The organism is Halobellus sp. H-GB7 (assembly GCF_030848585.1).
GTDB classification, from domain to species: Archaea; Halobacteriota; Halobacteria; order Halobacteriales; family Haloferacaceae; genus Haloquadratum; species Haloquadratum inordinatus.
In genome coordinates this window covers 1-53,362 of sequence record NZ_JAVDDW010000005.1, presented here as the reverse complement: position 1 = coordinate 53,362, position 53,362 = coordinate 1, and the positions used below count along the sequence as shown (strand labels likewise).

The window sequence follows — 53,362 nt, the reverse complement described above, 5'->3', positions numbered from 1 at the left end:
TGAGCAGGGCCGGCCTCACCGAGGGCGACGGCGGTCGCGGACGGCGGCGACCGCGGTCGGCCACTCGCGTTCGAGCGCGTCGAGCGCGCGGTCGACCGCCGAGGCGTGTTTCGCGATCCAGGCCTCCTCTTTGTCCATCTCCCGCACCCACTCGGCGGGAGAGTCGATACCGAAGTCGGCGGCGGTGTACGACGTTTCACCGACAGTCACAGCTTCGTGCGGATCGCCGCAGTCGGCGCACCTGAGCGCGGAGACGACGAAGTAGCGTTCCAGTCGGTCGCGGACCGCGCTGTCGCCGCCTGCAACCGCTGTTGGGTCCACGCCCGCTTGCACACAAGCGAAGCAGAGCACCGACCGGTACCGACGCGACGTGCCGCAGGATGGGCAGTTCATCCGGGCGAACTGATTCCCAATGGGAGATAAACGTCCGCGACCATCCGTGTGTCATATCGTAACAAGATTTATGCTGTCGGGTGCAGTACTCTCAGGTACATGCCCCCTGTCAGCATGCCTCCCTCGGAGGACGCCCGGGCGATCTTCAGTCGGCTGGGCTACAGTGTCTCGGGCGACGGACCGGACTTCGTCGCCGAGCGAAAGTGGCGCACCGTTCGCGTCACGGCGCTTTCGGACGGCGAAGATCTACGTGGACGCCGCGTGCTCGCGGACGGCGGCGAGCCGTCTAACGACTATCGATTCCGATGCTTTGTCGCACCGAAAGATGCCACAGGGGACGTACAGAATCGACTCGCGAGCGTCGATCCGAGCTACGAGTGGGCCGTGATCGGCGTCGACGACGACGGCGACTACGACGTCCACCTTCCGGACGCGAGCTAGCGCCGTATTCGATCTGCGGCCGCAGCGATTCGACCGCGGCCGCACGAACCGTTTTGTACCCAGAGCCGCCTACCCGACGGTATGTCGAACTCCGGCCTGTCGACTGTCGTCGAGAGTCGGCGGCTCAACGCCGCTTTGGCCGCTTCGATCCTCCTGTTTTTAGCCGTCGCCGCGGTCGCACAGCTCGTCGACGGCGATCACGAGTGGGCCGGGTTCACGATTGCCGTCCTCGCCGTCGCGCTAGTTCCCCCCCTCGCCCGCCGGAGCCCGACCGCGATGCTCCCCTGGGAGGTCGTGCTTCTCGCGGCCCTCCCAATCGTCTCGCGAGCGCTCGTCGCCGGCGAGACCGTCGGCGGGATGACGTTCTCCGGCCGGATCGTCACGTACGTCGCCGTCGCTGCGGTGGCGCTCCTGATCGCAGTCGAACTCGACGTGTTCACCGGGGTGAAGATGAGCCACCGCTTCGCGGTCGTGTTCGTCGTCGTGACCACGATGGCCGCCGCGGGCATCTGGGCGGTCGTCCGCTGGCTCTCCGACGTCCTGCTCGGGACGCGATTCCTCTACGACGGCCGCCCCGAGGCCGTCATCGAGGAGGCGCTGATGTGGGACTTCGTGGCCGCGACGTTCGCTGGGATCTTCGCGGGTGTCCTCTTCGAGTATTACTTCCGGCGTCACGCCCGTCTCGTCCGGCGCATACCCGAGAGCGACCCGGGTGCACGGCCGGATGAGGACGCGGGGAAGCGGCCCCCAGGCGAGGTCGGAGTCTCCACAGAGGAGGCCGATGACCGATGAGGATCCGCGACGTCCTCCACATCACCGACCGCCGCCAGCGACAGGCCGCCCGCGGGATGCAGGCGTTTCTATTGCTGATGCTCCTCGCGGGCTTACTGCTCCGAAGTGGCGGCGTCGTCGTCAACGCCCTCATCGGGCTCGTCGTGACGTTTCTCCCTGGCATCCTCGAGCGCGACGCCGGGATTCCGATGGACGCCGGGCTGACGCTTTGGATCTCTGCGGCGGTGTTTCTCCACGCAGTCGGCACGCTCACGATCCCCGTGATCGGGAAACCCTACGCGAACGTCTGGTGGTGGGACCACCTCACGCACGCCCTCTCGGCCAGTCTCGTCGCCGCCGTCGGCTACGCGACGACCCGCGCGGTCGATATCCACTCCGATTCGGTCTCGTTTCCGCCGCGGTTTCACTTCGTCTTCATCCTGCTCTTCGTCCTGGCCTTCGGCGTCTTCTGGGAGGTGATCGAGTTCGGGATCGGCCTCGCCGCATCGCACACCGGAACAAAGGGCGTCCTCACGCAGTACGGGCTGGAAGACTCGATGCTGGATCTCGTCTTCGACACCGTCGGGGCGATCCTCGTCGCCATCTTCGGCAGCAGACAGCTCGGGGAGGTGATCGACGCGCTGACGGCTCGGCTCGAAGAGCGGCGGGCCGGGTAGCGAGTCGGTAGCGTCGGCCGGACGAATACTGAGTCGGGAGCGAAGTGCAACGCGGTCGCCGTACGGCCCCGAGACTTATCCTGCTCCGTGTTGTATTCCCGCACGGCGATGGTCTTCAAAAAAGTAACACTAATCGGACGGAGCGGAGAGAGTTTCGACGGAGCGGTCGACGACGCGATCGACCGTGCAGAGGAGACGCTCGACAACGTACACTGGATCGAAGTGGACGAACTCGGCGTCGAGGTCGCCTCGGTAGAAGGACGGGAGTACCAGGCGGAAGTCACCGTCGCGTTCCAACTTCGCGAGGGCGCGGAGTAGCGTACGAGTTCGTCGCACCCTGCGCGGCGGTACGACCCCGCTGTGGCGACACAGACGACACACCGACGACTTCTTTTCTGTCGCCCCACCAGAGAGCGTGAATGCCGCGTCTCCTCCACTACTCCGACGTCGAGAACGTCTACGACGACCCGGCCCGCGTGGGGCGCCTCGCCGGCGCGCTCCGCTCTCTGGCCGGCGACGATGCGCTCGTCTGTGGGAGCGGCGACAACACCGCACCGGGCGTGCTCTCGCTGATCGAACGGGGCCGACAGGCGTTGGATCTCTTTCGCGCCGTCGACGCCGACGTCGAGACCTTCGGCAATCACGACTTCGACTACGGCCCGGAGGCGACGCGGTCGCTCGTCGCCGCCGCGCCCCAGACGTGGGTGTCGGCGAACGTCTACGAGAGCGACGGGGAGCGCTTCGCGGCCGACGACGTCGTTCCGCATACGATCGAGACGGTCGACGGCGTCCGGATCGGCTTCGTCGGCGTCACCGACCCCGCGACGCCCTCGCTCAACCCGATGGCCGGGGAACTGCGGTTCAGCGATCCCTACGAGGCCGCCGAGACGGCCGTCGCCGAACTGCGTGCGGCGGGCGTCGACCGCGTCGTGGCGCTCTCACATCTCGGCGGCGGTGACGACGACCTCGCGCGCCGCGTCGACGTCGACGTGATCCTCGGCGGGCACGTCCACGCGGAGCGGCGCGAGTGGGTCGACGAGACGCTGTTGCTCCGTCCGGGCGCGAACGGCCGCGTCGTCTTCGAGGTAACGCTCGAGGAGTCAGGGTCGATCGACGTCGAACGCCACGAGACCGCCGACGCCCCCGTTGCCGACGACGTCGTGTCCGCACTCCAGGGGCGCGTCGACGCCGCCGGACTCGACGAGGTCGTCGCCCACGTCGACCAGCCGATCGACCGCAGCGAACCGACGGTGTTCGGCGGCGAGGCCCGAATCGGCAACTTCGTCGCCGACGCCTACCGGTGGTCCCTGGAGGCCGACGTCGGCCTCCAGAACAGCGGCGGGATCCGTGACGGTCCGCCACTCTCGGGCGACGTCACCGTCGCTGACCTCGTGAGCGTCATTCCCTTCGAGGAACGCGTCGTCCGCGCGGAACTCACCGGCGCAGAACTCTGGGAGGTCTTCCGCGAGTCGGCGGCGGCGGTCGTCGACTTCGGCGAACCCGAGTGGTGGCACGGCCACGTCTCCGGGGCGGAACTCCGGTGGGACGACGACGCGACGGGACTCCTCGAAGCGCGGGTCGGCGGCGAGCCGATCGACCGAGAGGAGCGCTATACGATCGCGACCTCCGCGTATCTCTTGCATACCGACCACGAGTTCCCGACGCTCGAAGAACGGCACCGCGCCGGCGAGGGCGACATCCAGTTCGAGGTCCTCGCCGCGTACGCTCGTGAGTTCGGCATCGACGGGACGGTCGACGGGCGGATCGAGCGCGTTTCGGACGGTCGAACGACGCCCACAGGAACGGACGAATGACGGCCGCGACTGAGGGACTGCGTCGGCGCTTTCGAGACGGTCGCGGCCGCGAAACCCTCCGGAGTGAAAACGTTCAGGAGCCGTGGGGGCGTCAGATCCGACGATGACGCGCGTCGTGGTTCCCGTCCGGTATCCGCTGTCGAAGCACTCGCGAGCGACGCTCTCGGAGGCTATTCGGATCGCCAAGGACCGGGAGGCCGAGTTGACGGTCCTCCACGTCGACCTCTATCAGGAGAACCGCGGCGTGACCCGCGCCGAACTGAAGCGCGCCGTCGAAGCGTCGTTCGGGCCGCTCGAACGCACGCGCTACGTCGTTCGTCGAGGCTTTCTCGTCGAGGAGACGATCCTCGAAGAGATCGCGGCCGACGAGGCGGACGTCATTGTCATCGGCTCGAAGCAGGCGAGCCGGTGGCGGACGATGCTTCGTCGGTTCCTCGATGACCCCGACATCGAGTCGTACCTCCGCGAGAAGCTCGACTGTACGGTGATTACCGTCCGCGACGACGAGTAGCGGACGACGTGTTCGGACGGCCCGACGCGTCTCCTATGCGTCGTCGGCTGACGACTCGTCTGTGTCGTCGGTCGCGTCGGTCTCGGTGGTGGGTTCGTCGACTGCCCCCCGCTCGACTGCGGCGTGCTCGGTTACGCCTCGTTCGTCGTCGTTACCGCTTGCTTCTCTACCAGTTACCTCCCCGCGTGCGACTCTGCCGTCTGCTTCGCGTCCGTCCAGCGGTCCGCGTTGCCCGCTCACTCGCGCGTCGAGCGTCCCGCTGGTGTCGTCGAAGACCAGGTGCCGGTGCGGATAGGCGAACTCGATGTCGGCGTCGGCCTCGTGGAAAGTGTCCCAGATCCGGTCGCGGACCCGCGACTCTATGGTCGGGATCTTGTAGGGCTTCTGTGCCCAGTAGCGGAGCGTGAGGACGACGCCGTCGTCACCGAAGGCCGACCGGAGGACCGTCGGACGGGCGGGATACCGGGCACTTCCGATCCGGATGTCCGGTCCGCCCTCGATGACCTCGTCGTCTCTGGCGGCGGCGCGCCGCATCAACTTCCGGGCGTGTTTGGTATCGGATCCGTAGGTGACGAGGACGTCAAGACTGAGGCGGACGCGTTCGTCTTCCGCGGAGTAGTTCGTCACGAAGTGATCACGGATCGCGGAGTTCGGAATGACGAGGAACGTGTTATCGAGGGTAAACAGCTTCGTGTAGCGGATCGTGATCTCGTCGACGAACGCGCGCCGGCCGTCGTCTAACTCGATCAGATCCCCGATCTCGTACGGCTGGTCGGCGAGGATGAACAGCCCGTTGATGATGCTCCCGACGATCGGCGCGAGCACGATACCGAGGACGGCCGAGAAAACCGTCACCGAGAGGACGAGATCACCGATCTCCAGCCCGAGGACGCTGGCGGCGACGCCGAGCGTGATGATGATCACCCCAACCCGGATCAGCCGCAAGACCATCTGCGCGACGCTCTGTCGGCGGAACTGTCTCGCGACGGAGCGCCCGACGAGTCGGACGACGTATCGTGAGAGGAGGATCCCGAATCCGAGGATCAGCGCGGCCAACACCCACCGCCAGCCGGGGAACTGAAGCCACTGGGGGACGACGCCTCCGAGCGATTCGCCGACGGACGGCGTAGGGGTCGGTACCGGCGTTCCCGTGGACGTCGTCGCCGACTGCATATCTGCGTCCACGACGGGGGCGAAGCATAAGCGTTCTTCCCGAGGGCGGCGCAGGCGTCGTCTGCGAGAAAATCATAAGAGGTATGTTACCGTCACACTCAATATGGCCGATCCCCCGCCACTACAGCCGGATTTCACGATCACTCACGACTCCGAGCCGAGCGAGACGCTCCTCGCGGGCTTTTCGTCGTTCGGCCTCGCGGGGTTGACCGCCGTCGACTACCTCGTCGACCACCTCGAACTGAACGAGCAGGGGCACCTCTCCGCGGAGGGCCTGCCGACGGTGACGCCGTTCGAGGAGGGGCGTCCACGACACCACACGCGGCTGTTCTCCCGCGACGACATCGAGGTGAGCGTTCTGGTCGGAGAACTGTTCGTCCCCGTGGGGGCTGGCCGGACGTTCGCCGACGTGATCCTCGATTGGACCGAAGCGAACGGCGTCCGCGAGGTGGCTATCCTCTCGGGCGTCCCCATCCCACACGGCCCGAACGAACACCGAACGTACTACATCGCGACCGACGACTATCGCGAGCGTCGACTCGCCGACGGGTCGATACCGCCGATGGGGCAGGGTTTTCTCGACGGGACCAACGCTGCGCTCATCGAACGCGGCCTCGACTCGCCACTCGGAGTCTGTACGTTCGTCACGCCCGTCCACGCGCAGGTCCCGGACGTCGAGGCCGCGATCCGCCTGGTCGAGACGGTCGGAGACGTGTACGGCATCGACATCGATTCCGAGCCGCTCGAAGCGTTCGCGGCCGAAGTCGAGCAGTACTACGCCGAACTCGCAGATCGAATGCAGGCGCGTGACGACGATCTCCCCGAAGACAGGATGTATATGTGACCGATCTGCCTGGCACGCAGTGGTCGACCGGTTGGGGAAACGCGACCGACTCAGCCGCGTGCGGCCGGATGCAACCCTGTTCCGAAACACTGTGCTACTCGAACAATAGTAAATGGTAAGTGAACGGGGCGAGAGGCCCACGTATGGCAGACGAACTCCGCACGACGCTGGAGCGGGTCGGAGAGCGCTTCAATCTCGGCGAATACGAGATCGAGGCGTATCTGGCCGTGCTCGAACACGGCGAACTGACCGCCTCCGAGATCGCCGACCGAACCGAGATCCCGCAGCCGAGAGTGTACGACACCGTCCGCAGCCTTTCGGACCGCGGCCTCGTCGAACTTCGTGAGTCGCGGCCGATGAAGATCGTCGCGGTCGCGCCCGACGACGCCTTCGGCAACGTCCAGCAGTCGCTCGACGACCTCGTCTCCGAACTGGAGGCTCGCTATACTGCCCCGGCGCGAGATACCGAAGCCGTCTCGCTTGTCAAGTCGCGCTCGACGATCCTGCGCTACTTCGAGGAGATCATCGAGGACGCCGAGTACGAACTGGTGCTCTCTCTCACTCCCGATCTGCTCCGCCGCTTCCGCGACGATCTCGCCGCCGCCCTCGACGACGGCGTGAGCATCGACCTGCTCGTGACGCCGGCCTCGCGCGCACCGGACCCCTCGGAGTTCGACTACCAGGAAGTCGCGACGGTCGCCCGCGCCCGCCGCGGCATCACCTCGCCGGTGCTCGCCGTCGCCGACGGCAACTACTCGATCTATGCGACTCAGGACGCGCTTCGCGACGACCGTGACCGCTACGGCGTCATCTTCAACCGCTCGGCGCTCGGATTCCTCGTCTCGGGCTTCTTCGGGACCGTCCTCTGGTCGACCGCGGAGACCCTCGTCACCGACGGCAAGCGCCGCCCGTTCCCCCGCCGCTACGCGTCGATCCGCCGCGCCGTGAAGGACGTCCGCGAACTCGACGGTCCGTTCTACGCGTCGATCACGGGCCGCGACATCGAGACGGGAGATCCGGTGATCATCGAAGGAGAAGTCGAGACGACGACGTTCGAGGAGACCGAAGAAGTCGCCTCGCTTCGCCTCAAGACGGACGACGGCGTCCTCGAAGTCGGCGGACTCGTCGCCGCGCTCGAAGACGTCGAAGCTCAAGAGATCATCCTCGGCCGCGACGGCGTCCCCGAGCGCGAGCAGTTCTGATACTGTCGGACAGAACGATGTGAAAAGTATCGTCACCCCGTGGGTGCCAACATCATTCACGAACTTCTGTCCGACAGTATGAACCGTCCCACGTCCCGCCCGGCGCGTCACGAGTCCCGTGCCGCCGTCGGCGAGACGCAACCGCTTTAGGAGTCCCTGTGTTATCGCCATCGACCGATGGAGGCGCGCACGCGGACCTATCTCGAAGGCCGATTCGGCGATTACTACCGCCGTAGCGACGTCTCCCTCCCGCCCGCCGCCGAGCGCCGCGAGTGGGGCCACATCCCCTGGAGCGCCGGGGCGACGACGATGATCCGTCACCAGTCGCTGCTCGACGTGGGCGATCTGGGCGATTTCCTCCACCGCACGGCTCCGCGCCACGTCTACTTCTCGTCGGCCCGGTTTTCGGACCCCGGCGCGAGTTCGATGGACGAGAAGGGCTGGCAGTCTGCGGACCTCGTCTTCGACCTCGACGCCGACCACCTCCCGGGCGTCGACCCCGAGGAGACCTCCTACGCGGAGATGCTCGCGGCCTGCAAGGACGAACTGCTGAACCTCCTGTCGTTCATCGACGACGACTTCGACTTCGAGGAGACCGAAGTCGTCTTCTCCGGCGGCCGCGGCTACCACGTCCACGTCCGCGACCCGTCCGTCAGAGGCCTCGATAGCGAGGCGCGTCGCGAAATCGTCGATTACGTCCGCGCGATCGACCTGGACGTCGATGGCCTCATCGACACCGAATCCAACCGCGGCACGACCCGCCGCGTGCTCCGCCGTCGCGGTGGCTGGGGCGCGCGCGTCCACTCCCGCCTCGTCGACCTGGCGGAATCGCTCCGCGAGATGGACGAGGCGGACGCGCTCGACCGACTCCAGGAACTCGACGGCATCGGCGAGGGCCGAGCACAGACGATCCTGGGGCAGATCCAGCACAACTTCGAGGCGATCCGCGAGGGCAACGTCGAGGCCGGCGGTCCGGGGACTCGCATTCTCGTCGACGCGCTCACGACAGAGGCCGTCGAATCGGAGACGGCACCGATCGACGAGCCGGTGACGACCGACACGAAGCGGCTCATCCGTCTCCCGGGGAGTCTCCACGGTGGCTCGGGGCTGACTGTGATGCCGCTGGATCGCGCGGAACTCGACGATTTCAGGCCGCTGGAAGACGCGATTCCCGACCGTTTCCGCGGGCGGGAAATCAAGGTGAACGTCACCGACCCCGGCCCGACGACGTTCGACGGCGACACGTTTACTATCGAGGAGGGAGAGCAATCCCTCGAAGAGTGCCTCGGGATCTTCTTGATGACCCGAGGGCGCGCGGAGAAAATTAAAGAATGAATTTAGACGAGTTGCGGAGCGTCCGACGCACAGAGCGCCAAAAGGACAGCCTCCAGCACCTCCGCGACTCGTTTTACGAAGACGTCGCCGCCTACATCGCAGAGCGCAAGGCCGAGCGACAGCGCGCGGCCGAGCAAGCCGCGGACCCCTTTGCAGACCCCGAGGTCGGCCAGCTCACCGACGAGATCGAGACGGCCGAAGACGTCGTCGAGTCGATCTACGAGCGCCGCGTCGGCAAAGTGGTCAAACTCGCGTCGTTCGCGGCCGCGGATATGAGCGCCGACACAAACGGCCTCACCGCCGAGGAGAAAGCGCTGTTCGACGATCTCGTCGCTCGGATCAAACAGAGCCGCGGAACCGTCCTCGACGTCCTCTCGGGCGAAGGCGAGGGTGCGACGCCGGACGACACCCAAGCCGTGACCGGGGACGCGCCCGCCCCTGCGTCGTCGTCCCAGGAGCCGGCACCGGGGGAGCCTTCCGACCCAACGCCGTCTGCCCCTTCCAATCTCTCACCGTCTGAGGCGAATACCGCCGAGACGCCCGAGACGTCGGCGTCGACCACTGAACCGTCGAATCCCCCGTCTCACGAGAGCGGGGCGGACGTGGATGCACCCACCCCGTCGGGGGCCACAGCGCCCGACGACGTCCTCGCGGAGGCGATGGGGTCGACAGACGCCGATTCCGCCGGCGTCGACGCGTCGGACGACGATTCCACTGGGAGGGAGTCGTCTGGGCCGTCGCCGGACGTGCCCCCGGACGCGCCGCCGGACGCCGCAGCGCAAGATGCGCCCGTCGTCGAGAACGTCGGTGACGGTCGCAACGGCAACGATCACGACAGGGACGGCCGGGAACCCGACGGCGGCGTCGCCGGCGCCGCCCCGCTGCCGGAGCACACAGACGCTGCACCGGAATCTGCGGCCACGCAGAGCGCCCACGCTGATCCGTCGGATAGTTCCGAAGCCGACGACGCCGACCGCGTCACGCTCCGCATCACCGAAGACGTTGGGCAGATATTCGGCGTCGACGAGCGCGAGTACGACCTCGCATCGGAAGACGTCGTGACGCTCCCGTCGACCAACGCGGGCCCGCTGCTGGACCGCGACGCGGCCGAACGCCTCGACTGACTGCACCGCCGAGCGGTACGTTGAAGCGCCTCTCTGCGAAACTGCCGGTGATGCTCGACACCGGAGAGACCGCCCCAGACTTCGAGTTGCCCGATCAGGACGGCGAGACCGCCTCGCTGTCGGCACACCGCGGCGAGTACGTCGTCGTCTACTTCTACCCGCGTGCGGACACCCCTGGATGTACGACGGAGGCGTGCGGGTTTCGCGACAATTTCGAGGCGTTCGAGGCCCGCGACGTGACCGTCTTCGGGATCAGCGACGACCCCGTCGACGACCTGGCGTCGTTCGCCGAGAAGTACGACCTCTCGTTCCGACTGCTCTCGGACCCGGACGGGGACGTCGCGAGCGCGTACGACTCCTACGGGGAGAAGAATATGTTCGGCAACACCTTCGACGGCGTCTTCCGGAACACCTACGTCGTCGGTCCCGACGGCGACGTCGTCCTCGCGTACGAGGGCGTCTCCCCAGACGGACACGCCGAAGCGATCCTCGACGACCTCGCGGAACGCGACGCTGCGTAAGGAGTAGCGAGGTCGAATCTGAAACACCGTGGTCGAATCTATAGGTGGCTAGCTAGCGTCCTGGTCGACCGGAGCGAACACCAGATTTCCGCTGGAATAAACTCTAAACTGGTTGTATTCTGTGGCTATCGAGAAGAACGTACTACTACATACTCCACAGTCCGGATAAAAACTCGTCGATCGGTCGAACGTGAGGCGGTCCGAGCGGGCACGTCCTGGCGGATCAATCGAGTCAGATCGCGGTCACCGCCGGTTCTCGATCCTCGATCAGCCACGGAAAATCGTGGCTACCTGTGGGTCTTTGGCGGTTCGGCCCCGAGAGGTGGATATGTCGGACACAGCGGGAGAGCGATCGAATCGGTGGGGTCGCCCCTGGCCACCCCTCGGCGTCGGCGTGGCGGCCGCCCTCACGAGCCTCTACGGACTCGTGTTCGTCGTGGGTGGCGCCACCGCCAGGAGCGTTCTCGGCGTCGGCTACGGTCTCGTGCTCGTCGCAGTCGCGGCGCTCCTCTGGACGCGCCATCGATGGGGCTGGTGGGGTGCGATGGTCGTCTACGGACTGGGCGCGCTGTTCGCGATGAGCAACATTCTCGCGGGCGACTCACGGTTCGCCGTCGCGGTCGTCGTCTCGCTGCTCGTACTCCTGTATCTCCTGACTCACTACGAGTACTTCTTCCCGAATGCCGGGGTCACACAGTCCAACAGCGGTGACGCCGACAGCGACGACTCGTCGGCGTGAAACGAATCGATAAAAACGAAACAGTTCGGCGGGCGTCCCTTACTGGAACGTCCGACTGAACTCGGCGTCGGGTTCGCGCTCGACCTCGCTGGTCTGGAAGCGCTGTTCGATCTCCTCGTAGCGCTCGCGCGTCTCCTGGGTCACGCTGGGGCCGACCTCCTCGAGCGCCTGCTCGAAGTGTGCCATCGTTACGCGGACGTTGCCGACGGATTCGGCGACTTCCTCGCGCGAGACGCTGTTGATGAACTCGCGGCTCGCAGCCATCGAGGCCTCGCGGCAGACCGCTTCGATGTCCGCGCCGACGTAGCCGTCGGTCCGCGCGGCCAGTTCGTCGAGGTCGACGTCGTCGGCCAGCGGCTTGTGCTCGGAGTGGACCTCGAAGATCGCCCGGCGCGCGTCCTCGTCGGGGACGGGCACGTGGACGTGGCGGTCCAGCCGGCCCGGGCGGAGGAGCGCCGAGTCGATGAGGTCAGGCCGGTTCGTCGTCGCGACGACGACGACGTCCTCGAGCGATTCGAGGCCGTCGAGTTCGGTCAGCAGCTGTGAGACGACGCGCTCTGAGACGCCCGAATCGCCCGTGTTGCGACCACGCTCGGTGGCGATAGAGTCGATCTCGTCGAAGAAGACCACGGTGGGTGCGTTCTCGCGGGCCTTCTTGAAGATCTCGCGGACGCCCTTCTCGGACTCGCCGACGTACTTATCGAGGAGTTCCGGCCCTTTCACCGAGATGAAGTTGGACTCGGACTCGTTGGCGACGGCCTTCGCCAGGAGGGTCTTCCCGGTCCCGGGCGGCCCGTACATCAGGACGCCCTTCGCGGACTGCATATCCATCGCGTCGAAGACCTCCGGGTACTCCAGCGGCCACTGGATCGTCTCGCGGAGCCGCTCTTTGGTGTCTTCGAGCCCGCCGACGTTCTCCCAGGTCACGTCGGGGACTTCGACGAACACTTCGCGGAGCGCCGAGGGCTCGATACCCTTGATCGCCTCTTTGAAGTCGTTCGTCGTCACCGACAGCGATTCGAGCACCTGGGCGTCGATCTCATCGGATTCGAGGTCGAGTTTTGGGCGGATGCGCCGGAGGGCGTTCATCGCGGCTTCCTTCGCGAGGCTCTCGATGTCGGCCCCGACGAAGCCGTGGGTGTTGTCGGCGTACTCGTCGAGGTCGACGCCGTCTCCGAGCGGCATATTCCGCGTGTGGACCTGGAGGATCTCCTTTCGGCCCTCGCGGTCCGGCACGCCGATCTCGATCTCGCGGTCGAAGCGACCGCCACGGCGCAGCGCCGGGTCGATCGCATCCACTCTGTTCGTCGCGCCGATGACGACGACCTCACCGCGTTCGTCGAGGCCGTCCATCAGTGAGAGCAACTGGGCGACGACCCGGCGTTCGACGTCGCCGCCGGCCTCGCCGCGCTTGGGGGCGATCGAGTCGATCTCGTCGACGAAGACGATCGCGGGGGCTTCCTCCTCGGCTTCCTCGAAGATCTCACGGAGCTGCTCTTCGGACTCCCCGTAGTACTTCGACATAATCTCGGGGCCCGAGATGGTGTGGAAGGAGGCGTCGATCTCGTTGGCGACGGCCTTCGCGATCAGGGTCTTCCCCGTGCCCGGCGGGCCGTGGAGTAAGACGCCCTTCGGCGGCTCGATACCGAGCCGCTGGAACAGCTCGGGGTGTCGCATCGGGAGCTCGATCATCTCGCGGACCTGTTCGAGTTCCCGGTCGAGGCCGCCGATGTCCTCGTAGGTCACCGAGGGCGTCTCGCTCTCGGCTTCCTCTGCGGACTGGATCTCCTCGGCGGGCGTCTGGCTGATCGACACCTCGGTCGAGTCCGTAACGACGACCGTGCCGCTCGGCTCGGTCGAAGCGATCTTCAGGGGGATCGGCTGATTCGAGGAGGTCATAAAGCCGAACCCGAACGGCACGCGGATGTTCTGCCCCTGCGTGACGGGCTGGCCGGCGAGCTTGTCGCGGAGGTGCGCGCCGATGTTGCCGCTGATCCGGAGGTTCTGCGGGAGGGCCACAGAGACGTGTTTGGCGGGCTTGATGTCCGCTTTCTCGACTTCGACGCGGTCGTCGATGCCGACGTTCGCCTGCTGGCGGAGTCGGCCGTCGATGCGGATCACGCCGGTGCCGCTGTCCTCGGGATAGCCGGGCCAGACGCGAGCGATGGCGGTGCCGCCGTTGCCGTCGATGCGAATGTAGTCACCGCCTTCGAGGCCGAGCTCCTCGGCCGCCTCGCGGTCGATCGCCGCGAGGCCGCGTCCGGCGTCCTTCTGCTTGAGCGGTTTGACCGTGAGATTCATTTTTCGACCGTGATCGTGAGCACGCCGTTGTTCGTCGCGACCGATGCCTCCTCACCGGGGAGTTCGAACTCCGTCTCGGAGATCTGCTCGCCCGTGTCGGCCACGACGATCGCGGTCGTACCGACGATGTCGACGTCGATGTCCTCGGAGGCGAGGCCGACGTCCGCGGCGAGAACCCAGCAGTCGTCGTACTCGTACCGGCGGACGATCCGCTCGCTTTCACCGGCTAATTGATTGCTACTCATTGGTATTCCTAACTCCAAGTTAGTCGCGTAGATATTTAAATCTGTCGCGCATAAATCGCATCACTGCGGAGGGTATACCGAAATAGCGGTTGAATTGCGATTCGGGGGTGTGCGTCGGCTCCCGGTGACGACGTCGATTCGCTACACGACCGCGCTGAGGGTTTATATCGCCGCCAGCCCAACGAAACGGTATGCAAACCGTGACACATCACGGCCGAGAGACGGCCTACCGGACGTTCGATCGGGGGGCGAACGGGCCGACGATCCTCGCCGTCCACGGCAGCGGCGGCACGCACCGGGTCTGGACCCCGCAGTCGAAACTCGCTACCGAGTTCCAGTTCGTCGCGCTCGATTTGAGCGGTCACGGCGAAAGCGAGGACGTCTCGGCCGAACCCGGGTACGAAGCCCTCTCCGCGTACGTAGACGACGTCGTCGCGGTCGCCGAGGCTGTCGACGCCGACGTCCTCCTCGGGAACTCGCTCGGTGGGGCAGTCGTGCTCACGACGCTCTTGGAGCGTGACCTCGACGTCTCGGAAACGATCCTCGCAGGGGCTGGCGCGCGACTGCCGGTCCTCGACGACCTCCTTCGGTGGGTTTCAGCGGACTTCGAGCGCGTCCTCGAGTTCTTCCAGGAGCCCGATCACCTCTTTCACGACGCCGACGACGCCACGCTAGAACTGTCGCAGGCGGCGCTTCGCGAGACGGGGAGTGACATCCTCGAACGGGACTTTCGGACGGCCCACGCCTTCGACGTTCGCGGCGAACTCGCGGTGATCGACGTGCCGACGCTCGCGCTCGTCGGCGAGTACGACCGCCTCACGCCACCGTACTACCACGAACAACTCTGCGCCGAACTGCCGGACTGCGAAGTGACCGTCCTCGACGACGCCGCACACCTCGCGATGTTAGAGGTTCCAGAACAGTTTAACGACGCCGTCAGCGCGTTCCTGACGGAGTGACAACGGGGCTCATCTCGGCTCTTATCGACTGTCTGCCGATTCAGCCGACTCCCGGATGTGTTCTCCGCTTAGCTGTCTTCGCTGGGCGGGAATTCACCTGACGCGACCGCGTCGCGGTACGCTTCGACGGCATCGGACATCTCCTCGCGGAGCGATCCGAACCGGCGCGCGAACGGCGGCGAGCGCTCGCTCAGCCCCAGGACGTCGTCGACGACAAGCACTTGCCCGTCACAGTCGGGGCCGGCTCCGATGCCGATCGTCGGAATGTCGAGAGCTGCCGTGATGCGTGCCGCCAGCGACGCGGGCACGTGTTCGAGGACCACAGAGAAAGCACCGGCCTCGGCGTGGCGCTTCGCGAGGTCGTGAATCCGATCGGCGTCTTCGGCACCCGTGCCCTGCTTCTCGTAGCCGAGTTCCTTGACCCGCTGCGGCGTCAGCCCCACGTGCGCCATCACCGGAATCCCCAACTGGACGAGTCGCTCGGTGAGTTCGACGGTGTGCTCGCCGGACTCGATCTTCACCGCGTCGACGCCGGCCTCCTTCAGCAACCGTCCGCAGTTGCGGACGCTCTCGCTCTCGTCGACGCCCACCGAGAGAAACGGCAGGTCGGCGACGACGAGCGCTTCGTCGGTCGCGCGGGCGACCGCGGCGCTCCGGGAGGCGATCTCGTCGTAGGTCACCGGCAGCGTCGAGTCGTAACCCAGCGCCGTGTCGCCGACGCTGTCGCCGACGAGAATCACGTCGATGCCCGCTTCCTCGACGACGGCGGCTGTCGTCGCATCGTACGCCGTCAGCATCGTGATGGGCTGTGCATCGGAATCGGCTCGCTCGCGGATGTCGCGTACCGTCGTCACAGGCTGAGGTCGTCGTCAGCCCGATTAAACCGTTCGTTGCCGGCGAGCGGCCGTCGGGGACCGGCACCGCAGCCGACGAAAACCGGCACCGCTTTTGCGCGGCCGACGAAGGCTCGAACGTGCAACCAGTCGAGACGTCCGACCCCGAGGGTGTCGACTACGGGTGGGTGATGCAGACCACGTTCGTGCTCACCATCGTCGTTGGCGCGCCGGTCGTCGCCGCGCTCTCGATCCAGACGACCCTGCCGACCTGGGGTGCGCGCGTCGAGTTCGCGATCCGAGTGGGCGCGGTGGTCTGGATCGTCGTCGCCCTCGCGGTCTTCCTCTACGCGCGGCGGTTCGACGCCGGCGACGGCGGTCGCGACCCCGACGAGATCCCCGACAGCGACGACTGACCCGGGGCGCGCTCGCTCGAGGCCGTCGGCACTAACACCGCTGCTTCCGGCGCCTCGTCGGAAGGCCTTTCACCCGAGTCACCGACTCTCGGATATGATCGACGAGACCATAGCGGAGATCCGAGAGATGCAGACGCACAGTTCGTCGGTCGTCGCCGTGAAGGCGACGCGGGCGCTCTCGGAACTCACAGAGCGCGATCACGCCACCGTCGAGGAGTTCGAGCGCGACCTCGAACGCAACGTGAGCGCGCTCAAGCGCGCGAACCCCTCGCACGCGTCACTGTTCAACGCGATGCAGACAGTCCTCGTCAACGTCGTCGATCGGGAAGACACCGTCGCGGAGGCGAAGTCGCTCCTCGAAGACGTGATCGACCGAGTCGTCGAAGACGTCCAGCAGGGGAAATCCCGCGCCGCGCAAAACGCCGTTTCGATCTTCGAGGACGGCGAAACGTTCCTCACGCACGACTTCTCGTCGACGGTCCTCGAAGCGGTCGAGACGGCCGCAGCAGACGGCAACAACCTCACGGCGTACGTCACAGAGGCGCGGCCGCGTTACCTCGGCCGGAAGGCCGCGCGTCGGCTCGCCGAGATCGACCGCGTGGACACGCATCTGATGGTCGACGGCGCGGCCGGGACCTTCCTCGAAGACTGCGACCGCGTCGTCGTCGGGATGGACTGCATCGTCGAGGACACGCTGTACAACCGCGTCGGCACGTACCCGATCGTCGCGACCGCGAACCACCTCGACGTCCCCGTGACGGTCGTCGGCTCGGCGGCGAAGATCGTCGACGACGGCTTCGTCTTCGAGAACGAGTTCCGCTCGCCCGCGGAGGTCTCGCTCGAACCGATCGAGGACGTCGTAATCGAGAATCCCGCCTACGACGCGACGCCCGTGGAACTGGTCGACGAAGTGATCACGGACAACGGCGTCGAGAACCTCTAGTCGCGCGGAGACGACTCATACTGTCGGACAGAACGATGTGAAAATCATCGGCACCCCGTGGGTGCCAACATGATTCACGAACTGCTGTCCGACAGTGTCACTCGCCGACGACGGACCGACGGAAGAAATCGGCGAACTTCTCGCGAAGCGAGGAGCCGTCGCCGAGGCGGAGGTAGTACGCGTCGCCGCCGTCCTCGTAGTAGCCGGTGATCCGCCGCTGGATCTCGAAGCCGAGGTGGTCGTAAAACGAGAGTGCGGACTCGTTGGTCGCCCGGGCGTGACAGGAGATCGAATCGTGCTCTTGGAGCGCGGCGGCGACGAGCCGCTTGCCGTAGCCTTCGCCGCGATGTTCCGGGGAGACCGCGAGAAACAGAATGTAGCCGTCCCGGCGAACCGACGCGAAGCCGACGAGTTCTTCCTCCTCGTAGAGCAGGTGATCGCGCGCGCGCCGGTAGGCGTCGACGAAGAACGTCCGGCGCTGTTTGAGTACCCCCTCGCGCGTTCGGATGCGCTCTTTCAGGTCCCACGCGTCTTCGGCGTACTCCGCGGAACCTGGGGCGTCCACCCGCATCTCGACGTTGACGCTCACGCGCTTGAATAGAACCACGACCGATATAATTCCTCCGTCGACTCCTAATGCTGCCGGCCGGCCCGAAGTCGTCGTAGCGCGCAACTCAAAGCAAGACGACGAGCGCGAGCGCGACGAAGACCGCGCCGGTCAACGCGACCTGCACGACGGTCGAGGCGAGCACGCCGACGGTCGAGTACAGCGCCACGCGGAGTCCCGCCTCGGCGTCGGCGTGCTGGGCGAACTCGACGGCGAAGACGGTCGCTGCGAGCCCGAGCACGAACCCGATCGGGCCGGCGACCACGAGGAGTACGAGGCCGACGAGCACCGCCGCCGCCGTCGTGAGAGCCGAAGCCCCGCCGGCCCGCGCGGCGATCGCCCCGCCGAAGTAGTCGACGAGCATCGTAAGCAGGCCGACGCCGACCAGGACGGCCACGAGGAGGACTGACGGCTCCGCGTAGCCGGTCGACCACCAGTAGACGAGGACGCCGACGACGGAGAGCAATCCGCCGGGAACGAGCGGCAGCACCGCGCCGAGGACGCCGAGGGCGACGAGGCCGAGCGCGAGCCAAGTGAGCGGCTCCATACGGAGACGTCGTCGCCGACGGTGATGAACGCGGCGGATCGAGCGGGAACGCTAGTCCTCGAACCGCGCGCGCTCGGCCTCGACAACGTCGATGCCAGCTCCGTACCGATCCACGAGCGCCTCACAGGCCGCGCCGAACGCCCGCATACACTGACGCGTCGAGACGTATTCGAGCTCGTCGGCGACGACTTCCCAGGGCTGGGCCTGCAACACTTTCCGGACGAGCAGGCGCTCTTCTCGGGCGGTCAGCGTTCGAGCCGCCTGTCCGCCATCGCCGTCGGCCACTCCACCGACGAGTGCGTGAAGCGCGAGCCGACGGAACGCCCCCGGTGCAGTGGCGTACTGTCCGGGCCCCGACGCGGCCCCGACGACGACGCGCCACTCGCGATCCGAGAGATCGGGTGTGCCTCGGCCGACTTCCTCGTCCACCGAACAGGCCGCGAGCGTCCCCCGGACGACGTCGGGGTCGGCATCACGAAGTTGGTCGACGAGCACGTCGGGCACCCGATCGCGGAACCACCTCGCGTGACGGTCACAGAGCGCGCTGCCCGCGTCCGAAAGCGGGTCGAGCATCAGCGCGGAGTACTCTCCGCTGGACGTGTTTCGCGTCGTCGAGAGGTGAACCGTCTCGTAGCCGTTCTCGGCCCAAAAGGAGAGCAACTCCGGTGTCGCGCCGTAGCCGACGCCCAGGTAGTCCGCCGCACCCTCGAACTCGGCGCGGATCTCCGCCAGCAGCGTCGAGCCGAGTCCCCGCGAGCGCGCGGCGTGGTGAGTCGCGATCCGAACGATGCGGTAGCCGACGGCCACGCCGGCGTCCTCGTCGCGGAGTTGGCTCGTGAACACGTCCGGCAGCATATTCCCGCGGACGCGCTCGCCCTCGTACATCGCACGGCGCGTCTCCGCATCGAGGCCGCCTTCCCGCGCGAGCAGCGCGACGCTGACGACGTGTCCCGCGTGTTCGAGGACGCGAACCCGGAGGTTCGGCGCGTCCAGGAGGCGCGCGAGGTCGTCCGGCTCGGTCCGGTAGTGTGCGAGCACGAGCAGCCCGAACACTTCCCGAAGCAGGTGCTCGTCGGCGGCGAGTTCGTCCGCCGTGAGTGTCCGATAAGTGACCGACGAGGGCGACGCGTCGGCGACGAGCCCGTCGACCGGCGGGCGGGCGTCCAAGAGCAGCGCGCGGAACGCCCACGTCTCGACGGGATCGTTCGGCGCGTATCGGATCGGCTCACCGAGTGACACGTCGACGACGTCGTGGTCGGCCGCGGTCAACTGCTCGCGGAACCGCACCGAGAAGCCCCGACCGGCCCCTTCGTATCCGTGGACGGTCGTGAAGAACGCCACCGAGGGCGCGTCGAGGAACGCCGAGAGAAGCCTGACGGGGATCGCGGCGGCCTCGTCGACGAGGACGACGTCGGGATCGTCCGGGAGCGTCGCCGCCTCAGCTGGCGAACGGAAGCGGACGCGACCGCCGTTCGTCGTTCGGAGATCCCAGTCGTCCTCGGACGCGAGCAGATCGAGATCTGCGAACAGCTCTCGCGCCCGCGCGAACACGTCGGCGGCGTTCCGCCGGTCCGGCGCCGTGACGAGGACGTCGCGTCCGGCCGCCGCGAGCGACGCCCCCGCGAGGCCCGCCGCGCTCGATTTCCCACGGCCGCGGTCGGCTTCGACGACGACGGCCTGCTTCTCGTCTGTTACACGCCGCGCTAATGCCTCCAGCGCGTGGAGTGCGCGTGACTGGTCTGTGGTCACACAGGCCTCGTAGGCCGCCGGCGGGAATACGCGGGTCCCGGCCCGCGGCGGCGTCGGCGACGAGCGGATCGGCGCGTCGTCGTCGGCCGCGCCGCGGCGTTCGATCGTTCCGGCGTCGACGTCGGCGATCGCGACCCCTGGGTGATCGCGGAGCGTCGCGACGAGGCGCTCGCGGAACCGTCCGCCGACGTCGTCGACGTCGTACGGTGGCACTGCGAGGGACGACTCGAAAGAGCCCGGCCGCGCTGGCCAGGCGTCGAGCGGCGGCGCGAGGAGGATAAAGAGGCCGCCGCCGTCGACAGTGCCGACGAGTCGTCCGAGGACGTTCGGCGAGAACGACTCGTGGGCGTCACAGACGACGGCCGTCCGCGTCGTCCCGAGGAGTTCACGCGCCTGCTTCGGGTCCACGCGGTCGAATTTGAACCCCTCCCGCGCTGTGACGATGGTCGTCTCCGACGGAGGGATCTCGGCCCCCTCGACGGCGTCGTAGGCGGCGTCGATGCCGGCGTCCCGATCGCCCGCGAGGACGAGGAGGCGTCGGTGGCCGGTCCGACGTGCTGCCGCGCGGAGGTCCGCGGCGAGGGCGGCAACGTTCATATCCCGGAATTGGGACGCGTGAGTAAGGGAATTGCGCTCGGTCGCGGCGGGGCGAGTCGCATCGAGTCGAACGGGCTCTCGCCAATCGGGGGACCGCGTGTGGCGGCGTGCCACGGCAGGACGCCATTGAAAGCGCTTTTATGGCATCCCGAGTTATCCAGGTGTACAGCCTGCCCGGGGTTGATGATGCTCCTCGCCGTCAGGGAAATCCGCTTTCGAGGACCGTTGTCCTCGGCACTCGCCGGCGGGGCAGTCGAGCCCGCGAGCAGGAGAGGTGAACAACCAATGCCAGTTTACGTAGAATTCGACGTCCCAGCCGACCTCGCAGAGGACGCCCTCGAGGCCCTCGAGGTCGCCCGAGATACCGGTACAGTAAAGAAAGGAACCAACGAGACGACCAAAGCCGTCGAGCGCGGCACCGCCGAGCTCGTCTTCGTCGCCGAGGACGTCTCGCCCGAAGAGATCGTGATGCACCTGCCCGAACTCGCAGACGAGAAGGGCATCCCCTACGTCTTCATCGAGACGCAGGATGAAGTCGGTCAGGCCGCCGGCCTCGAAGTCGGCTCGGCCGCCGCCGCTATCGTCGACGCGGGCGAGTCCCAGAGTCAGGTCGAAGACATCGCCGCGAAGGTCGAGGAACTGCGGTAAGCGACGATGAGCGCAGAAGAGACCGCCAGCGACTCGACGTCCGCGGAGGTCATCGAGATCGTTGGCAAGACAGGGATGCACGGCGAGGCCATGCAGGTCAAGTGCCGCATCCGCGAGGGCTCGAACCAGGGCCGTATCATCACCCGAAACGTCCTGGGTCCCGTCCGAGAGGGCGACATCCTGCAGCTCCGCGAGACGCAGCGCGACGCCGACTCCATCGGAGGTCGATAACCAATGGTCGAAACCCGTACGTGTGATTACACCGGTGAGGAGATCGAACCCGGCACGGGCACGATGCTCGTGAAAAACGACGGAACGATCCTCCACTTCGTGGACTCGAAGGCCGAGAAGAACTACCGTCTCGGTCGCGAGCCCCGCGATCTGGAGTGGACCGAAGCAGGTGGCGCCGCCGAGGGCGAACAGTGAGCAACGACGAGCGCACCTTCGTGATGGTCAAGCCCGACGGCGTCCAGCGCGGGCTGATCGGGGAGATCGTCTCCCGCTTCGAAGAGCGCGGTCTGAAGCTCGTCGGCGGGAAGTTCATCCAGATCGACCAGGACCTCGCACACGACCACTACGGTGAACACGAGGACAAGCCGTTCTTCGACGACCTCGTCGAGTTCATCACCTCCGGTCCGGTCTTCGCGATGGTCTGGGAAGGCGCGGACGCGACCCGTCAGGTCCGATCGATGGTCGGCGAGACCGACCCCGCCGAGTCCGACCCCGGTACGATCCGCGGCGACTTCGGCCTCGACCTCGGTCGCAACGTCATCCACGCCTCGGACCACGAGGACGAGGGTGCGAACGAACGCGAGATCGACCTCTTCTTCGACGAGGACGAACTGCTCGACTACGAGCGGATCGACGCGGCCTGGCTGTACGAATAACGCGGCCACACGCGTCTTTCTCTCTCGCTCTCGCTTTCTGCGCTCGCCAGCGGTGCTTCGCGGTCGGCCCCGCCCGACTGCCCCGCGCGGCTCTCACCGACTGGGAGCGACCGCGTCCCTCTTTTTTCACCAGTTCCTAGCCGCGGCTATGCGTAGTACGTGTACGAAACTGATGGCGGCATCGACGATGATCTTCGGCCTCGTGGGGGCGCTGTTCCCGCGCCGCGTCCTCGACCTCGCCGAGCGGTTCGTCCTCGTGGGCTACGAGAACCCCGAAGATCTCGAACCCTCCGAGTGGTACGTCTCGGCGACGCGCGCACAGTCGGCGCTCTCGGCGCTCGCCGGCGGCGTCGTCCTCGCGCTCGAATACGGCTCTACGTGCGGTAGCGATAGCGACGAGGACGCCGCGGAGGCCGAAGACGCCGAGTAACGCCGTCCCAGCGCTATCGCGAGTTTTTATCGTCCGAAGCCGGCACTCCGGGCAATCAGTAGACGCGCAGTGGCAAGAAAAATGTCGAACAGAGCCGCTGTGATTACGCCTGCGGCGCAGTCACGTCGATTTCGCCGGCGTCGAGTTCGGCCTCGACTTCGCGGGCGGCCTGGACCATATTCTCGATCTTCTGGTAGGCGACCTCACGCGGCAGGAGCTTCACGCCGCAGTCCGGCGAGATGGTGAGTCGCTCCGGCGGGACGACCTTCAGTCCCTGTTTGATGTTGCGCTTGATCTCCTCGACGGATTCGACTTCCGCGTCGTGAACGTCGACGACGCCGAGCGCGAGATCCGGCTCGAACGCCGGCTCCTGGAACACGTCGATCTGCTCGTAGCCGTCGTTACAGAGTTCGACGTCGAACTCGTCGATCGGGAAGTCGTTGATCTCGGGGTAGATCCGCGAGTAGTCGCCGTAGCAGACGTGCAGCCCGATACGGACGTCCTCGGAGATGCCGTCGACGATGCGTTCGAGCGACTCGCCGACGATCGCGTGGTCGTCCGGCGTCGTCGCCAGCGCGGGTTCGTCGATCTGGATGTAGCGCGCGCCGGCGTCGACCAGTTGCTCGATCTCCTCGTTGACGAGGTCCGCGAGGTCGTACGCGAGCGCTTCCTCGTCCTCGTAGGCCTCGTTGAACGACCAGCGGGCGAGCGTGTACGGCCCCGTGATCGGAACCTTCACCGGCTTCGTGGCGACGTTCGAGGTGAACTCGAACTCGTCGACGAGCCACGGTTCGTCGTACTCGACCGCCGAGACGACCGAGGGTTTGTCGAAGTAGTTGTGTCCCCACACTTTCACCGGGCCGTTGAACTCGTAGCCGGGGATCCGGTGGGCGAAGTACTCGACCATCTCCTCGCGGCGCATCTCGCCGTCGACGACGGTGTCGAGGCCCGCTCGTTCGTGTTCCTCGGTGATGAGGCGGGCCGCGTCGTCGTGCGCTTCGTCGAGGTCCTCCGCGTCGAACTTCGATTCGGGGTCCTCGGAGAGTTCGCGCACGCGGTTGAGCCACTTCGGTTTGGGGTAGCTCCCGACGACAGTCGTCAGGAGGAAGTGATCGGCGTCGTGGTCGTCCGGGCGGAACTGCTCGCGGTTGTCGGCGTGACGCGTCATTCCGCAGCCACCTCCGCGTCGAGGTCGGCGGCCGCAGCGAGGGCGGCGAGTTTCTCTTGGTGTTTGTTCACGGGTAGATAGAACGGCTCGGTGTTCGTACTCAGATACACGGTCTCGAAGTCGGTCGCAGGAAGCTGCTCTTCGAACCACTCGACGCGTTCGCGGAGCGTCTCGGGCGATTCGACGAGCGTGTTCTGCCCGTCCGAGAGGCCGAGCGCGACGTCGTCGGTGACGCCGTACTCGCTGGCGTTGTAGACTGTCTGTTCGCGGTCGCCGGCGACGACGTCGAGGCCGACCGCCGAGACGTCCGCGTCCAGCAGGTGCGCGTAGGTCTTCTCGTCGAGCGCGCCGAAGTACGTGTGGACGACGACGTCGGCGTCGGTCGCGCCCGCGACGGCGTCGATAGCTTCGGGGACGGCCACCGCGAGGTCGTCATCGGGTGCGGACTCCACGAGCGAGGGCTCTAAGAGGAACAGGGTCTCGTGCTCGGGGAACGCCTCGACTTCGCCGCCGAGGAACTCCGCGATGGCCGAGAGGAACGTCTCCGCGTCGCCGTAGTGTTCGTCGGTCGCCAGATCCGCGAGCGAGTACGGGCCGGGAAGAACCGCCTGCAGCGGTGCGGCATCGTCGAGCAGTTCGGACGCCTGCTCTAATTCGGCCGCAACGTCACCGGAGGGAGTCAGGTCGTCGACGACGCGCGGGTCGCGATAGAAGTTGTTGTTGTCGTAGTAGCGGACGATGCCACCGGTCTCGACGTTGTCGTGGACCGTGAGGGGGTGTGCGATCATATCGTCCCAGCGGAGCTGTCCCTCGACGGCGCGGTCGAGGCCGGCGTCGAGTTGGTCGTCGACGACTTCCGACCGCGCGTTTTCGTACGCGGAGACGATCGCTTCGGACTCGTCGCCGGAGATTAGATCGCCTTTCTGGTGTCCTTTGAGGTCCGATAGGTCCGACTTCGCCCAGTCCGGCAGCGGGAACAGGCCGGGCGTCGTCGCTACGAGTTCTGTCATCGACAGACGCTACGAAATGCCGCGGCTTAATATTTGCTAAAGCAGAAAATGCGTGCTGGTTATTCGGAATCGGGTGCGGAATCGGATTCCGTCTGTGTCAGCGCGACCACCGAGAGCGACTCGAACGGATAAGACTCCTCGACGACGACCTCGTGGGCGAAGCCGCACGCTTCCGCGCGGTCGATCACAGCATTGTATCCCGTGAGCGAACTCACGAGCAACAGGACGACGCCGCCGGGTGCGAGGACGCGACCGACGGTGTCGAGGAACGGATCGACGAGTTCTCGGCCGGACTCCCCGCCCGAGAGCGCCTGCTCCATCCAGTCGTCCCACTCGTTTTCGGGATCGGTTGGGAGATACGGCGGATTGAACGCGACTGTGTCGAACGCACCGTCGGCGAACGGTTCGACGAGGTTCCCGCGCACCACGTCGAAGGTGGCGGCGTCGCGGCCGTCGATCGCAGACTGTTCACTCTCGTCCGCGTCGCCACCGCGGTCACCGAGTGCCCTACGACGCGCCGCCCGACAGGCGTGCGGGCTGAGGTCGCTCGCGACGACGTCGGTCACGGCGTCGACCTCGCGGGCCGCCTGTTCGGCGACCCACCCCGAGCCGGTACCAACCTCCAGGAACCGCCCGCGGCCACGCGCTTCGACGGCGGCGGCGAGGAGCCCGGAGTCCTCTGCGGGCTGGTAGACTTTCGTTTCCATCCCGCGCCGATCCGCGAGGTCCTGCTTCGTCTCCTCGCTCACGACGACTCACCCCCGTCGCTCGCCGCTTCCGCCGGCGGCGCTTGCTCCTCGCTCGATGCTGCTTCGGCGCCCGTGTCGTCACCCGCGAGGACGAAGCCGCCGGCCTCCTCCCGGCCGGTGAGTTCGCGCTGCGGGAACGGGATCTTGATGCCCTCGGCTTCGAGCGCTTCCTTGACCGCGCCGATGACCGCGGTCTGTGAGCGCCACTTCCGACGCGCGCTCGGATTGTCGATCCAGTACCGGACGCCGAGGACGACCGCGGAGTCGCCGAGTCGCTTGAGCACGACCTGCGGCGTCGGCACGCTCATCGGATCGTCGAGCCTCGACACCGCCTTCTGTGCGACTTTGGCAGCCCGTTCAGGATCGGCGTCGTAGTCGACGCCGACCTCGACTTCGATGCGGAGCCGTCCCTTCCGGCTCCGGTTGACGAGGCTCTCCGAGGAGACGACGTCGTTGGGGATCATCACGTACTCGCCGTCGAACGTCTGGATCCGGGTGTTGACGATCGTGATGTCGGTGACGATCCCCTCGTGCTCGCCGACCTGGATCCAATCGCCGATCTCGAAGGGGCGCGAGAACATCAGCACGAACCCGGCGATGAGCGCCCCGAGCGTCTGTCGGGCGGCCATACCGACGACGATCCCGAGGAATCCCGCCCCGACGAGGATGCCGCCGACGTTCACCCGCCACAGCGAGAGCACGATCGTGAACGCCAGGAGATACAGCGTGACCTGCCCGATCCGGAACGCGATCTCGCGCTCGTGCTCACCGAGTGAGGACCGCGTCTCGGCGATCTCCTCGATGAGCTGTCGGACGAGCCCCGTCATCGTGTACGCACCGATCAGGAACAGCAGCGAGATGCCGATCCGGACGAGGGTCTCCGGACCGTAGTTGTCGCCGAAAACGCCGAGCAGTTCCGCCGAAAGCCCCCACACGGCGACGATCGCGACGCCGCCCGTCAGCGCCAGGATCATCGTGCCGAACGTTACGAAGACGTGCCACAGCGTCTGTGGGATCTGTTCGGGCTCGATCGCGTGGAGCCACTCCGTCCGTGCGAGCAGTGCCATCACCGCGACGCCGATGGCGAACGTGACGGCGATTCGACCGGCGGTCGACGGGACGAGTTGCGGGAGACCAGCGAGCGTACTGCCGACCCCGTCGGAGAAGATCTGCAGTGCGAGGAGGGGTCCCACGTGAGACACCTCAGCGGCCGTGTTCGTCGGCGATGGCGGTCAGTTCTGCGAACGCCGCGGGCGAGAGCGACCCTGCCCGGGCGCGGAGCAGGTCCTCGTCGACGTCTTCGACGGCGTCGACGACGGCCTCGGGGTCGGACAGCCCCGAGATGTGCGCGGTGTTGCGGATGCCGTTTCGGATCGTCTTGCGCCGCTGGGTGAAAAGCGCCTTCACGAAGTCGAAGAAGAACGCCTCGTCTGTGACTTCGTAGTCCGGTTCTCGGGGCTGGAGGCGGACGATCGCACTCTCGACGGCCGGCGCGGGGTCGAACGCCTCCGGCGGCACGATCTCGACGACTTCGACGTCCGCGTAGTGCTGGGCGCTGACCGACAGCCGGCCGTAGTCGTCGGTGCCGGGCTCGGCCGCCATCCGCTCGCCGAACTCCCGCTGGAACATCAACACCAGCGGGCGCTGCGTCGGCAGCAGTCGGAAGGTGATCTCAGAGGAGATCCCGTACGGGAGATTCGCGACGCACGCGGTGAACTCCGGGAGTTCGACCTCCAGGGCGTCGCCTTCGATGATTTCTAATCGTCCGGCTTCGGTGTCGGCTTCGAACTCCTCGCGGAGGAACGCCGCGAGCGCGGGGTCGCGTTCGACGACGGTGACTCGCTCGGCGACGCGGAGCAGGCGATCCGTGAGCGCGCCGGTCCCGCCGCCGATTTCGAGGATGTGTGTCGTATCCGCATCCTCGGGGAGATACGTCGGAATCCGATCGAGCACCCGGTCGTCGATCAGGAAGTGCTGATCGCGGTCGGGGTCGCCGCGCACGCCGGCCCGACGGCGCAACTCGTCGGGGTCGCGAAGATCGGGCGCGGCGTCGGGCGTCGAATCTGTCATTGGCGTCGATTGCAGGCGGGCGCGTGTAAACGTCTCGGCTCGTGGTCTACCCAACTCGAACTATAGTAGCGTTTGCAACTGATTACACAACCGATCGCACGACTGCGTGCGATTCGGTGCGTGCAGACTTGCAAACGCTACTGTAGGAAGTAGACGGCCGCCGAACGACTCTCGACGGCGCTGCGCTACGATTCGCGTCCGACGAACGTCTTGTACTTCAGGTCGTCGTCGCGGAGTTCCTCCATAATCCGCTCGGCGAGGATCTCTTTCGGCCGGTGGAGCCCCGAGACCCGTTCTTCGACGTCCTCGAAGCTCTCGAAGGGACCGCGCTTGCGCTGATCGAGGACGTTGTTGCGGAGTTTCTTCCCGATGCCGGGCAGGAGGTTGAGTTGGTGGAGCCGCAGCGTGATCGGCTGGGCGTCGTTGTAGAAGTCGACGAAGCGCTGCTCGTTGGCGTCGACGATCTCCTCGATTGCGTACTCCAGTTCGGCGTTCGCCGTGTTCGAGATGTCGTCGTACCGCACCTCTTTGAACCCCTCGACGGCGTCGCGGGCTTCCGTCGGGCCGATCACGACCCGGTCGCCGATCGAAATGTCGGCGTCGTCGCTCAGCGTGAGTTCGAAGAGACGGAAATCGCGCTCACCGAGCGCGTACGCGAGAGGAGACTTTCGGTGTCGGGGGCGGTCGTCGTCGGCACGGCCGTGCGGCAGGTGATCGAGAACGACCGCATAGCGCATCGCTGCGGCGTCCGTCTCGCCCTGCGCGCCGGAGTCGTCGCCGCCTTCCGACTCGTTCGCGTCGTCGGCGTCTCCGCTCTCGGTCGTGGTCATACGATGACGTACGCCCACGGCCTATTTAAATAGTTGGCCGACGGCGACGAACCGTCTGCTCGGATTAGACGTACTTCGCGACGACGTTCAACACGTCGTCGAGTTCCTCGCCGCTCAGGGCGTACCGTTCCTGTGCGTACACTGCGCGGAGTTCGTCCCGGCTCTGCGGGAGGAGGTCCGCGATCTTGATCGCCGTCGGGGCGTCGACCTTCTCCAGTTCGAGTAGTTCCTCGACGAGTTCACGCGACTCCTCGGGGTCGAGGTGGGCGAACCGGTTCACGTGTTCGACGGCGCGAGCCAGTTCGTACTGGAGTTCGCGCTCCTCGTCCGCGGCACGCTCGGCTTCGACGTCCTCGAGGAGTGCTTTGACTTCTGAGACAGTCAGATACTCCTCGTCGACTTTTTCCTTGAAGATGGTCATCGGCGGAGCGTGTTACTCCTGGGCGCGCAGGTGAGCGGGACGAGTGATGAGGGTCTTCTCTTTGCCGCCGTCGACGATCTGGACCTTGAACGCGCGGCCCTGTTTGCCGACGACCTCGCCCGTGTGTCCGTTGAAGCGCGGGTGGAAGCGGCCTTCGCGCACGCTCGGGTCGATCTTCAGGTGGACCTTCTGACCTTCGTCGTACTCCTGGATCGCGCGCTGCGGCGGCGACGTCCCGCGGTCGCGCGGCTTGTTCGAGAGCTTTCCTCGCGTTCCGTGAAGTGGACCGTTGGAACTCGGCATAGTCGTTGGAGTCAGTACTTTCGACGCGGTTATAAAACGCACGTTCCCGTCTCGTGAGCCCGTGCCGTTTCTGGGTCTATCGCACGGGCTTCTGTGAGGCTGGGAATCGCCGACAAAACCTAAAACGGAGGCCGTCGTAATATCAGGTATGGCACAGCAATACGCATCAGGCGGCCAGCTTCCCGACGAGGTCGATGCCGCGCTAACCGATGGAGACGACGGATCGTCGCACAGTGACTCGAGTTCGCGTCTCGAACAGTTCGGGATGGGCGTCGCCGTGAGCATCCTCCTCGGAGCACTGCTCGGCGTCGCGGCCGTGGCGAGTCTCAACTTCGGTGCCGTCCCCCTGTTCGTGGCGCTGGGGCTGGGCTTTCTCGTCTCGCCAGTGGTCGGTGTTCTCTTCTTACAGCGATACGAGAGAAAGCAGGCGTAACCGCAGTCGCCGCTTTTAGATTCGGCCGACGTTCTCGACGGAGACGCTTTCGACGCCGTCGACGTCGGTGAACGCTTCTTCGACCGCTTCCGTTCCGCCGGCGTCGTCGGGAACGATCACGGTGGGGAGCAGCGCGACCAGCCCGAACGCGACGTCGTCGCGTTCGAAGCCGTTGATCTTCGCGCCCTCGGGGAGCGACTGTTCGAGTCGCTCCTGCAGTTCGTCGAGGTCGATTTCGGGGCTGTTCGGCATCACCTTGATCTTAGCGGCTACCTTTCCCATCGTTCAGGGTCCCATAAACCCACAGTCGGGGCATTCATAGAGGTTGCTCTGCTTTCGGCACTTCGCACACCGCGAGATCTCGTGGCCACAGTCCGGACAGTTGAACGTTGCCGCGCTCATGCCGGAGATGTTGATGCCACAGGACACGCACTGCCGGGCGTGTCGCTGCTCGGACTGGCTCATACACTACAGCACCCGTCCGCGACTTTTAACGGTTGTCTTTCCCGCTCATCCGAGAACGATCGGGCCGAGGAGCACGTTCATCAGGTGCACGCGTCGCGCGCCGACGCGCGGCGGTATCAATCCGACGAGCGCTGCGAGACAGAACACCGCGCCCCCGAGGACGCCACCGAACCCGAACGCCAGCGCGACGAGCAGCCCGAGCACGGCGACGACGAGCGGCCGTCGCGGGAGCACGCGCACGAGACGGAGATACCGATCACCGAGAGTGACGAGGACCACAATCCCGAGGCTCGCGGCCAGCGCGATCACGAGCAGCATATCGAGGAGGCCGAACGGGACGCTCGCGGCTTCGCCCGTACTCGTCGCCGTCGTCCGCCCCGCCACGCCGAGCGAGGTGAGCGCGACGGTGACGCCGCTCCGCGGCGCGCCGAGGACGGCCAGCGACGCGACCGCGAACACGGCTGTCGCCGTATCGGCCCCGCTCGTGGCGACGACGTACGCCCGGTCCGAGCCGCGGCCCGCCGGCCCGCTCCCTCCGGAACCACCGAGGGCGAGGACTGCTGCGACACCCGCGGAGACGCCGGGGAGATATCCGACGAGCGCGCCCCCGCCGACGCCCGCGAGGCCGGCCCGGAGTGCTTCGAGCCGCGACAGTCCGAGCGTCACGCCGTCCTGTGGCGGGATCGACCCGTGCGCGTCCAGCGCGTCCAGTAGCACCGGCGCGCCGAACAATCCGCCGAACAGCGGAGCGAGCATCGACGCCGCTCCGTCGGGTGACAGCGGCCCCGACACGGGGAGATCGAGCGTCAGAAGTCCCAGTCCGGTTGCGAGTGCGACACAGAGGAGGGCACCCAGCCGACTCCGACGCGTCGGCTCGGCGAGGACGAGCAGCGCAGTGACGCCCGCGAGTAGCACTGGGAGGGCGGCGAGCAACCACTCGCGGCCGCCGGCGACGACGTGCGACAGCGGAAGCGCGACCCCGACAGCGACGAGGAGCGCGATACTGCTCCCGAGCGCGGAGAGCCGGATCGCCTCGCGGCCGCGACCGGCCAGCACGAGTCGATGTCCGGGGAGCGCTCCCGGTGCGGTCGCGGCGTCCGGGACGCCGAGCACAAGTCCGGGGACGACCGAGAGGAACGTGTGCACGACGCCGGCCGCGAGAACCGCCGCGCCGACGGCGGCCGGCGGTCCGTCGATGCTCGGTGCGACGCCGACGAGGACGAACGCGACGCTGTTGACGTGGAGTCCCGGGACGAGTCCGGTGAGCGCGCCGAGTCCCACGCCCAGACACGCGTACGCGAGTATCGTTGTCGGCGTCGCCATCGCGACGGAGTGGCCCCGGCCTCGTATTTGAACGTTCGTGTCGAGCGGGACGCTGATGGCGGGAGTCTGGAGACTGCGACGGAGCGCTGTCGCTCACGCGGGAGCGTCGAAAGAAATCGGATCGAAAGACGAGTCGGCGCGACGTCCGGATCGGACGGTCGGCGTCGTCGGCTTTGGGCGTGTCGGAATTAACCGAAGAGGTTGCCGAGACCCTCGCCGGAGGCCTCTTCGTCCTCTTCTTCTTCGTCGGCTGCTTCCTCGGCTTCCTCTTCGGCTTCTTCCTCTTCGTCGCCCTCGTCAGCGGCCGCGGGCTCGCCGCCAGCGGCGCCGCCCGTAGCGGGTGCGGGTGCGGCGGCGGCCGTCTCGACGGCCTCCTCGATGTCGACGTCCTCTAGTGCGGCGACGAGCGCCTTCACGCGGGACTCTTCGACGTCGACGCCAGCGGCGTCGAGAACTGCGGTGACGTTGTCTTCGTTGATCTCTTCGCCCGATTCGTTCAGGATGAGAGCTGCGTAAACGTATTCCATTGTCGTATACCTCGTGTGTTATCCGAACATCGCACCGAGTCCTTCGGCACCGTCGTCGTCATCGTCGTCGTCGGTGTCGTCGGCGTCGGCTTCTTGTTCGTCAGTGTCTTCGTCGGCCGATTCCTCTTCTGCGTCCGCTTCGGCCGCCTCCTCGGCAGCCGGTGCGGGCGCCTCGACCCCCCGGAGTTCCTCCGGGAGTGCCTCGTCGTCGTCGATCTGCGCCGCGAGCGTGCGGACCTGGGCGTCGGCTTTCGCGACGAGGTCAGGCAGCACGTCGGGGTCCTCGATGGCGGCGAAGAGCCCGAGGGCCTTCGCGTCGCCAGCGGCCTTCGCGAGTAGCGTCGGCGTGGACTGCGCCGTCGGGATCGTCGCGTTGACCGCGAGGTTCCGTGCGGCGGCAGCGGCGGACTCGATGTCCGCGCGGTACTCGTCGACGTCGATCGCGAGTTCGTCCGGCTCGAAGAGGACGCCTTCGGAGAAGACGCCGCGGAGGTCGAGACCGACCTCCTTCGGCTCGATACCGAGCTCGGAGAGCACGCCTTCGAGTTCTTCGGAGACGGGTTCGCCGGCTTCGAGGACTTTCGAGTCCTCGGTGACCTGGATCGAACCGTCCATAATGCGCGCGGCGGCGCCGACCTGCTGCAGCTCGCCCACGAACGGACCGGGGTCGACGCCCGTGTCACCCTCGGGGATGACGATGTCGTTGGGCGCGACTTCGCCGGCACTGATCGGTGCGGGCGTCTTCGACGCTTCGAGCTGTTTGTAGAGCCCGAACGGGTTGTCGTTGGTGCCGACGAGCGCCACCTGGCCCGAGACGTACTCGACGAGTTCTTCGAGGCCGTCGTCGACGTCTTCGAGCGCGCGAACAGCGAGCGTGTTGCGGCTCATCCGCAGTTCGGCGCTGCCGTGAAGGTCGCGCCGCATACTCTGTAGCTGGCGGCTCGGGATGCCGGCGACGTCGACGACGCCGACCGACTGGTAACGCTCGAGGAACTCGACGAGTTCGGCGACTTCCTCGCGCTTCCACTCGGGGATCGTCTCCGTTCGTCGGGCGGATGCGCTCTCGCTCATGCGGGCACCTCCACGGACGGTCCCATCGTCGTCTTCACGTACATCGAATCGATGTTGAGGGGACCCTTCTCGAGGTTCGCCTCCAGACGACGGATGATGACGTCGATGTTGTCCGCGATCTCCTCGGAGTCCATATCCTGTGCACCCACGCGGGTGTGGAACGTCCGGCGATCGCGGGAGCGGAGTTGCACCGTGTTCTTCATTCGGTTCACTGTCTCGACGACGTCGTCGTCCGGCTGGAGCGGCGTCGGCATCTTACCGCGCGGACCGAGAACCGTCCCCAGGAAGCGGCCGATGTCCTGCATCATACTGGCTTCGGCCACGAAGAAGTCGGTCTCGTCGGCGAGGTCTTTTGCCGCGTCGGTGTCGTCTCCGAGTTCTTCGAGGTCGTCGCCGTCCAGAACTTGGTCGGCGGCCTCCTCGGCTCGGAGCGCGGTTTCACCGCTCGCGAACACGACGATCTGTGTCTCCTGGCCCGTGCCGCTGGGCAGAACCACAGACTCGTCGACACGTTTCGACGGGTCGTTAAGGTCGAGATCGCGCAGATTAACGGCGAGGTCTACCGTCTCACGGAAGTTCCGTGGGGGTGCCTCGTCGAGTGCGCGAGAGACTGCGTCAACTATCGTATCTGCCATTATTCACCTCCGTAGTACGCAGGATTGCTCCTACGGGTCAGTGAAACAGGCGTCTGCCTGTCTCGTCGAATCGAACGGGAATGGCGGACTTAAGTCCGTCGAAGCAGATCCCACGTACCGGCCGTTTTCGGGCGCGAAACCCCGTATTCGTGGGAATAGTCGACACGGTGGAACGCGGCCGCACCGGTTCCGATGCGGCGGTCGCCCGACGGTCCTGTGGCGACGGTCGGGCGTCGAGAGACGCGCCGCTCGCGACCGATCGAACCGCAGAGAGAAAGGCGTCCGCAGTGAGTGGGGTCACGGCAACAACGCACCGTGCCCGATTCCGTCGGGGGAGTCTGAACCGCGAGTTACTCGTCGGCGAAGACGTCGTCGTACTCGCCGTCTTCCATCCGCTCTTTGAACTCGCGCGGATCGTTGCCCTCGATCGTGACGCCGAGGGAGGTACACGTACCGACGACCTCCTTCGCGGCGTTGAACGAGTCGTACGAGAGCAGGTCAGAGGACTTCTGCTCTGCGATCTTCTTCACCTGTTCGACGGTCAGATCGGCGACGAAGTTCTCCTGGGGTTCACCCGATCCGGTCTCGAAGCCGGCCTCGTCCTTGACGAGTTCGGCCGTCGGCGGAACGCCGACAGAGATCGTAAAGGAGCCGTCGTCCTCGTACTCGACGGTGATCGGGACTTCCATCCCGTCGAACGCAGCCGTCTCGTCGTTGATCTGCTGGACGACGTCCTGCACGTTCACAGGAGTCGGTCCGAGTTCCGGACCGAGCGGCGGACCAGGGTTCGCCTCCCCGCCGGGAACGAGTACTTCGATAGTTCCAGCCATACCTCACAACACCCTGCGGCGACTTTTAACGGTTTTCTTTCGCCCGAACGGCCGTGTGAGGGTACGACACGCCGCTCGTTCTCCGCCCAGCGGACGATCGACCGCCGGTGCTCCCCGACGGCTCACAGGTCGAGACCGAACGGCGCGGCGTCGACGGCCGCAGCTGCCATCGCCCCGAGAAGTTCGCCGACGGCGTCGAGGTCTTCGGTGTCGACGACTTCGACGGGCGTGTGCATATAGCGGTTGGGGATCCCGACGTTCAGCGCGGGGATGCCGCTGCGAGCGGTGTAGAACGCGTCGGCGTCGGTCCCCGTTCGGGTCCCGGTCGCCTGAAGTTGCACGTCGACGTCGGCGTCTTCGGCGGCGTCGCGAGCGAGGTCGACGAGCGACGGGTGGTTCGCGCTGCCGCGGGAGACGACCGGTCCCGCGCCGAGTTCGACGGGACCGGTGCGTTTGCCCGGGATATCGGGGTTGTCGGTCGCGTGCGTCACGTCGACGGCGATAGCCGCGTCGGGGTCGAGGTCGAACCCGACCATCTTCGCCCCCTGGACGCCGACTTCCTCCTGGACCGTACTCACGGCGTAGACTGTCGCGTCGACGTCGGCTCCGGCGGCCGAGCGAAGCGCCTCGGCGGCGGCCCAGATTCCGACGCGGTTGTCCATTCCGCGCGCGGCGAGTCGCGTCCCGTGGAGCGGGCGGACGCGCGTTTCGACGGTCACTGGATCGCCGACTTCGACGAGGTCGTGCGCCTCGTCCTCGCCGTCGGCCCCGACGTCGACGAACTGCTCGTCGATGTCGTCGTACTCCTCGCCCTCGTAATCGCGCAGGTGGATCGCTGTCTGCCCAATGACGCCGGCGACGGGGGTCTCGGCGTGGACGGTAACGTGCTGGCCCTTCGACACCGTCCGATCTGCGCCCCCGATCGCGCCGATCCGGAGGAAGCCGTCCTCGGTGATGTCGCGGACGATGTAGCCGATCTCGTCGGCGTGGCCGGTGAACGCAATGGAGACGTCGGCGTCCTCGCTACTCTCGTGGACCGCGACGGCGTTGCCGTACTCGTCGGTCCAGACCTCGTCGGCGAACTGGCGCACGTAGTCGAGCCACACTCGCTGCCCGACCGCCTCGAATCCCGAGGGACTGGGCGTCGTCAGCAGATCCGTCAGAAATGCGTGTTTATCGTCGTCCATAGGCCTGCTCCGATTGCCTGACACCTGAAACCACCGGCTCTCGGTCTCGCTCTCGGACCCATCCCCACAACGGTTATGCCTCGTGTCGGCGTATCGAAACGTGAGATGTCAGAGAAATCGTTCACGTTCTTCGAGATTCATCTGCACGACGGCCTCAGATTCGAGGCGACGAACACCGCACCCGCGATCGGAGGTTCCACTGACGACGAGGGCAGCGCGTCGTCTGACAGCGACGCGAACGAGGACGCGACCGACGAATCGAGCGGGATGTGCCCGACCTCCGGCGGTCGCCTGCTCGGTGCGCTAGTCGCGGTCGGTTTCCTCGTCGCGCTCGCCGCCGCAGCGAAATACCTCCGCGGAGACGACGAGGTGACCGAACTCGACGACTTCGTCGAGGAGTAACCGATCTGTCGGTTCCGTTCTTACTGTCGGCTCCGCTCCTACCGTTGGCTCCGTTCCTGCTGTCGGTTCCGTTCCTGCTGTCGGTTCCGTTCCTGCTGTGACTCTGTTCCGGCTGTCGGATTCCCTACCACCATCGGATGCGTCGCTCGCTTCCGGTCGGATAGCTTAAGCGGGACCCCCGGTATTCCTCCCCTATGATCGTCTCCAGCGCCCCCGGGAAGGTCTATCTCTTCGGGGAGCACGCGGTCGTCTACGGCGAACCGGCGGTCCCCTGCGCGATCGAGCGCCGGGCCACAGTCACCGTCGATGCCCGCACGGACGACCACATCCGAGTCGAAGCGCGAGATCTGAGTCTCGACGGCTTCACCGTCGAGTACGCCGGCGACACCGGCTACCGACCCGACGTCGACGTTCCGGAAGGGCTCGTCGACGCCGCGGTGGGCTACATCGACGCCGCCGTCGAACAGGCCCGTGACGCCGCAGACGCACCCGACGCCGGCTTCGACATCACCGTCGAGAGCGAGATTCCGCTCGGCGCGGGGCTCGGCTCCTCGGCGGCCGTCGTCGTCGCCGGCATCGACGCCGCGACGCGGGAGCTCGGCGTCGAGCTCGCGCCCGAGGAACTGGCCGACCGCGCCTACCGCGCGGAGTACGACGTCCAGGACGGCCAGGCCTCGCGCGCGGACACGTTCTGTTCGGCGATGGGCGGCGCCGTGCGCGTCGAGGGCGACGACTGCCGACAGATCGACACGCCGAACCTCCCGTTCGTCGTCGGCTTCGACGGCGGCGCGGGCGACACCGGCGAACTCGTCGCGGGCGTCCGGACGCTCCGCGAGGAGTACGATTTCGCGGCCGACACCGTCGAGAGCATCGGCGACATCGTCCGCACCGGCGAGTCGATGCTCGCCGACGCCGACCCCGAATCCGAACCCACCGACAAACTGCTCTCCGAACTCGGCCGGCTGATGGACTTCGATCACGGGCTGCTCGAAGCGCTCGGCGTCTCCTCGCGCACGCTCGACAATATGGTCTGGGCCGCCCGCGAGGCCGGGGCCCACGGCGCGAAACTCACCGGCGCGGGCGGCGGCGGCTGCATCGTCGCGCTCGACGAGACGCCGGAGACGCGGACGGCACTGCGCTACACCGCCGAGTGCCGCGACGCGTTCCGGGCCGAACTGGACCGCGAGGGCGTCCGCGTGGAGGAGTCGGGGCCGGACGCGAGCGCGCGTTCCGACGCGGAGCCGAACGCGGAGGGTGAGCGCCGGTGACGGTCGTCCTCAAACTCGGCGGGAGCGTCGTCACCGACAAGGAGACGCCCGAGACCGTCGACGACGCAGCTCTCGACGCGGCGGTCGAGACGATCGCCGCGGCCGACGTCTCCCGGCTCGCTCTCGTCCACGGCGGCGGGAGCTTCGGCCACCACCAGGCGGAGAAACACGGCGTCAGCCTCTCGGAGGGGAGCCACGACGCCGCGGGCGTGTGGGCGATCCACGACGCGATGCGTCGCCTGAACGACGAAGTCATCCGGCGGTTGCAGGACGCCGGCGTCCCGGCGCTGCCGGTCCACCCGTTCTCCGTCGGGGCACGCGACGCCGACGCCGACCTCGTATTTCCGCTCGATTCCTCGGCGACGATGCTCGACGAGGGGTTCGTTCCCGTCCTCCACGGCGACGTCATCGCGCAGGCGGACGCGGGCGCGACGATCATCAGCGGCGACGAACTGGTCACACGGCTCGCGAACGGCCTCGACGCCGACCGCGTCGGGCTCTGTTCGACCGTGCCCGGCGTCTACGACGACGACGGCGAAGTCATCCCCGAAATCACGGCTTTCGACGATGTCGCGGACGCGCTCGGCGGCTCCGAGTCGACGGACGTGACGGGTGGGATGGCCGCAAAAGTCCGTGCGCTCCTCGAACTCGGGGCGCCGGCGCACGTGTTCGGCCCCGACGCCCTGGAGACGTTCTTGGCCGGCGACGCCGCTGGAACCGTCATCAGCGGGTAGCGCCGCGCCAGTACGGAGAAGAATCGGGTGTCTGTCAGGCCCCCGGAACGCCCAGCGCCGACACGGCGCTGATGCCGAGCAGTTCCAGGGCCGCGAGCGTGACGACCGCGGCGGCCCAGGCGGCCGCGCCGGTCACGCCCGCCTTGACCCAGCCGCCCGGGTAGCGCCAGCGGATGACGCTGACCCAGCCCGCGAGCGCGAGCAGCGAGCCGACAAGCGGGATCCAGGCGAGCAGCGCCCAGACGACTGCACCAAGGAGCGCCGTGAGGATGGCGTGTTCGAACGTCAGGCTGGCCGTCCGCCGCCGAGAGACGACGTGTTCGGCCGCGACGTGGATCGCCGCCCCGCCGATGAGGAGACTCACGGCGAAGACGACGAGCCCTTCGAGGGGATCGAATCCGCCGGCCAGCGGCGGGGGCCCGGCGTACTGGAGAGCGATCATCGGTATCGAGATTCGTCAGCGGGGTGTTCAGCGGCTGTGTCATCGCTGCTCGGACTGTCGATCGCCTGGCCGAGCGGCTCACCGAGCGTCCCGGCCAGCGACTGGCGGATCAGCGAATGGATCTGCGCGACGCGGTCCGGGACCGGGTCGGGGAGGTCCGCGCGGGGACCGTCCCCCGACGCGGCGTTCGCGTCGTGAGGTGTTTCCGACGCGATTTCTGGTCGGTCGGCCGCTCGGTCAGCGGCTGCTGTATCGGCTCCGTGGGTGGCTTCGCCGTGTGCGTCGGCGGCGCCGTTCGTCGAACCGGCTGCGTCGGTCGGCGCTGCACCGGGCACAGCCACGGCCGCTCCCGTGGTGAGCATCAGTGCTGCGAGACCGATCGCGACGATCGTCTGGAGTTTCATCGGTGGTGCCTCCGGTCCGCTCTCGGTGCGGATGGCATATCAAAGGTGAAAACGGTGCGTGCGGATTTCAGCAGCTTCGGACCCGTTTCATCCCGATTAAGTCCGCTCTCTCCGGTTTTGCAGCCGGCGCCCTCTCCCCACCGGGAAACGGCGGGGACGAGTCACAGCGAAGCGTAGCGCGCAGACCTGACGCAGCGCGCCGGGCTGTCGGTCACTCCTGCAGTTTGCGCCACTCCCGGTCGATGAATGCCTTACAGGAGCGTGCGGCATCGCTCTCCGGGCTCGGCAGTTCGCCCTCCTCGAGCGTGTCCTCGTCCCCACCGCTGGACTGCTGTGGCCCCGTCATATTCGCTTGTTCGATCTATTCGTGTTTTACTCTCACTTCGGTTCTTGTTTTCTTGGAAGCAGCCCCCACCTCGTAGCACCGTCCCCGTCTCGGAGGACCGGCGTCCGTCGCCGTCGGCGCCCACCTTTTACTCGGATCGGAGCGTCTGTCCGATATCGGATGCTCCTCGAAGTCGCCGGCTTTCTCGCCGGCCTGGCGCTCCTGTTGGTCGGTGCGGACCGCACCATCGACGCGGCCGCGGAGTTGGCACTGTACTACGGGGTGCCGGCCTTCTTCATCGGCGTCACCGTCATTTCGATCGGGACGTCGATCCCCGAGATGACCACTTCGATCTACGCGTCGGTCTACGGCGCCGGCGACCTCCTCGTCGGGAACATCGTCGGGTCAGAGACGGCGCAGATCACGCTCGCGATCGGCGTCGTCGCCTTCATCGCCCGGATCGAAGCCGAGCGACGGAACGTCCTCGTCTACGGCGGCGCGATGATTCTCGCGATGGTGATTATGATCCTCGTTCTCGAAGACGGGGAGATAATCCGCTCGGAGGGGGCGCTGATGATGCTCGCGTACGTCGCGTTCATCCACGACCTCTACTCGAACGAAGGCGGCGGCGAAGTAACGAAAGAAGTCGCCGAAGAGCAGACTCCCCCACAGCGGGCGATTCCCTGGATCGTCGCCGGGATCGCGCTGGTAGTCGTCGGCGGGTATCTGATGGTGACGAACGGGATCGCCATCGCTCGACTCCTCGGCATCCCCGAATTTCTCGTCGGCCTCCTGACCGGTCTCGGAACCACCGCGCCCGAAATCGCCGTCGCCGGACTCGCGGCCAGGCGCGGCGAGGCCGGCATCTCGGTCGGTTCTCTTCTAGGAAGTAACATCACGGATCCGGTGTTCTCGCTGGGCATCGGCGCGCTCGTCGCCGACGTGGCGGTCACCAACTCACAGACCGTGTTCGTCTCGACCGGGTATATGCTGGCCGTCTCGTTGGCCGTCCTCGGGCTGATGTACTGGCAGCGCGGCATCGACCGGCGAGGTGCAGTCGTGTGCGTGCTGCTGTATCTTCCCTCGTTCGTGCTCTTCTGATCGTGCGCAACTCGGCACGAGGGGCTGTATGCGGTGTCAGAGTTATCAGATCCAAAAACTAGTTGACCAGATTTAATACGTCTGTCTGACACGGAAGCGTGTATGCGTACCCGGTCGACTATTCTCATCGTTGGGAGTCGGTTCGCAGTTGAGGGGGCAGATTCCAATAGATGATAACAGTCCCGACGACAAGACGTCTTTCCCCGCGGCGGTCACTCGGTGACGACCACCGGCCCGTGGCTGGACGTAGCGCGACAACTCCACCGGTCGAGAAGCACCACACAGGGGTCGCTGCGATACCGACTGGGCGTCCCCAATCTCCCTCGGCACGAGCGCTGCTCCGCGCGTCGGCGTTCCGTCTCCGCGAGGATGCATAACCGGGACGGCGGTCCGAAAAACGGTGTGCTCGGCCCGACCAGTCAGAGCGGCCAGATCCGCGTGCTGTGCGTCGCAGCCGACCCGGTGTGCGACCGTCTACAACGAGAACTCGACCGCGGGAGCGGAGAGGTCCTCACAGAGACCGCACCGAACGCGAGGGTGGCCCAAACCCGTCTCGACGGCCGATTGGATTGCGTCGTCAGCGAGTATGAGCTACCAGAATGGAACGGCGTCGAACTGCTCGAAGCCGTCCGCGAGCACTACAGGGAGCTCCCATTTATTTTGTTTCCGGACGCCGGGAGCGAATCCGTCGCGAGCGACGCGATTTCGGCGGGCGTCTCCGACTACGTCGAGCAGGGAGCTGGCCAGTTTGAGGTGCTATCCGAGCGGATCCGACAGCACGTCGAGCAGAGCCGAGAATACACGAAACTGGAGGCTCATCTCAGACAGGCACAGGCCGTCGCGGACCTCGGTCGCTGGGAGTTTGACCCCGGCGAGGGCCGGCTGTACTGGTCTACGGAGGTTGCGCAGCTTTTCGGGACGGACGGTCGAACTTCGCTACGGCACGAGAAGTTCCTTGAGTACGTGGATCCCGAGGATCGGGCACGCGTCGCGGCGGAGTGGAACGCAGCTCTCGCTGGCGACGACTACGATATCGAATATCGGATCACCACTGCTGACGAGGAGACACGCTGGGTCCGGGACCGTGCCGATTTCATAGGTGATGACGAGGGAACACCAGAAGTCGCACTGGGTGTCATCCAGGATGTCACCGAGCGAAAGGAACGCGAGTCCCAACTCCAGATGCAGGCCGAAGCGATGGAAGCGTCTATGGAGGGTATCTCCATTCTCAGCCCGGACGGCGAGTACGTCTATATGAACGAGGCCCACGCCGACATATTCGGATACGACCCTGAGGACCTTCTCGGTCGGTCGTGGCAGATCCTTTACGACGACGACGAGGGGGCTCGCTTGGAACGGGACGCACTTGCAGCGGTCGCCGAGGCAGGGGAGTGGCGGGGCGAGGCCGTCGGCCGGACCAGGGACGGCGCGTCGGTCGCCCACGAGGTGACGATCTCCCGGCTCGAGGACGGACGCTTGATCTACACGAACAGCGACATCACCGAGCGCAAAGAACGCGAACGTGACCTCCGGCGGTTCAAGCGGGCCATCGAAGCGTCGTCACACTCCGTCTACATCACCAACACCGACGGAACTATCGAGTACGTCAACCCGGCGTTCGAGGAGACGACCGGATACGCGGCCGAGGAGGCGGTCGGGCGGACGCCCCGGATCGTTAAGTCTGGCGAACACGACGACGCGTTTTACCAACAGCTCTGGTCGACGATCCTCGGCGGCGAGACGTGGCACGGGGAGCTTATCAACCGGTCGAAAGGAGGCGAGCAGTACGTCGTCAACCAGACGATCGCACCGGTGACCGACGACGACGGTGAGACGACCCACTTCGTCGCTATCAACGCGAACATCACCGAAATGAAGGAGAAACGCGACGAACTCCACCAGCTCAGGCAGGCCATTGACAAGGCGGAGACGCCGCTTACGCTGACTGACCCCAATACGGCGGACAATCCGATGGTCTACGTCAACGAGGCGTTCAAAGATCTCTGTGGGTACTCCGAAGACGAATTACTTGGGCAGAACTGTCGGATGCTCCAGGGCCCCGACACGGATCAAGAGACGGTCGATGCGCTGCGGCGAGCGGTCGATGAGGAGGAGCCGATCACCGTCGAGATACGTAACTGCCGGAAAGACGGAACACTGTTTTGGAACGAACTCACGGTCACGCCTGTCTACGACACCGAAGGGCGACTCGTAAGGTATCTCGGCACCCAGCGGGAGATCACCGACCGGAAAGAACGGGAACAGCATCTCCAGGTTCTCGATCGAGTCCTCCGCCACAATCTCCGGAACGATATGAACGTAATCCAGGGGCTTGCAGACACAATCCGAACAGACGCCGCCGACCCGATTTCGACCCGCGCCGAGTCCATCATCGACAAGAGCGAACAACTCCTGAACACGGCAGAGAAGCAGCGAGCCATCACCAACGTGCTCTTAGAGCGGCCCACGAACGACCCCGTCGAGGTAGACGTGCTCGTCGAGCGCGTCATTGGGATGGTCGAAGAGGAGTATCCCGAGGCATCCATCGCGGTCGACTGCTCGGGCGAGCGCCCCGTCGTCCCCTCTCCTCGCATCGGCCTCGCGCTTGAAGAGTTAGTCACGAACGCTCTCGAACACAGCGACCGGCCCGCTCCGACGGTCGAAGTCTCGGTTACGCGGCACGGCGAGCAGATCCGGATCGACGTCGTAGACGAGGGGCCGCGGATCCCCGAAATGGAGCGCCAAGTGAGTACTCAAGGAGAAGAGGTTGATCCACTGTACCACGGTAGCGGGTTGGGGCTGTGGCTCGTCCACTGGATCGTCACCCGAGCTGACGGGACCGTCTCCTTCGAACAGAACGAACCCCGTGGAAACCGCGTGCGGATCGAACTCCCGCACGAACCACACGGACGGGTCCTGCGCGGCGGCCTGCGTGCCGCGACGGATCCTACAGAGTCCAGACAAGACTGATCGGCGGCCGCCGCAGGGTTCGGTTCGAGCCGCCTCACGTGCACGGAATTCCCGGTCCCTGAGAAGTCTCCGCATAACTATTGCAGTCGTCGCGGTACGGTCCGCCCCGGAGCGTGTCGAACAATGGACGTTATCATCAGATCTACGAGGGAAAGTACCGATGAGTGAGACGCCGGTCCGCGTCGGCGTCTTGAGCCTCCACAACAGCAAGGAGACGAAAGCGATTCTGAACGCCGTCGAGGCGCTCGGCCACGACACCGAGTGGCTCCGATCCGAGAATACGGTCGTGCGGCTCGGCGGCGACGAGGCGACGCTCGATCCCGACGTCGACGTGGTCGTCAATCGACTCCTCCTCTCGAATACGGATCAGCCTGCGGAGGAACTCGGGCTAGCGCGGACGCTGGCGGGCGTGCGACCGATGCTGAATACCCCAGACGCGACGGCGCAGGCGGCGCACAAGACCGCCGCCGCAGTCGAACTGATCAACGAGGGGCTTCCGGTTCCGCGCACCGCACTGGCGCTTAGCAACGACCGGCTCAACGAACTCCGCGGGGAGTTCGGGGAGGAGGCCGTCTACAAGACAGCCATCGGGACGCACGGCGGCGGCGCGTGGAAGGTGAAAACTAGCGATCCGCTGACAGCCCGCGTCGGGAAGCGACGGGCGTTTCTGCAGGAGCTCGTCGGTCGGGACGACGAACCCCCGCACGATCTTCGGGTGTACGTCGTCGCCGACGAGGTGATCGGCGCGATGTGCCGCTACGCCGCCGACAGCGACTGGCGAACGAACGTCGCCCGCGGCGGGAGCGTCGAGGACGTGACAGAATCCGTTCCAGCGGAGGTCTTAGAACTCGCTCGGCAAGCAGCGGCGGCGGTCGACCTCGACTACGCCGGCGTCGATCTCATCGAGGGCGACGACGGCTGGTACATTCTGGAAGTGAACCCGACGGCCGGCTTCAAAGGCTTCTACCGGGCGACGGGGCGCAGTCCGGCCCCGTACATCGCTCGGCAGGCGATCGAACACGCCGGCGCTTCGGTCGACCTCGAGCGGGTAGAGAGTCTCTCGTCGACGCTCGACGACTCGGTGCCCGCCTGCAAACCGGCGCCGGTGTCAGTCTCTCCCGAGGAGGCGATCACGATCGGCTTCACCGAACAGGTGGTCGTCAGCGGGACCAGCGGACGGAAGACGGTCGTAGCCAAGTCTGACTCCGGAGCGTCCAGAACGAGCATCGATCTGCGGCTCGCCGCGGACATCGGTGCTGGCCCGATTCATACTGTTTCGCGCGTGCGCTCGGGGAGTTCGAAGCAGTCCAAGACGCGGCCGGTCGTCGACCTCGTCGTCGGGATCGGCGGCGAGCAGTACACCGTCGCCGCGAACATCGAAGACCGGACGCATATGACGCATCCGCTTCTACTGGGGCGCGACATCCTGAAGAATTACCGCCTCGACGTGAGCCGGCGCGTCGAAGATCACGCGGAAGTGGCCGGCGAGGAGTAGTCCCGACAGGGTCATACTGTCGGACAGACGTTCGCGTATCATATCGGCACGGGGTACCGATACGCCTCACATAGTTCTGTCCGACAGTATCAGGCGTCCGTCCCGTCGGCGACTGTGCGGGCGGTTCGATCGGTCGTCGACGCGTCCGCGATGGCGGCGGCGAGTTCGCTCTCGGTGACCGGCCGTTCGGACGTGTCGAGGCCCGCCGACCGGGCGACGCGGACCGGACTCGGGGGGTGGAGGTTCGCCGTCGCAAGCAGTTCGTCGTCGTAGAACACCTCTCGCGGTGTCCCACAGCCGACGATGTTGCCGTCGGCCATCACGCAGACGCGGTCTGCCACCTCGGCCGCGAAGTCGAGATCGTGCGTCGAGAGCACGACGCTGACGCCGTCCCTATGGACCTGTTCGATATGTCTGGCGACCAGCCGAGAGCGTTCGGGATCCAACCCCGCGAGCGGTTCGTCGAGGACGATCACGCTCGGCTGCAGCGCCAGCACGCCGGCCAGCCCCACGAGCCGTTTTTCGCCGCCGCTCAGGTAGTGCGGAATCCGGTCTTCGAGGTGGCCAGCGTCGACCGCATCGAGCGCGTCGCGAGCGCGTTCGATCGCTTCCTCACCCGAGACGCCGTAGTTCTGGAGCCCGAACAGCACGTCGTCGCGGACGGTCGGCGCGACGAGTTGGGCGTCTGCGTCCTGGAAGACGAAGCCGACCGTCTTCCGGGCGCGTCGCTCGTCGCCGTTGGCGACGGGCGTTCCCTCGATCACGAGTTCGCCTTCGTCGGGGACGAGCGTCGCGTTCAGATGCTCGAGCAACGTCGACTTCCCCGCGCCGTTCCCGCCGAGTAGCGCGACGACCTCGTCGGGGTAGACGCTGAACTCGACGTCGTGCATTCCGACTGTTCCGTCCGGGTACGTGTGCGCTTCACATCGCAGATCGACGAGGGGCGTCTCCGCGCGGTTCACAGCACCACCCCCGTCGTGACCGCGGCGTACCCGAGTACGGCGGCGTAGGAACCGCCGACCAGAAGGGTTTCGTGGACCGGCGGCCGCGGCACGTCGCCGTACAGCGTCAGGTCGCCGTCGTACCCGCGCGCTTCCATCGACTTGACGAGCCGTTCGGCCCGCTCGATGGCCGACAGCATCGTCATTCCGAGAATGCGTGCGTAGAGGCGCTTGTTCGACCAGAACTCCGAGAGGTTCCCGCCGCGGGCCACAGCGGCTTTCACAAGGTCTTCGAGCGTCTCGATCATCACGAACGTGAACCGGTAGGTGAGCAGCGCGACTTGGTCGACCGGCCGCGGAAGGACCCGACCCAAGACGTAGGCGACGTCGGAGTACCGGGTCGTCATCGCGGCCGCCAGCGTGAACGTGACGACGGTCAGCGACCGGAAGCCGAGTTCGAGGAACAATACGAGACCGGCGACCGTCACCGAAACGTCGCCGAGCGGCGTCGCGAGCGCGCCACCGATCGGCGTGCCCGGTTCGAGGAACGCCAGCGGGCCCGCCACGGAGACGATAAAGAGCATCGGGACCGTGTACCAGCGCAGCAACCGCCCGGCCGGGAGCCCCGCCGTGACGTACACGAGAAGGACGACGGCGTAGAGGCCTGCAAGCACCGCGGCCCGGTCGACCACCGTCACGGCGAGCACGAGCGCGCCGACGACGCCGAGTTTCGTCCAGGGGTTGACGTGGTGAAGCGGCCCGTCGCGGCGCTCGGCGTAGGCCGTGACGAGTCGCGGGTCCGGCACGTGATTCGAGAGCATCTTCGGTTACCGTCCCGTCCGTTTTGCGTCGTCGAGGCCGCGGTATCGGTCGGCGTAGACGTACAGTCCGACGCCGACGAGCGCGAAGAGAGCCGCGACGGCGAGGAACTCGACGACCAGACCACCGTTCCGGATCGGGCCGGCGACGACGACCCCGCGTCCGAGGTCGACGAGCGCGCCGCCGCCCTCCTGAATACCGCGCTGCAGCGTCGTCGCCGACCGCTTGGCCCACGGAACCGCGCCGCCGGTGGCAGCGAAACCCCACAGCCCCGCGGCGAAAAACACCGTCAGGAGGCCGAGCAGGCTGCCGTACTGCGTCCAGCGCTTCATCAGGCCGTCACCTCCGAGGCGTCGCGGCCGAGACGGTCGACGAGGCCGACGAGGTCGGGGCGGACCGACGCGAGGAACTGTACGACGAACCCGGTCAAGAGCCCCTCGACGACGGCGACGCCCAGATTCAGCCCGACCAATCCGGCGACAGCGACCGTGAGGTCAGCGCGGGGGAGGGCACTCCCGTTGACGCCGCTGACGACGATGATCGCCCCCATCAACACCGCGCCGGCCGAGAGACCGAGCGTCGCCGCCCCCGTGCTCGCGGGGAAGACGTCCCAGTCCAATCCGACCAGCGTGCGGAACGCGTAGTAGGCCACGACGGCCTCCGACGCGTTGACGAGGGTATTCGCACCCAACAGTCCGACGGCCCCGTGTCCGAGCACCGCCGAGAAGATGTTCACCACGAGCGCGATCAGCGCGCCGAGGAGCGGCCCGGCGAGGATGCCGACGAGGCCGGTGAGGTTCATATGGATCCCGCCCCACACTGGGATGTTCAGCTGAAAGACCGCGAAACTCGCCGCGCCGGCGATGCCGGCGAGCGCGATCTGGCGGGTCTCGATACCGCCTTTCCGAATGCGGTAGACGACCACGCCGATGAGCCCGGCACCGATGAGTGTCCAGAGAGCGAGCGCCCAGAGCGGGAACGAACCTTCGCCGAGGTGAATGTGTGCCATCGAGTAATAAATCTACGACACGAAATAATAAATTTGGCTATTCGACATTTTCTTGTTATTAATATTGCTCGCGGTACAGCAGCAGGCGAGGACAGCTCATCAGCCGTCAGATCCCAACCGGCCCCGCACAGGTAGCCACGCCAGAAGCACCGCCGTCCATCCCAGTGGGGAATCAAAAGTACCATGACCTCCCGCTGCGCAGTTGACCGTAGCTAGGTGATTCCGTGACCCAGAAACGCGAATACAAAGACGACTATCCGGACAAGACGCTGTACATCCCGGGGCCGACTGAGGTACGCGAAGACGTCATCGAGGAGATGTGCCAGCCGATGTTCGGTCACCGAATGGACCGGATGACGGACCTGTACACGACGATCGTCGAGGACACGAAGGACTTCCTCGGCACCGACAACGACGTGATGATCCTCACGGCGTCGGGGACGGAGTTCTGGGAGGCGTCCACGCTGAACCTCGTCGACGAGAACATACTCGTGCCGACCTGCGGGAGTTTCAGCGAGCGCCACGCCAACGTGGCCGAGCGGCTCGGCAAGAACGTCGACCGCCTCGAATACGAGTGGGGGCAGGCGGTCAAACCCGAAGACGTGCGAGCGGCGATCGAAGAGAGTGACAAACACTACGACGTCGTCGCGTGCGTGATGAACGAGAGTTCGACCGGCGTCCGAAACCCCATCGAGGAAATCGGTGACGTCGTCGCCGAGTACCCTGACACCTACTTCGTGGTCGACGCGGTGTCGTCGCTGGGCGGCGACTACGTCGACATCGACGAACACAACATCGACGTCATCTTCGCCTCGACGCAGAAGGCGTTCGCGATGCCGCCGGGACTAGCCGTCTGCGTCGTCAGCGACGACGCCTACGAGCGCGAACTCGAGAAGGACGAGGCGTCGTGGTACGGCGGCTTCCAGCGCGCGCTCGATTACTACGATCGGAAAGGTCAGACGCACTCCACGCCGGCGATCCCGGTAATGCTGGCGTACCGCAAGCAGATGAAGTATATGCTCGAAGAGGGTCACGAGGGGCGCTCGGACCGTCACCGGGAGATGGCCGAGTACACGCGCGAGTGGGCGCACGAACACTTCGACATGTTCCCCGAGACGGGCTATGAGTCCCAGACGGTGGCCTGCATCGAGAACACGCAGGGCATCGACGTCGCCGGGACGATCGACGCCGTCTCCGAGCAGTACGACATGGTCTTCTCGAACGGCTACGGCTCGACCCTCGGCGAGAAGACGTTCCGCATCGGTCATATGGGCGAACACGACCTCGAGTCGATCAAGGCCCTGACGGACGCCATCGAAGACGTCGCCGACATCTAATCGAACGGCGAGCCACTCCTCGGCAACCGCCGTGGGCCGCCGTGAGTGTTATTCACACGGCGGTCGTCTGTCACACTGTGACGACGCACCGCGAGATCGCGGAGACGCCGGACGGCCGCCGACTGATCGTCTCCCGGCAGATCGACGCCGCCCCCGATCGCGTGTGGGACCTGTTCATCGACACCCAGCAGTGGCCGCGGTGGGGGCCGTCGATAACTGCCGTCGAGTGTCGGGACCGTCGGATCAGCGAGGGGACGACCGGCCGCATTCGAACTGTCGGCGGCCTCCGGGTCTCGTTCGTCGTCACCTCCTGTGCCGACCACCGCTGGACCTGGCGCGTCGCCGGCATTCCGGCGACGGGGCATCGCGTCGAGAGAGTAGATGGGGGCTGCTGCGCCGCCTTCGAGATCCCGTTACTCGCAGCCCCGTACGCGGCGGTCTGCCGGCGGGCGCTGCAGAATATCGACGCACTCGCGACCACTTCCTGAGCGGCGCCGACTCCAGCGTTTGGATGCGGGTCGGTGGATTCTGTCTGCCTGAAACGTGCTCGATACCAATGCGTCCAGTCACACGAGACAACAGGACTGTCTCGGGGTCGTCGAGGACGCCGTTGCAACCCTCACGATCGCCCCGGACGGAGTACCAATACCGTCCGTATGAAACGGCTTGGTCAGTCTGCTCGCTGCTCGGGCTGTCGGTTCCGTTCTATCTCTAATGGGTCTCCCGTCGACGTCGTCGTAACCAGTCGCAAAAACTGTCCGGCGTTCGTGAGAATCTTGTTCTCCGCCTTCCGGAGGTGTTCTTCGTACGTCGAGCGCGCGACGGCCGTCTGCTCTGCCAGCGCTCGGAGCGACGTCTTCCGGGGCTGCTCGTAATACCCACTCTCTAACGCCAACCGCAACGCCGCCATCTGTCGGTCGGTCACGTCTTCGAACAACTGACCGACCGGGGCGAGCATACTGTGGGGAATCTGCTGTTCCGTAATCGCCGTCTTCGAGAGCACCTCGATGTCGCGATCGGCTTCCAGATCCTGCAGGAGTGCGCGGACGTCGCTCTCGTCGAATGCGATCACCGAGTAGTGCTCCCAGCCCTGGCGGTGAACCGTCGGTGGCTGATACAGGGTGTTGTACTTCTCGAACCGTTCGATGATCGAGTCTTCGAGCGAGCAGAGACAAGACTGGGTGACGACGTGAAGGCCCGATTCGTCGACCGACCTGTGCAGAACCGTTCCGAGGCCGCCTATTTCGTCGAGGAGTTCGTCCGCCGGCGTTCCTGGCGACGTGAGTTCGACTACCTGACAGTCACTCAGATACCACTCACGGATGGTGAGATCCGGGTGATGCTCCGAAATTTCGCGATACGGACACTCGTGTTTGACCCGAAACGAAGCCTCGTACAGACTCATTGTGTTGTCTCTGTGCTAAAATAAATTAACAGTACCGGCTATGTCCGGCAGTACCTATATCCCAATATGTCTCATACGGGTGAATATTGATGCCGGAACACAGCCCTGATCGAGTCAGTAACGAATTACCGGATAGCAACGGTGAGCAGCGCGCCGTGACGTTCGACGGGGGTGAACTATGAGGACAGACACTGAACTCAAACAGGGTATCCGCGAACACCTCGGGCAGTTCTCGCTGCACGTCCTCCTGGTGTTCGCGACTGGGCTGACTATCGGGTCCGAACGGGCGGTCGTGCCCGTCCTCGGCCGGGACGTGCTCGGCGTCGAGTCGCTGTTCGTGATCGGGTCGTTCGTCGTCTCGTTCGGCTTCGTCAAAGGGCTCTTGAACCTCTACGCCGGCAAGTGGGGCGGCGAGTACGGCCGCAAGCCCGTGCTCGTCCTCGGGTGGGCGACTGCGCTCCCGCTTCCCGTCATTCTCATCTTCGCGCCCAGTTGGGGCTGGATCACCGTCGGGAACGTCTTGCTGGGCATCAACCAGGCGCTGACCTGGAGTATGGCGATCAACGCCAAAATCGACATCGCGGGGCCGGATCAGCGCGGTCTCGCCGTCGGTATCGACGAGGCGTTCGGCTACACCGGCGTCGCCGTCGGGGCTTGGGTCACCGGCGTCATCGCGGCCCGGACGAGCCTCCGGCCAGAGCCGTTCTACTTCCTCGCAGCCGTCGTCGTGCTCGCGTTCCTCATCTCGATCTTCCTGATCAAAGAGACCGTCCAACTCGCAGAGGCGGAGGTCGACGACGAAGACCACCACGACGCGAACCTCCCGTTCGTCGACGTGCTGAAGCGCGCGACCTACGGCGACAAGACGCTGTTCGCGGCGGCACAGGCCGGCCACATCGAGAAGTTCGTCGATACGCTGTTCTGGCTCGCCGTCCCGCTGTATCTCACCAGCCAGGGGCTTGGAATCGCGGCAGTCGGGTTCGTCGTCGGCGTTCACAGCGCGATGTACTTCCTGCAGATTGCGACCGGCGGACTCGCCGACCGCATCGGCCGCCGGCCACCTGTCCTCGCCGGAATGTTCCTCACGGGGGCTGGCGTCCTCGGGATGGTCCTCGTCGAGGGCTATCTCCCGTGGACCGTGCTCTCTGGTGTGTCCGGCCTCGGAATGGCGTTGCTCTACCCGAATCTGATGACCGTTCCCGGCGACGCCGCCCATCCGACGTGGCGCGCGACCGGGATGGGCGTCTACCGTATGTGGCGCGACTCGGGGTATGGCGTCGGTGCGATCCTTATCGGGCTCTCGATGGAGTTCGTGAACACCGAGGCGGCGTTCTACATCATCGCCGCTCTGATGTTCGTCTCCGGGGCGATCGTGTACATCTGGATGGAAGAGACGCACCCCGACTTCGGAACCCACGAACCGCCTGCGCCCGCACCTGAGCAGGCGGGTCAGACGGTTGCGCAAGACTAACTTTCGCGTTTGCAACGATCGTGCATTGATCTCACGCTGTCGTGCGATCGCGCGTGAGGTGCAAACGGTACTGTCACAACCGACAAACGCCTGGTAGATTCAGGAGTTAGTCGGTCCTGGCGGACGATAGTACCTCGGGGCGACGCGCTATTTTCGTCTGCCTCCCACGGTTCGACGAACACAACGATTCGACGCGATGGTACGGTGTCGATTCGGGAACCTTTATAATTGATGTTAACGAATAACAATGAGAGAATTGGTGTCGTATGAACCCACGTGTACCAGATCGCAAGCCGTCCGAGAGTAGCTTTGGCAGTCGACATTGCTTGAGCGTCTATCTTCGGCGGGGCGATTGTTTACCGGGGAAAACACTCTCCCCGAAATCGGATCAGAGAGTGGGTCGCATTACCGATGAAACTGACTGAACAACCACGAGTACAGGTGTTGCTGGGGGACGCACAAAATCGGGAGGACCAGGTCCTGCCTATCACTCGATGGGTCGCACGTCTCATCATCCCGTTTCTCGCCGCGGCATTTCTGGTTCTCTACGGTGAGCCAACTCGGACTGCTGAGTTCTTCGCGTGGACGATTCGACCCGAGATGACACCGATCATAATGGGTGCTGGCTACGGAGCGGGCGTGTATTTTTTCTACCGAGTCGCCACCGTAGACGAGTGGCACAGGGTCGCCCCGGTGTTTCTCGGCATCGCCACGTTCACGTGGGCGATGGCCATCGCCACTGTCCTCCACTGGGAAAATTTCAACCACAGCCACCACACGTTCTACCTCTGGGTGATTCTCTACGCTGTCACGCCGGTGCTCGTCCCCGCGTTGTGGGTACTTAATCGCCGGACTGACCCCAGAGAGGAGAGAGACAGTGGACCCGTTCTACCACGAGCAGTCCGAGTGCTGGGAGGTGGCCTCGGCGTCGTCGTCACCGTCAGTGCCGTCATCCTGTTTATCTTCCCCGAGATAATGATTGGTGCGTGGCCGTGGGCAGTCTCCCCGCTGACGGCACGAATTCTTGCCGGCTGGTTCGCACTCTTCGGTGTCGTCAACGGGGTCGTCGTGCTCGACCTGCGCTGGAGTGCCGCCCGCATACTGGTCCAGAGCCAGATACTCGGGTTCACGATGGTACTGGTTGGTGTTGCCCGAGTCTGGCACAACTTCGACCCGTCGAATATGTTGACGTGGGGGGTCGTCGGGGGGATGACACTCTATCTGTGTGCTATTGTCGTCCTCTATCTGGGTATGGAACGGCGTTGATCTGCTCTGGAGTTCTCGTCCGTGGTGATGCACTCTCCTTGTGTGCGGCTGAGAATCCAAACACAGCGAGAGACACCCACTACGTGACAATACGTATGAATGATGGCTGCCATAGGGCCAGTCAACCATTCGTAATTGACTCTATTAGTATCTCCAAAAATGTGCGCCCGCAACACTACCGGACGAGTTTCTACTAGTAGGTCCGGTGGAACTAAAATAGAACGTTTTGGGGTTTTAAACCAGT

63 protein-coding genes are annotated in these 53,362 nt (G+C 65.8%); 31 read left to right on the top strand and 32 right to left on the bottom strand.

Going from position 1 to position 53,362, the window contains the following annotated elements; translation table 11 throughout:
* Positions 1 to 15 precede the first annotated feature (15 nt).
* Entirely contained in the window at positions 16 to 393 is a 378-nt protein-coding gene (locus RBH22_RS10600) for a hypothetical protein (RefSeq protein ID WP_256545521.1), read from the bottom strand.
* 99 nt (positions 394 to 492) lie between these two features.
* Between RBH22_RS10600 and RBH22_RS10595 the strand changes: the two genes are divergently transcribed.
* The 6 genes from RBH22_RS10595 to RBH22_RS10570 all read left to right on the top strand — a co-directional run bounded on the left by RBH22_RS10595 (position 493) and on the right by RBH22_RS10570 (position 4,607).
* A complete protein-coding gene (locus RBH22_RS10595; protein WP_121569411.1) occupies positions 493 to 834 on the top strand; it encodes a hypothetical protein in 342 nt (113 codons plus the stop codon).
* 81 nt (positions 835 to 915) lie between these two features.
* Positions 916 to 1,626 (top strand): hypothetical protein, encoded by a 711-nt coding sequence (locus RBH22_RS10590; protein WP_306677450.1) that lies wholly within the window; start codon positions 916 to 918, stop codon positions 1,624 to 1,626.
* Positions 1,623 to 2,282, top strand: coding sequence for a hypothetical protein (locus tag RBH22_RS10585; protein WP_256545519.1), 660 nt, complete (start codon positions 1,623 to 1,625; stop codon positions 2,280 to 2,282). Before RBH22_RS10590 ends, RBH22_RS10585 begins: the two co-directional genes overlap by 4 nt.
* 108 nt (positions 2,283 to 2,390) lie before the next feature.
* The gene (locus tag RBH22_RS10580) at positions 2,391 to 2,600 is read left to right on the top strand and encodes a dodecin (RefSeq protein WP_256289703.1); all 210 of its coding nucleotides are present in this window, start codon (positions 2,391 to 2,393) and stop codon (positions 2,598 to 2,600) included.
* Positions 2,601 to 2,701: 101 nt separating this feature from the next.
* Positions 2,702 to 4,096, top strand: coding sequence for a bifunctional metallophosphatase/5'-nucleotidase (locus tag RBH22_RS10575; protein WP_306677449.1), 1,395 nt, complete (start codon positions 2,702 to 2,704; stop codon positions 4,094 to 4,096).
* A gap of 103 nt (positions 4,097 to 4,199) precedes the next feature.
* Positions 4,200 to 4,607: a universal stress protein gene (locus RBH22_RS10570; protein WP_306677448.1), complete on the top strand. Its 408-nt coding sequence runs from the start codon at positions 4,200 to 4,202 to the stop codon at positions 4,605 to 4,607.
* 33 nt (positions 4,608 to 4,640) lie between these two features.
* On the opposite strand, the gene RBH22_RS10565 is transcribed toward RBH22_RS10570, so the two are convergent.
* Positions 4,641 to 5,780 (bottom strand): mechanosensitive ion channel family protein, encoded by a 1,140-nt coding sequence (locus tag RBH22_RS10565; RefSeq protein WP_306677447.1) that lies wholly within the window; start codon positions 5,778 to 5,780, stop codon positions 4,641 to 4,643.
* Between the two features lie 103 nt (positions 5,781 to 5,883).
* On the opposite strand from RBH22_RS10565, the gene RBH22_RS10560 reads away from it, so the two are divergent.
* The 6 genes from RBH22_RS10560 (at position 5,884) to RBH22_RS10535 (ending at position 11,545) form a co-directional block, all read left to right on the top strand.
* Positions 5,884 to 6,624 (top strand): PAC2 family protein, encoded by a 741-nt coding sequence (locus RBH22_RS10560; RefSeq protein WP_306677446.1) that lies wholly within the window; start codon positions 5,884 to 5,886, stop codon positions 6,622 to 6,624.
* Positions 6,625 to 6,767: 143 nt separating this feature from the next.
* Positions 6,768 to 7,826: a TrmB family transcriptional regulator gene (locus RBH22_RS10555; protein WP_256289698.1), complete on the top strand. Its 1,059-nt coding sequence runs from the start codon at positions 6,768 to 6,770 to the stop codon at positions 7,824 to 7,826.
* A gap of 177 nt (positions 7,827 to 8,003) precedes the next feature.
* Positions 8,004 to 9,161, top strand: a complete 1,158-nt coding sequence (gene priS / locus RBH22_RS10550; RefSeq protein ID WP_256545513.1) for a DNA primase small subunit PriS — start codon at positions 8,004 to 8,006, stop codon at positions 9,159 to 9,161.
* Positions 9,158 to 10,285 (top strand): hypothetical protein, encoded by a 1,128-nt coding sequence (locus RBH22_RS10545; protein ID WP_306677445.1) that lies wholly within the window; start codon positions 9,158 to 9,160, stop codon positions 10,283 to 10,285. The genes priS and RBH22_RS10545 overlap by 4 nt, the downstream gene beginning before the upstream one ends.
* A 50-nt stretch (positions 10,286 to 10,335) precedes the next feature.
* Positions 10,336 to 10,806, top strand: coding sequence for a thioredoxin-dependent thiol peroxidase (gene bcp, locus RBH22_RS10540; RefSeq protein ID WP_306677444.1), 471 nt, complete (start codon positions 10,336 to 10,338; stop codon positions 10,804 to 10,806).
* 328 nt (positions 10,807 to 11,134) lie between these two features.
* A complete protein-coding gene (locus RBH22_RS10535) occupies positions 11,135 to 11,545 on the top strand; it encodes a hypothetical protein (protein ID WP_256289694.1) in 411 nt (136 codons plus the stop codon).
* A gap of 39 nt (positions 11,546 to 11,584) precedes the next feature.
* Here RBH22_RS10535 and RBH22_RS10530 read toward each other — a convergent pair whose 3' ends face one another.
* Both RBH22_RS10530 and RBH22_RS10525 read right to left on the bottom strand, forming a co-directional pair.
* Positions 11,585 to 13,846 carry a CDC48 family AAA ATPase gene (locus RBH22_RS10530; RefSeq protein ID WP_306677443.1) on the bottom strand — a complete coding sequence of 754 codons (2,262 nt, stop codon included), beginning with the start codon at positions 13,844 to 13,846 and terminating at the stop codon, positions 11,585 to 11,587.
* Positions 13,843 to 14,091 (bottom strand): Hsp20/alpha crystallin family protein, encoded by a 249-nt coding sequence (locus RBH22_RS10525; protein WP_256545508.1) that lies wholly within the window; start codon positions 14,089 to 14,091, stop codon positions 13,843 to 13,845. The genes RBH22_RS10530 and RBH22_RS10525 overlap by 4 nt, the downstream gene beginning before the upstream one ends.
* A 191-nt stretch (positions 14,092 to 14,282) precedes the next feature.
* Here RBH22_RS10525 and RBH22_RS10520 point away from each other — a divergent pair, with 191 nt between their 5' ends.
* Positions 14,283 to 15,050, top strand: coding sequence for an alpha/beta hydrolase (locus tag RBH22_RS10520; RefSeq protein ID WP_306677442.1), 768 nt, complete (start codon positions 14,283 to 14,285; stop codon positions 15,048 to 15,050).
* 68 nt (positions 15,051 to 15,118) lie between these two features.
* Here RBH22_RS10520 and panB read toward each other — a convergent pair whose 3' ends face one another.
* Positions 15,119 to 15,904, bottom strand: coding sequence for a 3-methyl-2-oxobutanoate hydroxymethyltransferase (gene panB / locus RBH22_RS10515; protein WP_306677441.1), 786 nt, complete (start codon positions 15,902 to 15,904; stop codon positions 15,119 to 15,121).
* Positions 15,905 to 16,023: 119 nt separating this feature from the next.
* On the opposite strand from panB, the gene RBH22_RS10510 reads away from it, so the two are divergent.
* Positions 16,024 to 16,299, top strand: coding sequence for a DUF5822 domain-containing protein (locus tag RBH22_RS10510; RefSeq protein WP_121569533.1), 276 nt, complete (start codon positions 16,024 to 16,026; stop codon positions 16,297 to 16,299).
* Positions 16,300 to 16,393: 94 nt separating this feature from the next.
* Positions 16,394 to 17,242: a translation initiation factor eIF-2B gene (locus RBH22_RS10505; protein WP_256545505.1), complete on the top strand. Its 849-nt coding sequence runs from the start codon at positions 16,394 to 16,396 to the stop codon at positions 17,240 to 17,242.
* 97 nt (positions 17,243 to 17,339) lie between these two features.
* On the opposite strand, the gene RBH22_RS10500 is transcribed toward RBH22_RS10505, so the two are convergent.
* From RBH22_RS10500 to tmcA, 3 genes are all read right to left on the bottom strand, one after another.
* Entirely contained in the window at positions 17,340 to 17,831 is a 492-nt protein-coding gene (locus RBH22_RS10500) for an N-acetyltransferase (RefSeq protein WP_306677440.1), read from the bottom strand.
* An 85-nt stretch (positions 17,832 to 17,916) separates the two neighbouring features.
* Positions 17,917 to 18,396, bottom strand: coding sequence for a DUF456 domain-containing protein (locus RBH22_RS10495; protein ID WP_256289687.1), 480 nt, complete (start codon positions 18,394 to 18,396; stop codon positions 17,917 to 17,919).
* 51 nt (positions 18,397 to 18,447) lie between these two features.
* Positions 18,448 to 20,742, bottom strand: a complete 2,295-nt coding sequence (tmcA, locus tag RBH22_RS10490; protein WP_306677439.1) for a tRNA(Met) cytidine acetyltransferase TmcA — start codon at positions 20,740 to 20,742, stop codon at positions 18,448 to 18,450.
* Between the two features lie 285 nt (positions 20,743 to 21,027).
* On the opposite strand from tmcA, the gene rpl7ae reads away from it, so the two are divergent.
* The 5 genes from rpl7ae to RBH22_RS10465 all read left to right on the top strand — a co-directional run bounded on the left by rpl7ae (position 21,028) and on the right by RBH22_RS10465 (position 22,707).
* On the top strand, positions 21,028 to 21,390 hold the full coding sequence (rpl7ae, locus tag RBH22_RS10485) for a 50S ribosomal protein L7Ae (RefSeq protein WP_121559418.1): 363 nt from the start codon (positions 21,028 to 21,030) through the stop codon (positions 21,388 to 21,390).
* Positions 21,391 to 21,396: 6 nt separating this feature from the next.
* Positions 21,397 to 21,621 carry a 30S ribosomal protein S28e gene (locus tag RBH22_RS10480; protein WP_049986948.1) on the top strand — a complete coding sequence of 75 codons (225 nt, stop codon included), beginning with the start codon at positions 21,397 to 21,399 and terminating at the stop codon, positions 21,619 to 21,621.
* 3 nt (positions 21,622 to 21,624) lie between these two features.
* Complete coding sequence (locus tag RBH22_RS10475) at positions 21,625 to 21,816, top strand: 50S ribosomal protein L24e (RefSeq protein ID WP_306677438.1); 192 nt, start codon at positions 21,625 to 21,627, stop codon at positions 21,814 to 21,816.
* Entirely contained in the window at positions 21,813 to 22,277 is a 465-nt protein-coding gene (gene ndk, locus RBH22_RS10470) for a nucleoside-diphosphate kinase (protein ID WP_121569390.1), read from the top strand. Before RBH22_RS10475 ends, ndk begins: the two co-directional genes overlap by 4 nt.
* Positions 22,278 to 22,425: 148 nt before the next feature.
* A complete protein-coding gene (locus RBH22_RS10465) occupies positions 22,426 to 22,707 on the top strand; it encodes a hypothetical protein (protein ID WP_306677437.1) in 282 nt (93 codons plus the stop codon).
* Between the two features lie 103 nt (positions 22,708 to 22,810).
* On the opposite strand, the gene RBH22_RS10460 is transcribed toward RBH22_RS10465, so the two are convergent.
* The 8 genes from RBH22_RS10460 to RBH22_RS10425 form a co-directional block, all read right to left on the bottom strand.
* The gene (locus tag RBH22_RS10460) at positions 22,811 to 23,875 is read right to left on the bottom strand and encodes a methionine synthase (RefSeq protein WP_256545500.1); all 1,065 of its coding nucleotides are present in this window, start codon (positions 23,873 to 23,875) and stop codon (positions 22,811 to 22,813) included.
* Positions 23,872 to 24,885, bottom strand: a complete 1,014-nt coding sequence (locus RBH22_RS10455) for a 5-methyltetrahydropteroyltriglutamate--homocysteine methyltransferase (protein WP_306677436.1) — start codon at positions 24,883 to 24,885, stop codon at positions 23,872 to 23,874. Before RBH22_RS10455 ends, RBH22_RS10460 begins: the two co-directional genes overlap by 4 nt.
* Before the next feature lie 59 nt (positions 24,886 to 24,944).
* Complete coding sequence (locus tag RBH22_RS10450) at positions 24,945 to 25,634, bottom strand: HemK2/MTQ2 family protein methyltransferase (RefSeq protein WP_306677435.1); 690 nt, start codon at positions 25,632 to 25,634, stop codon at positions 24,945 to 24,947.
* Entirely contained in the window at positions 25,631 to 26,836 is a 1,206-nt protein-coding gene (locus tag RBH22_RS10445) for a mechanosensitive ion channel family protein (RefSeq protein ID WP_306677434.1), read from the bottom strand. Before RBH22_RS10445 ends, RBH22_RS10450 begins: the two co-directional genes overlap by 4 nt.
* 1 nt (position 26,837) lies before the next feature.
* Positions 26,838 to 27,704 carry a 16S ribosomal RNA methyltransferase A gene (locus RBH22_RS10440; protein WP_256545496.1) on the bottom strand — a complete coding sequence of 289 codons (867 nt, stop codon included), beginning with the start codon at positions 27,702 to 27,704 and terminating at the stop codon, positions 26,838 to 26,840.
* 185 nt (positions 27,705 to 27,889) lie between these two features.
* Positions 27,890 to 28,441, bottom strand: a complete 552-nt coding sequence (locus RBH22_RS10435) for a DUF655 domain-containing protein (RefSeq protein WP_306677522.1) — start codon at positions 28,439 to 28,441, stop codon at positions 27,890 to 27,892.
* A 157-nt stretch (positions 28,442 to 28,598) separates the two neighbouring features.
* Entirely contained in the window at positions 28,599 to 28,955 is a 357-nt protein-coding gene (locus RBH22_RS10430; protein WP_121569384.1) for an RNA polymerase Rpb4 family protein, read from the bottom strand.
* A gap of 12 nt (positions 28,956 to 28,967) precedes the next feature.
* The gene (locus RBH22_RS10425; protein WP_121569383.1) at positions 28,968 to 29,258 is read right to left on the bottom strand and encodes a 50S ribosomal protein L21e; all 291 of its coding nucleotides are present in this window, start codon (positions 29,256 to 29,258) and stop codon (positions 28,968 to 28,970) included.
* Between the two features lie 148 nt (positions 29,259 to 29,406).
* Here RBH22_RS10425 and RBH22_RS10420 point away from each other — a divergent pair, with 148 nt between their 5' ends.
* Positions 29,407 to 29,691 (top strand): hypothetical protein, encoded by a 285-nt coding sequence (locus tag RBH22_RS10420; RefSeq protein ID WP_256545495.1) that lies wholly within the window; start codon positions 29,407 to 29,409, stop codon positions 29,689 to 29,691.
* Between the two features lie 15 nt (positions 29,692 to 29,706).
* Here RBH22_RS10420 and RBH22_RS10415 read toward each other — a convergent pair whose 3' ends face one another.
* The 8 genes from RBH22_RS10415 to RBH22_RS10380 form a co-directional block, all read right to left on the bottom strand.
* Positions 29,707 to 29,973, bottom strand: coding sequence for an elongation factor 1-beta (locus RBH22_RS10415; RefSeq protein WP_256289676.1), 267 nt, complete (start codon positions 29,971 to 29,973; stop codon positions 29,707 to 29,709).
* A 3-nt stretch (positions 29,974 to 29,976) separates the two neighbouring features.
* On the bottom strand, positions 29,977 to 30,156 hold the full coding sequence (locus tag RBH22_RS10410; RefSeq protein WP_081927459.1) for an HVO_2753 family zinc finger protein: 180 nt from the start codon (positions 30,154 to 30,156) through the stop codon (positions 29,977 to 29,979).
* A gap of 45 nt (positions 30,157 to 30,201) precedes the next feature.
* Positions 30,202 to 31,479: a tripartite tricarboxylate transporter permease gene (locus RBH22_RS10405; protein ID WP_306677433.1), complete on the bottom strand. Its 1,278-nt coding sequence runs from the start codon at positions 31,477 to 31,479 to the stop codon at positions 30,202 to 30,204.
* Positions 31,480 to 31,667: 188 nt separating this feature from the next.
* Positions 31,668 to 32,006, bottom strand: a complete 339-nt coding sequence (rpl12p, locus tag RBH22_RS10400; RefSeq protein WP_256289674.1) for a 50S ribosomal protein P1 — start codon at positions 32,004 to 32,006, stop codon at positions 31,668 to 31,670.
* 18 nt (positions 32,007 to 32,024) lie between these two features.
* The gene (locus RBH22_RS10395) at positions 32,025 to 33,077 is read right to left on the bottom strand and encodes a 50S ribosomal protein L10 (RefSeq protein WP_256289673.1); all 1,053 of its coding nucleotides are present in this window, start codon (positions 33,075 to 33,077) and stop codon (positions 32,025 to 32,027) included.
* Positions 33,074 to 33,712 carry a 50S ribosomal protein L1 gene (locus RBH22_RS10390; RefSeq protein WP_121569377.1) on the bottom strand — a complete coding sequence of 213 codons (639 nt, stop codon included), beginning with the start codon at positions 33,710 to 33,712 and terminating at the stop codon, positions 33,074 to 33,076. The genes RBH22_RS10395 and RBH22_RS10390 overlap by 4 nt, the downstream gene beginning before the upstream one ends.
* A 350-nt stretch (positions 33,713 to 34,062) precedes the next feature.
* On the bottom strand, positions 34,063 to 34,542 hold the full coding sequence (locus tag RBH22_RS10385) for a 50S ribosomal protein L11 (protein ID WP_256545491.1): 480 nt from the start codon (positions 34,540 to 34,542) through the stop codon (positions 34,063 to 34,065).
* Between the two features lie 122 nt (positions 34,543 to 34,664).
* The gene (locus tag RBH22_RS10380) at positions 34,665 to 35,729 is read right to left on the bottom strand and encodes a M20/M25/M40 family metallo-hydrolase (RefSeq protein ID WP_306677432.1); all 1,065 of its coding nucleotides are present in this window, start codon (positions 35,727 to 35,729) and stop codon (positions 34,665 to 34,667) included.
* Between the two features lie 105 nt (positions 35,730 to 35,834).
* Between RBH22_RS10380 and RBH22_RS10375 the strand changes: the two genes are divergently transcribed.
* The 3 genes from RBH22_RS10375 (at position 35,835) to RBH22_RS10365 (ending at position 38,133) form a co-directional block, all read left to right on the top strand.
* Complete coding sequence (locus tag RBH22_RS10375; protein WP_306677431.1) at positions 35,835 to 36,131, top strand: hypothetical protein; 297 nt, start codon at positions 35,835 to 35,837, stop codon at positions 36,129 to 36,131.
* A gap of 194 nt (positions 36,132 to 36,325) precedes the next feature.
* Entirely contained in the window at positions 36,326 to 37,399 is a 1,074-nt protein-coding gene (gene mvk, locus RBH22_RS10370) for a mevalonate kinase (RefSeq protein ID WP_306677430.1), read from the top strand.
* Positions 37,396 to 38,133: an isopentenyl phosphate kinase gene (locus RBH22_RS10365; RefSeq protein WP_256289669.1), complete on the top strand. Its 738-nt coding sequence runs from the start codon at positions 37,396 to 37,398 to the stop codon at positions 38,131 to 38,133. Before mvk ends, RBH22_RS10365 begins: the two co-directional genes overlap by 4 nt.
* A gap of 34 nt (positions 38,134 to 38,167) precedes the next feature.
* Here RBH22_RS10365 and RBH22_RS10360 read toward each other — a convergent pair whose 3' ends face one another.
* The 3 genes from RBH22_RS10360 to RBH22_RS10350 form a co-directional block, all read right to left on the bottom strand.
* The gene (locus RBH22_RS10360) at positions 38,168 to 38,575 is read right to left on the bottom strand and encodes a hypothetical protein (RefSeq protein WP_256289668.1); all 408 of its coding nucleotides are present in this window, start codon (positions 38,573 to 38,575) and stop codon (positions 38,168 to 38,170) included.
* Complete coding sequence (locus RBH22_RS10355) at positions 38,572 to 38,979, bottom strand: hypothetical protein (RefSeq protein WP_256289667.1); 408 nt, start codon at positions 38,977 to 38,979, stop codon at positions 38,572 to 38,574. Before RBH22_RS10355 ends, RBH22_RS10360 begins: the two co-directional genes overlap by 4 nt.
* Positions 38,980 to 39,190: 211 nt before the next feature.
* Positions 39,191 to 39,325 (bottom strand): hypothetical protein, encoded by a 135-nt coding sequence (locus tag RBH22_RS10350; protein WP_306677429.1) that lies wholly within the window; start codon positions 39,323 to 39,325, stop codon positions 39,191 to 39,193.
* Positions 39,326 to 39,484: 159 nt separating this feature from the next.
* Between RBH22_RS10350 and RBH22_RS10345 the strand changes: the two genes are divergently transcribed.
* The 3 genes from RBH22_RS10345 (at position 39,485) to RBH22_RS10335 (ending at position 44,870) form a co-directional block, all read left to right on the top strand.
* Positions 39,485 to 40,405 (top strand): sodium:calcium antiporter, encoded by a 921-nt coding sequence (locus RBH22_RS10345; protein ID WP_306677428.1) that lies wholly within the window; start codon positions 39,485 to 39,487, stop codon positions 40,403 to 40,405.
* A 402-nt stretch (positions 40,406 to 40,807) separates the two neighbouring features.
* Positions 40,808 to 43,375, top strand: a complete 2,568-nt coding sequence (locus RBH22_RS10340) for a PAS domain S-box protein (RefSeq protein WP_256545483.1) — start codon at positions 40,808 to 40,810, stop codon at positions 43,373 to 43,375.
* A gap of 160 nt (positions 43,376 to 43,535) precedes the next feature.
* Entirely contained in the window at positions 43,536 to 44,870 is a 1,335-nt protein-coding gene (locus tag RBH22_RS10335) for a RimK family alpha-L-glutamate ligase (protein ID WP_306677427.1), read from the top strand.
* Between the two features lie 89 nt (positions 44,871 to 44,959).
* Here RBH22_RS10335 and RBH22_RS10330 read toward each other — a convergent pair whose 3' ends face one another.
* The 4 genes from RBH22_RS10330 to RBH22_RS10315 form a co-directional block, all read right to left on the bottom strand.
* The gene (locus tag RBH22_RS10330; RefSeq protein WP_306677521.1) at positions 44,960 to 45,760 is read right to left on the bottom strand and encodes an ATP-binding cassette domain-containing protein; all 801 of its coding nucleotides are present in this window, start codon (positions 45,758 to 45,760) and stop codon (positions 44,960 to 44,962) included.
* Between the two features lie 68 nt (positions 45,761 to 45,828).
* Positions 45,829 to 46,632, bottom strand: a complete 804-nt coding sequence (locus RBH22_RS10325; RefSeq protein ID WP_306677426.1) for an energy-coupling factor transporter transmembrane component T — start codon at positions 46,630 to 46,632, stop codon at positions 45,829 to 45,831.
* Between the two features lie 6 nt (positions 46,633 to 46,638).
* Positions 46,639 to 46,962, bottom strand: coding sequence for a cobalamin transport operon protein (locus tag RBH22_RS10320; RefSeq protein ID WP_306677425.1), 324 nt, complete (start codon positions 46,960 to 46,962; stop codon positions 46,639 to 46,641).
* Positions 46,962 to 47,639 carry an energy-coupling factor ABC transporter permease gene (locus RBH22_RS10315; RefSeq protein ID WP_306677424.1) on the bottom strand — a complete coding sequence of 226 codons (678 nt, stop codon included), beginning with the start codon at positions 47,637 to 47,639 and terminating at the stop codon, positions 46,962 to 46,964. Before RBH22_RS10315 ends, RBH22_RS10320 begins: the two co-directional genes overlap by 1 nt.
* 224 nt (positions 47,640 to 47,863) lie before the next feature.
* Between RBH22_RS10315 and RBH22_RS10310 the strand changes: the two genes are divergently transcribed.
* Positions 47,864 to 48,976, top strand: coding sequence for an alanine--glyoxylate aminotransferase family protein (locus tag RBH22_RS10310; protein ID WP_256545478.1), 1,113 nt, complete (start codon positions 47,864 to 47,866; stop codon positions 48,974 to 48,976).
* A 77-nt stretch (positions 48,977 to 49,053) separates the two neighbouring features.
* Positions 49,054 to 49,464: an SRPBCC family protein gene (locus RBH22_RS10305; protein ID WP_306677423.1), complete on the top strand. Its 411-nt coding sequence runs from the start codon at positions 49,054 to 49,056 to the stop codon at positions 49,462 to 49,464.
* A gap of 182 nt (positions 49,465 to 49,646) precedes the next feature.
* On the opposite strand, the gene RBH22_RS10300 is transcribed toward RBH22_RS10305, so the two are convergent.
* The gene (locus RBH22_RS10300) at positions 49,647 to 50,381 is read right to left on the bottom strand and encodes a helix-turn-helix domain-containing protein (protein ID WP_306677422.1); all 735 of its coding nucleotides are present in this window, start codon (positions 50,379 to 50,381) and stop codon (positions 49,647 to 49,649) included.
* Between the two features lie 178 nt (positions 50,382 to 50,559).
* Here RBH22_RS10300 and RBH22_RS10295 point away from each other — a divergent pair, with 178 nt between their 5' ends.
* Both RBH22_RS10295 and RBH22_RS10290 read left to right on the top strand, forming a co-directional pair.
* Positions 50,560 to 51,852 (top strand): MFS transporter, encoded by a 1,293-nt coding sequence (locus RBH22_RS10295; RefSeq protein WP_306677421.1) that lies wholly within the window; start codon positions 50,560 to 50,562, stop codon positions 51,850 to 51,852.
* A gap of 411 nt (positions 51,853 to 52,263) precedes the next feature.
* The gene (locus tag RBH22_RS10290; RefSeq protein WP_306677420.1) at positions 52,264 to 53,118 is read left to right on the top strand and encodes a hypothetical protein; all 855 of its coding nucleotides are present in this window, start codon (positions 52,264 to 52,266) and stop codon (positions 53,116 to 53,118) included.
* The last annotated feature ends 244 nt before the right edge of the window (positions 53,119 to 53,362 follow it).

What these genes read in the sequence shown, in the direction of transcription:
- RBH22_RS10495 (WP_256289687.1), bottom strand. Translation starts at nt 18,396, where the DNA reads ATGGAGCCGCTCACTTGGCTCGCGCTCGGCCTCGTCGCCCTCGGCGTC.
- RBH22_RS10420 (WP_256545495.1), top strand. Translation starts at nt 29,407, where the DNA reads ATGGCACAGCAATACGCATCAGGCGGCCAGCTTCCCGACGAGGTCGAT.
- RBH22_RS10330 (WP_306677521.1), bottom strand. Translation starts at nt 45,760, where the DNA reads ATGCACGACGTCGAGTTCAGCGTCTACCCCGACGAGGTCGTCGCGCTA.
- RBH22_RS10430 (WP_121569384.1), bottom strand. Translation starts at nt 28,955, where the DNA reads ATGACCATCTTCAAGGAAAAAGTCGACGAGGAGTATCTGACTGTCTCA.
- RBH22_RS10570 (WP_306677448.1), top strand. Translation starts at nt 4,200, where the DNA reads ATGACGCGCGTCGTGGTTCCCGTCCGGTATCCGCTGTCGAAGCACTCG.
- RBH22_RS10375 (WP_306677431.1), top strand. Translation starts at nt 35,835, where the DNA reads ATGTCAGAGAAATCGTTCACGTTCTTCGAGATTCATCTGCACGACGGC.
- RBH22_RS10325 (WP_306677426.1), bottom strand. Translation starts at nt 46,632, where the DNA reads ATGCTCTCGAATCACGTGCCGGACCCGCGACTCGTCACGGCCTACGCC.
- RBH22_RS10560 (WP_306677446.1), top strand. Translation starts at nt 5,884, where the DNA reads ATGGCCGATCCCCCGCCACTACAGCCGGATTTCACGATCACTCACGAC.
- RBH22_RS10360 (WP_256289668.1), bottom strand. Translation starts at nt 38,575, where the DNA reads ATGATCGCTCTCCAGTACGCCGGGCCCCCGCCGCTGGCCGGCGGATTC.
- RBH22_RS10290 (WP_306677420.1), top strand. Translation starts at nt 52,264, where the DNA reads ATGAAACTGACTGAACAACCACGAGTACAGGTGTTGCTGGGGGACGCA.
- RBH22_RS10355 (WP_256289667.1), bottom strand. Translation starts at nt 38,979, where the DNA reads ATGAAACTCCAGACGATCGTCGCGATCGGTCTCGCAGCACTGATGCTC.
- RBH22_RS10575 (WP_306677449.1), top strand. Translation starts at nt 2,702, where the DNA reads ATGCCGCGTCTCCTCCACTACTCCGACGTCGAGAACGTCTACGACGAC.
- RBH22_RS10335 (WP_306677427.1), top strand. Translation starts at nt 43,536, where the DNA reads ATGAGTGAGACGCCGGTCCGCGTCGGCGTCTTGAGCCTCCACAACAGC.
- RBH22_RS10410 (WP_081927459.1), bottom strand. Translation starts at nt 30,156, where the DNA reads ATGAGCCAGTCCGAGCAGCGACACGCCCGGCAGTGCGTGTCCTGTGGC.
- mvk (WP_306677430.1), top strand. Translation starts at nt 36,326, where the DNA reads ATGATCGTCTCCAGCGCCCCCGGGAAGGTCTATCTCTTCGGGGAGCAC.
- RBH22_RS10580 (WP_256289703.1), top strand. Translation starts at nt 2,391, where the DNA reads ATGGTCTTCAAAAAAGTAACACTAATCGGACGGAGCGGAGAGAGTTTC.
- priS (WP_256545513.1), top strand. Translation starts at nt 8,004, where the DNA reads ATGGAGGCGCGCACGCGGACCTATCTCGAAGGCCGATTCGGCGATTAC.
- RBH22_RS10460 (WP_256545500.1), bottom strand. Translation starts at nt 23,875, where the DNA reads ATGACGCGTCACGCCGACAACCGCGAGCAGTTCCGCCCGGACGACCAC.
- RBH22_RS10480 (WP_049986948.1), top strand. Translation starts at nt 21,397, where the DNA reads ATGAGCGCAGAAGAGACCGCCAGCGACTCGACGTCCGCGGAGGTCATC.
- RBH22_RS10600 (WP_256545521.1), bottom strand. Translation starts at nt 393, where the DNA reads ATGAACTGCCCATCCTGCGGCACGTCGCGTCGGTACCGGTCGGTGCTC.
- RBH22_RS10380 (WP_306677432.1), bottom strand. Translation starts at nt 35,729, where the DNA reads ATGGACGACGATAAACACGCATTTCTGACGGATCTGCTGACGACGCCC.
- RBH22_RS10530 (WP_306677443.1), bottom strand. Translation starts at nt 13,846, where the DNA reads ATGAATCTCACGGTCAAACCGCTCAAGCAGAAGGACGCCGGACGCGGC.
- RBH22_RS10475 (WP_306677438.1), top strand. Translation starts at nt 21,625, where the DNA reads ATGGTCGAAACCCGTACGTGTGATTACACCGGTGAGGAGATCGAACCC.
- RBH22_RS10565 (WP_306677447.1), bottom strand. Translation starts at nt 5,780, where the DNA reads ATGCAGTCGGCGACGACGTCCACGGGAACGCCGGTACCGACCCCTACG.
- RBH22_RS10390 (WP_121569377.1), bottom strand. Translation starts at nt 33,712, where the DNA reads ATGGCAGATACGATAGTTGACGCAGTCTCTCGCGCACTCGACGAGGCA.
- RBH22_RS10395 (WP_256289673.1), bottom strand. Translation starts at nt 33,077, where the DNA reads ATGAGCGAGAGCGCATCCGCCCGACGAACGGAGACGATCCCCGAGTGG.
- RBH22_RS10315 (WP_306677424.1), bottom strand. Translation starts at nt 47,639, where the DNA reads ATGGCACACATTCACCTCGGCGAAGGTTCGTTCCCGCTCTGGGCGCTC.
- rpl7ae (WP_121559418.1), top strand. Translation starts at nt 21,028, where the DNA reads ATGCCAGTTTACGTAGAATTCGACGTCCCAGCCGACCTCGCAGAGGAC.
- RBH22_RS10505 (WP_256545505.1), top strand. Translation starts at nt 16,394, where the DNA reads ATGATCGACGAGACCATAGCGGAGATCCGAGAGATGCAGACGCACAGT.
- RBH22_RS10295 (WP_306677421.1), top strand. Translation starts at nt 50,560, where the DNA reads ATGAGGACAGACACTGAACTCAAACAGGGTATCCGCGAACACCTCGGG.
- RBH22_RS10585 (WP_256545519.1), top strand. Translation starts at nt 1,623, where the DNA reads ATGAGGATCCGCGACGTCCTCCACATCACCGACCGCCGCCAGCGACAG.
- RBH22_RS10520 (WP_306677442.1), top strand. Translation starts at nt 14,283, where the DNA reads ATGCAAACCGTGACACATCACGGCCGAGAGACGGCCTACCGGACGTTC.
- RBH22_RS10350 (WP_306677429.1), bottom strand. Translation starts at nt 39,325, where the DNA reads ATGACGGGGCCACAGCAGTCCAGCGGTGGGGACGAGGACACGCTCGAG.
- rpl12p (WP_256289674.1), bottom strand. Translation starts at nt 32,006, where the DNA reads ATGGAATACGTTTACGCAGCTCTCATCCTGAACGAATCGGGCGAAGAG.
- RBH22_RS10405 (WP_306677433.1), bottom strand. Translation starts at nt 31,479, where the DNA reads ATGGCGACGCCGACAACGATACTCGCGTACGCGTGTCTGGGCGTGGGA.
- tmcA (WP_306677439.1), bottom strand. Translation starts at nt 20,742, where the DNA reads ATGAACGTTGCCGCCCTCGCCGCGGACCTCCGCGCGGCAGCACGTCGG.
- RBH22_RS10320 (WP_306677425.1), bottom strand. Translation starts at nt 46,962, where the DNA reads ATGAAGCGCTGGACGCAGTACGGCAGCCTGCTCGGCCTCCTGACGGTG.
- RBH22_RS10435 (WP_306677522.1), bottom strand. Translation starts at nt 28,441, where the DNA reads ATGCGCTATGCGGTCGTTCTCGATCACCTGCCGCACGGCCGTGCCGAC.
- RBH22_RS10535 (WP_256289694.1), top strand. Translation starts at nt 11,135, where the DNA reads ATGTCGGACACAGCGGGAGAGCGATCGAATCGGTGGGGTCGCCCCTGG.
- RBH22_RS10345 (WP_306677428.1), top strand. Translation starts at nt 39,485, where the DNA reads ATGCTCCTCGAAGTCGCCGGCTTTCTCGCCGGCCTGGCGCTCCTGTTG.
- RBH22_RS10545 (WP_306677445.1), top strand. Translation starts at nt 9,158, where the DNA reads ATGAATTTAGACGAGTTGCGGAGCGTCCGACGCACAGAGCGCCAAAAG.
- RBH22_RS10590 (WP_306677450.1), top strand. Translation starts at nt 916, where the DNA reads ATGTCGAACTCCGGCCTGTCGACTGTCGTCGAGAGTCGGCGGCTCAAC.
- RBH22_RS10425 (WP_121569383.1), bottom strand. Translation starts at nt 29,258, where the DNA reads ATGCCGAGTTCCAACGGTCCACTTCACGGAACGCGAGGAAAGCTCTCG.
- RBH22_RS10595 (WP_121569411.1), top strand. Translation starts at nt 493, where the DNA reads ATGCCCCCTGTCAGCATGCCTCCCTCGGAGGACGCCCGGGCGATCTTC.
- RBH22_RS10525 (WP_256545508.1), bottom strand. Translation starts at nt 14,091, where the DNA reads ATGAGTAGCAATCAATTAGCCGGTGAAAGCGAGCGGATCGTCCGCCGG.
- bcp (WP_306677444.1), top strand. Translation starts at nt 10,336, where the DNA reads ATGCTCGACACCGGAGAGACCGCCCCAGACTTCGAGTTGCCCGATCAG.
- RBH22_RS10415 (WP_256289676.1), bottom strand. Translation starts at nt 29,973, where the DNA reads ATGGGAAAGGTAGCCGCTAAGATCAAGGTGATGCCGAACAGCCCCGAA.
- RBH22_RS10300 (WP_306677422.1), bottom strand. Translation starts at nt 50,381, where the DNA reads ATGAGTCTGTACGAGGCTTCGTTTCGGGTCAAACACGAGTGTCCGTAT.
- RBH22_RS10555 (WP_256289698.1), top strand. Translation starts at nt 6,768, where the DNA reads ATGGCAGACGAACTCCGCACGACGCTGGAGCGGGTCGGAGAGCGCTTC.
- RBH22_RS10455 (WP_306677436.1), bottom strand. Translation starts at nt 24,885, where the DNA reads ATGACAGAACTCGTAGCGACGACGCCCGGCCTGTTCCCGCTGCCGGAC.
- RBH22_RS10465 (WP_306677437.1), top strand. Translation starts at nt 22,426, where the DNA reads ATGCGTAGTACGTGTACGAAACTGATGGCGGCATCGACGATGATCTTC.
- RBH22_RS10385 (WP_256545491.1), bottom strand. Translation starts at nt 34,542, where the DNA reads ATGGCTGGAACTATCGAAGTACTCGTTCCCGGCGGGGAGGCGAACCCT.
- RBH22_RS10440 (WP_256545496.1), bottom strand. Translation starts at nt 27,704, where the DNA reads ATGACAGATTCGACGCCCGACGCCGCGCCCGATCTTCGCGACCCCGAC.